The organism is Paucibacter sp. KCTC 42545 (assembly GCF_001477625.1).
Classification (GTDB): Bacteria; Pseudomonadota; Gammaproteobacteria; order Burkholderiales; family Burkholderiaceae_C; genus Paucibacter_A.
The window spans coordinates 4,974,790-5,031,007 of record NZ_CP013692.1 but is presented as its reverse complement, the minus strand read 5'-3'; the positions used below and the strand labels follow the sequence as shown (position 1 = coordinate 5,031,007).

At 65.2% G+C, this 56,218-nt stretch carries 49 protein-coding genes and 1 pseudogene (2 of these 50 running past the window's edge); 22 read left to right on the top strand and 28 right to left on the bottom strand.

All coding sequences use genetic code 11. The features are described from left to right. The 5 genes from AT984_RS21535 to AT984_RS21515 all read left to right on the top strand — a co-directional run. On the top strand, positions 1 to 911 hold the 3' portion of the coding sequence (locus AT984_RS21535; RefSeq protein WP_058721857.1) for a pseudouridine-5'-phosphate glycosidase. 13 nt of this gene lie to the left of the window's left edge; only the last 911 of its 924 coding nucleotides appear in the window; its start codon lies off the left edge, out of view; it ends in the stop codon at positions 909 to 911. Positions 912 to 1,040: 129 nt separating this feature from the next. After that, on the top strand, positions 1,041 to 2,372 hold the full coding sequence (locus tag AT984_RS21530; protein ID WP_058721856.1) for an efflux RND transporter periplasmic adaptor subunit: 1,332 nt from the start codon (positions 1,041 to 1,043) through the stop codon (positions 2,370 to 2,372). Beyond that, positions 2,369 to 5,476, top strand: a complete 3,108-nt coding sequence (locus AT984_RS21525; RefSeq protein ID WP_058721855.1) for an efflux RND transporter permease subunit — start codon at positions 2,369 to 2,371, stop codon at positions 5,474 to 5,476. Before AT984_RS21530 ends, AT984_RS21525 begins: the two co-directional genes overlap by 4 nt. A 43-nt stretch (positions 5,477 to 5,519) precedes the next feature. Beyond that, complete coding sequence (locus AT984_RS21520) at positions 5,520 to 5,942, top strand: VOC family protein (RefSeq protein ID WP_058721854.1); 423 nt, start codon at positions 5,520 to 5,522, stop codon at positions 5,940 to 5,942. Continuing rightward, complete coding sequence (locus AT984_RS21515) at positions 5,939 to 6,517, top strand: TVP38/TMEM64 family protein (RefSeq protein WP_058721853.1); 579 nt, start codon at positions 5,939 to 5,941, stop codon at positions 6,515 to 6,517. Before AT984_RS21520 ends, AT984_RS21515 begins: the two co-directional genes overlap by 4 nt. 6 nt (positions 6,518 to 6,523) lie before the next feature. On the opposite strand, the gene AT984_RS21510 is transcribed toward AT984_RS21515, so the two are convergent. The 5 genes from AT984_RS21510 to AT984_RS21490 form a co-directional block, all read right to left on the bottom strand. Beyond that, positions 6,524 to 7,324: an NRDE family protein gene (locus tag AT984_RS21510; RefSeq protein WP_058721852.1), complete on the bottom strand. Its 801-nt coding sequence runs from the start codon at positions 7,322 to 7,324 to the stop codon at positions 6,524 to 6,526. Next, on the bottom strand, positions 7,315 to 7,830 hold the full coding sequence (locus AT984_RS21505; protein WP_058721851.1) for a low molecular weight protein-tyrosine-phosphatase: 516 nt from the start codon (positions 7,828 to 7,830) through the stop codon (positions 7,315 to 7,317). The genes AT984_RS21510 and AT984_RS21505 overlap by 10 nt, the downstream gene beginning before the upstream one ends. Positions 7,831 to 7,835: 5 nt before the next feature. Further along, on the bottom strand, positions 7,836 to 8,519 hold the full coding sequence (gene rpe / locus AT984_RS21500) for a ribulose-phosphate 3-epimerase (protein WP_058721850.1): 684 nt from the start codon (positions 8,517 to 8,519) through the stop codon (positions 7,836 to 7,838). Positions 8,520 to 8,685: 166 nt separating this feature from the next. Next, positions 8,686 to 10,053 (bottom strand): glycerophosphodiester phosphodiesterase family protein, encoded by a 1,368-nt coding sequence (locus AT984_RS21495; RefSeq protein ID WP_058721849.1) that lies wholly within the window; start codon positions 10,051 to 10,053, stop codon positions 8,686 to 8,688. A gap of 159 nt (positions 10,054 to 10,212) precedes the next feature. Beyond that, entirely contained in the window at positions 10,213 to 10,836 is a 624-nt protein-coding gene (locus AT984_RS21490; protein WP_058721848.1) for a DNA-3-methyladenine glycosylase I, read from the bottom strand. 64 nt (positions 10,837 to 10,900) lie between these two features. Here AT984_RS21490 and apaG point away from each other — a divergent pair, with 64 nt between their 5' ends. From apaG to AT984_RS21470, 4 genes are all read left to right on the top strand, one after another. Further along, positions 10,901 to 11,275 (top strand): Co2+/Mg2+ efflux protein ApaG, encoded by a 375-nt coding sequence (gene apaG, locus AT984_RS21485; protein ID WP_058721847.1) that lies wholly within the window; start codon positions 10,901 to 10,903, stop codon positions 11,273 to 11,275. Further along, entirely contained in the window at positions 11,275 to 13,323 is a 2,049-nt protein-coding gene (locus tag AT984_RS21480; protein ID WP_058721846.1) for a site-specific recombinase, read from the top strand. The genes apaG and AT984_RS21480 overlap by 1 nt, the downstream gene beginning before the upstream one ends. Positions 13,324 to 13,462: 139 nt before the next feature. Next, complete coding sequence (mltA, locus tag AT984_RS21475) at positions 13,463 to 14,653, top strand: murein transglycosylase A (RefSeq protein ID WP_231741486.1); 1,191 nt, start codon at positions 13,463 to 13,465, stop codon at positions 14,651 to 14,653. Positions 14,654 to 14,790: 137 nt separating this feature from the next. After that, entirely contained in the window at positions 14,791 to 14,976 is a 186-nt protein-coding gene (locus AT984_RS21470) for a hypothetical protein (protein ID WP_156422169.1), read from the top strand. 37 nt (positions 14,977 to 15,013) lie between these two features. Here the strand turns inward: AT984_RS21470 and AT984_RS21465 are convergent, their stop codons facing one another. Then, entirely contained in the window at positions 15,014 to 15,292 is a 279-nt protein-coding gene (locus AT984_RS21465; protein WP_058721843.1) for a DUF427 domain-containing protein, read from the bottom strand. A 59-nt stretch (positions 15,293 to 15,351) separates the two neighbouring features. Here AT984_RS21465 and AT984_RS21460 point away from each other — a divergent pair, with 59 nt between their 5' ends. After that, positions 15,352 to 15,612, top strand: coding sequence for a hypothetical protein (locus AT984_RS21460; RefSeq protein ID WP_058721842.1), 261 nt, complete (start codon positions 15,352 to 15,354; stop codon positions 15,610 to 15,612). A gap of 109 nt (positions 15,613 to 15,721) precedes the next feature. After that, entirely contained in the window at positions 15,722 to 17,806 is a 2,085-nt protein-coding gene (locus AT984_RS21455; RefSeq protein ID WP_058721841.1) for a sensor histidine kinase, read from the top strand. A 98-nt stretch (positions 17,807 to 17,904) separates the two neighbouring features. Here the strand turns inward: AT984_RS21455 and AT984_RS21450 are convergent, their stop codons facing one another. The 8 genes and pseudogenes from AT984_RS21450 to AT984_RS21420 all read right to left on the bottom strand — a co-directional run bounded on the left by AT984_RS21450 (position 17,905) and on the right by AT984_RS21420 (position 24,599). Next, on the bottom strand, positions 17,905 to 19,581 hold the full coding sequence (locus tag AT984_RS21450; protein WP_058721840.1) for an NAD(P)/FAD-dependent oxidoreductase: 1,677 nt from the start codon (positions 19,579 to 19,581) through the stop codon (positions 17,905 to 17,907). Between the two features lie 139 nt (positions 19,582 to 19,720). Beyond that, positions 19,721 to 19,888: a hypothetical protein gene (locus AT984_RS23330; protein WP_197418200.1), complete on the bottom strand. Its 168-nt coding sequence runs from the start codon at positions 19,886 to 19,888 to the stop codon at positions 19,721 to 19,723. A gap of 317 nt (positions 19,889 to 20,205) precedes the next feature. Next, positions 20,206 to 20,595, bottom strand: coding sequence for a methylglyoxal synthase (locus AT984_RS21445; protein WP_058721839.1), 390 nt, complete (start codon positions 20,593 to 20,595; stop codon positions 20,206 to 20,208). A 46-nt stretch (positions 20,596 to 20,641) separates the two neighbouring features. Beyond that, a pseudogene (locus AT984_RS21440) lies at positions 20,642 to 22,051 on the bottom strand (ATP-binding protein). After that, a complete protein-coding gene (locus tag AT984_RS21435; protein ID WP_058721838.1) occupies positions 22,051 to 22,719 on the bottom strand; it encodes a winged helix-turn-helix domain-containing protein in 669 nt (222 codons plus the stop codon). Before AT984_RS21435 ends, AT984_RS21440 begins: the two are co-directional and overlap by 1 nt. 255 nt (positions 22,720 to 22,974) lie before the next feature. Further along, positions 22,975 to 23,721 (bottom strand): cytochrome b/b6 domain-containing protein, encoded by a 747-nt coding sequence (locus AT984_RS21430; protein WP_231741485.1) that lies wholly within the window; start codon positions 23,719 to 23,721, stop codon positions 22,975 to 22,977. Further along, the gene (locus AT984_RS21425) at positions 23,693 to 24,187 is read right to left on the bottom strand and encodes a diheme cytochrome c (protein WP_058721837.1); all 495 of its coding nucleotides are present in this window, start codon (positions 24,185 to 24,187) and stop codon (positions 23,693 to 23,695) included. Before AT984_RS21425 ends, AT984_RS21430 begins: the two co-directional genes overlap by 29 nt. Before the next feature lie 13 nt (positions 24,188 to 24,200). Further along, a complete protein-coding gene (locus AT984_RS21420; protein ID WP_058721836.1) occupies positions 24,201 to 24,599 on the bottom strand; it encodes a DUF1924 domain-containing protein in 399 nt (132 codons plus the stop codon). A 175-nt stretch (positions 24,600 to 24,774) separates the two neighbouring features. Between AT984_RS21420 and AT984_RS21415 the strand changes: the two genes are divergently transcribed. Continuing rightward, entirely contained in the window at positions 24,775 to 25,758 is a 984-nt protein-coding gene (locus AT984_RS21415; protein WP_082680252.1) for a cation diffusion facilitator family transporter, read from the top strand. Between the two features lie 26 nt (positions 25,759 to 25,784). On the opposite strand, the gene AT984_RS21410 is transcribed toward AT984_RS21415, so the two are convergent. From AT984_RS21410 to AT984_RS21390, 5 genes are all read right to left on the bottom strand, one after another. Beyond that, the gene (locus tag AT984_RS21410; protein ID WP_058721835.1) at positions 25,785 to 27,023 is read right to left on the bottom strand and encodes a carbohydrate porin; all 1,239 of its coding nucleotides are present in this window, start codon (positions 27,021 to 27,023) and stop codon (positions 25,785 to 25,787) included. 136 nt (positions 27,024 to 27,159) lie between these two features. Further along, a complete protein-coding gene (locus AT984_RS21405) occupies positions 27,160 to 28,452 on the bottom strand; it encodes a glycoside hydrolase family 18 protein (protein ID WP_082680250.1) in 1,293 nt (430 codons plus the stop codon). Positions 28,453 to 28,538: 86 nt separating this feature from the next. Continuing rightward, the gene (locus AT984_RS21400; RefSeq protein WP_156422168.1) at positions 28,539 to 29,282 is read right to left on the bottom strand and encodes a hypothetical protein; all 744 of its coding nucleotides are present in this window, start codon (positions 29,280 to 29,282) and stop codon (positions 28,539 to 28,541) included. Beyond that, positions 29,279 to 30,184, bottom strand: a complete 906-nt coding sequence (locus tag AT984_RS21395; protein WP_197418348.1) for an EamA family transporter — start codon at positions 30,182 to 30,184, stop codon at positions 29,279 to 29,281. The genes AT984_RS21400 and AT984_RS21395 overlap by 4 nt, the downstream gene beginning before the upstream one ends. A 139-nt stretch (positions 30,185 to 30,323) precedes the next feature. Further along, positions 30,324 to 31,268, bottom strand: a complete 945-nt coding sequence (locus AT984_RS21390; RefSeq protein WP_058721831.1) for a Na/Pi cotransporter family protein — start codon at positions 31,266 to 31,268, stop codon at positions 30,324 to 30,326. Between the two features lie 199 nt (positions 31,269 to 31,467). Here AT984_RS21390 and AT984_RS21385 point away from each other — a divergent pair, with 199 nt between their 5' ends. Beyond that, the gene (locus AT984_RS21385; protein ID WP_058721830.1) at positions 31,468 to 32,091 is read left to right on the top strand and encodes a response regulator; all 624 of its coding nucleotides are present in this window, start codon (positions 31,468 to 31,470) and stop codon (positions 32,089 to 32,091) included. 62 nt (positions 32,092 to 32,153) lie between these two features. On the opposite strand, the gene AT984_RS21380 is transcribed toward AT984_RS21385, so the two are convergent. The 3 genes from AT984_RS21380 to AT984_RS21370 form a co-directional block, all read right to left on the bottom strand. Continuing rightward, positions 32,154 to 33,044: a hypothetical protein gene (locus AT984_RS21380; RefSeq protein WP_058721829.1), complete on the bottom strand. Its 891-nt coding sequence runs from the start codon at positions 33,042 to 33,044 to the stop codon at positions 32,154 to 32,156. 134 nt (positions 33,045 to 33,178) lie between these two features. Next, a complete protein-coding gene (locus AT984_RS21375) occupies positions 33,179 to 33,844 on the bottom strand; it encodes a substrate-binding periplasmic protein (protein WP_082680392.1) in 666 nt (221 codons plus the stop codon). 222 nt (positions 33,845 to 34,066) lie between these two features. Continuing rightward, positions 34,067 to 35,182, bottom strand: a complete 1,116-nt coding sequence (locus AT984_RS21370; RefSeq protein ID WP_156422166.1) for a glycosyltransferase family 4 protein — start codon at positions 35,180 to 35,182, stop codon at positions 34,067 to 34,069. 396 nt (positions 35,183 to 35,578) lie between these two features. Here AT984_RS21370 and AT984_RS21365 point away from each other — a divergent pair, with 396 nt between their 5' ends. From AT984_RS21365 to AT984_RS21350, 4 genes are all read left to right on the top strand, one after another. After that, on the top strand, positions 35,579 to 37,159 hold the full coding sequence (locus tag AT984_RS21365; RefSeq protein ID WP_058721826.1) for a phospholipase D-like domain-containing protein: 1,581 nt from the start codon (positions 35,579 to 35,581) through the stop codon (positions 37,157 to 37,159). A gap of 13 nt (positions 37,160 to 37,172) precedes the next feature. Next, positions 37,173 to 39,008, top strand: a complete 1,836-nt coding sequence (locus AT984_RS21360; RefSeq protein WP_058721825.1) for a hypothetical protein — start codon at positions 37,173 to 37,175, stop codon at positions 39,006 to 39,008. A 3-nt stretch (positions 39,009 to 39,011) separates the two neighbouring features. Continuing rightward, positions 39,012 to 40,166: a hypothetical protein gene (locus AT984_RS21355; protein WP_156422165.1), complete on the top strand. Its 1,155-nt coding sequence runs from the start codon at positions 39,012 to 39,014 to the stop codon at positions 40,164 to 40,166. Positions 40,167 to 40,299: 133 nt separating this feature from the next. After that, entirely contained in the window at positions 40,300 to 40,665 is a 366-nt protein-coding gene (locus AT984_RS21350) for a hypothetical protein (protein WP_058721823.1), read from the top strand. A 12-nt stretch (positions 40,666 to 40,677) separates the two neighbouring features. On the opposite strand, the gene AT984_RS21345 is transcribed toward AT984_RS21350, so the two are convergent. Then, positions 40,678 to 41,232 (bottom strand): Lrp/AsnC family transcriptional regulator, encoded by a 555-nt coding sequence (locus AT984_RS21345; RefSeq protein ID WP_058721822.1) that lies wholly within the window; start codon positions 41,230 to 41,232, stop codon positions 40,678 to 40,680. Between the two features lie 209 nt (positions 41,233 to 41,441). On the opposite strand from AT984_RS21345, the gene AT984_RS21340 reads away from it, so the two are divergent. Continuing rightward, positions 41,442 to 44,993, top strand: coding sequence for an indolepyruvate ferredoxin oxidoreductase family protein (locus AT984_RS21340; protein ID WP_058721821.1), 3,552 nt, complete (start codon positions 41,442 to 41,444; stop codon positions 44,991 to 44,993). Here AT984_RS21340 and AT984_RS21335 read toward each other — a convergent pair. Next, on the bottom strand, positions 44,990 to 46,192 hold the full coding sequence (locus tag AT984_RS21335; protein WP_058721820.1) for an MFS transporter: 1,203 nt from the start codon (positions 46,190 to 46,192) through the stop codon (positions 44,990 to 44,992). The genes AT984_RS21340 and AT984_RS21335 overlap by 4 nt on opposite strands. A gap of 59 nt (positions 46,193 to 46,251) precedes the next feature. On the opposite strand from AT984_RS21335, the gene AT984_RS21330 reads away from it, so the two are divergent. Next, a complete protein-coding gene (locus AT984_RS21330; RefSeq protein WP_058721819.1) occupies positions 46,252 to 47,265 on the top strand; it encodes a GlxA family transcriptional regulator in 1,014 nt (337 codons plus the stop codon). Here the strand turns inward: AT984_RS21330 and AT984_RS21325 are convergent. After that, positions 47,262 to 48,140, bottom strand: coding sequence for a VirK/YbjX family protein (locus AT984_RS21325; protein ID WP_058721818.1), 879 nt, complete (start codon positions 48,138 to 48,140; stop codon positions 47,262 to 47,264). The genes AT984_RS21330 and AT984_RS21325 overlap by 4 nt on opposite strands. A gap of 206 nt (positions 48,141 to 48,346) precedes the next feature. On the opposite strand from AT984_RS21325, the gene AT984_RS21320 reads away from it, so the two are divergent. After that, positions 48,347 to 51,109, top strand: coding sequence for a M16 family metallopeptidase (locus AT984_RS21320; protein WP_058721817.1), 2,763 nt, complete (start codon positions 48,347 to 48,349; stop codon positions 51,107 to 51,109). Here AT984_RS21320 and AT984_RS21315 read toward each other — a convergent pair. Beyond that, entirely contained in the window at positions 51,102 to 52,016 is a 915-nt protein-coding gene (locus AT984_RS21315; protein WP_058721816.1) for a LysR family transcriptional regulator, read from the bottom strand. The genes AT984_RS21320 and AT984_RS21315 overlap by 8 nt on opposite strands. Positions 52,017 to 52,183: 167 nt before the next feature. Between AT984_RS21315 and AT984_RS21310 the strand changes: the two genes are divergently transcribed. After that, the gene (locus tag AT984_RS21310) at positions 52,184 to 53,044 is read left to right on the top strand and encodes an MBL fold metallo-hydrolase (RefSeq protein ID WP_197418347.1); all 861 of its coding nucleotides are present in this window, start codon (positions 52,184 to 52,186) and stop codon (positions 53,042 to 53,044) included. Between the two features lies 1 nt (position 53,045). Here the strand turns inward: AT984_RS21310 and AT984_RS21305 are convergent, their stop codons facing one another. After that, entirely contained in the window at positions 53,046 to 54,851 is a 1,806-nt protein-coding gene (locus AT984_RS21305) for a hybrid sensor histidine kinase/response regulator (RefSeq protein WP_058721815.1), read from the bottom strand. A gap of 452 nt (positions 54,852 to 55,303) precedes the next feature. Further along, positions 55,304 to 55,891, bottom strand: a complete 588-nt coding sequence (locus tag AT984_RS21300) for an HD domain-containing protein (RefSeq protein ID WP_058721814.1) — start codon at positions 55,889 to 55,891, stop codon at positions 55,304 to 55,306. Positions 55,892 to 56,076: 185 nt separating this feature from the next. On the opposite strand from AT984_RS21300, the gene AT984_RS21295 reads away from it, so the two are divergent. After that, positions 56,077 to 56,218: the start of a cytochrome b gene (locus tag AT984_RS21295; protein WP_058721813.1), read on the top strand. The gene runs 419 nt beyond the window's last position; 142 of the gene's 561 nt are visible here — the first part of the coding sequence; its start codon is at positions 56,077 to 56,079; its stop codon lies beyond the right edge, outside the window.

The window sequence follows — 56,218 nt, the reverse complement described above, 5'->3', positions numbered from 1 at the left end:
ACGCACAGAATTTCCTCGCCTTCTCGCCCGAAGTGGCCGCGGCTCGCGCCGCCGGCCGGCCCATCGTGGCGCTGGAGTCCACCATCATTTCCCACGGCATGCCCTACCCGCAGAACGTGCAGACGGCCCGTGAGGTGGAGGCCCTGATCCGCGCCGAGGGTTCGGTGCCCGCCACCATCGCCGTGCTGGGCGGCAAGATCCGCATCGGCCTGGCGGACGAGGAACTGGAGCTGCTGGGTCAGTCGCCCGAGGCCATGAAGGTCAGCCGGCGCGACCTGCCTTTTGTCTTGTCCAGCGGCAAGATCGGCGCCACCACAGTGGCGGCCACCATGATCTGCGCCGAGCTGGCAGGCATTCGCGTCTTTGTCACCGGCGGCATCGGCGGCGTGCACCGCGGCGCTGAGACCAGCTTCGACATCTCGGCCGACTTGCAGGAGCTGGCACAAACCTCGGTGGCCGTGGTCTGCGCCGGCGCCAAAAGCATTCTCGACATCGGCCTGACGCTGGAGTATCTGGAAACCCACGGCGTGCCAGTGCTCAGCATCGGCCAGGACAATTTCGCCGCCTTCTACACGCCGGACAGCGGCTTCAAGGCCGACTTCCGCCTGGACAGCGCGACTGAGCAAGCGCGCTTTTTGCAAACCAAATGGGCGCTGGGCCTGCGCGGTGGCGTGGTGATCAGCAACCCGGTGCCGGTCGCGCAAGCCATGCCACGCGCCGAGATCGATGCGATCACGCAGCAGGCGCTGGATGAGGCCGCCGCCCAGGGCATTGGCGGCAAGGCCGTCACGCCCTTCCTGCTGGCGCGCATCAAGGCGCTGACGGCCGGCCGCAGCCTGGCCACCAATATCGCCCTGGTCAAACACAATGCCGTGGCCGGCGCACGGCTCGCACAAGCGCTGCAAAACTGAGCACGCGCGCGGGGCGGTTCACACGGCAGCAATATGCGGGCGGCGCTGAGCGGGTAAGCTCACGGTCTTGCCTTGTATACACGGCGCAGCCTGCGCCGAGGCCAAGCGAATCACCGACCTCGCCCCAGCATGCGCAGCAGAAAAACAATCATCCTGTCCCTGACTCTCATCAGCCTGGCCGCCGCCGGCTGGTGGTGGAAATCCCAAAGCCCGAGTGCCACGACCAGCGGCCCCACCGCCGCCTCCAGCCCGGCGGCCGGCGCCGGCAAGGGCGGCCCGCAAGCGGTCGGTGTGATCGAGGCGCAGCAGCAGGATGTGCCGGTCAATCTGGAAGCCAGCGGCACAGTGGCCTCGCTGGCCAGTGTGGACTTGCGGGCGCAGACCACCAGCACCGTCAAAGAAGTCTTGATCAAGGACGGCGACACGGTGCGCAAGGGTCAGGTCTTGCTGCGCTTCGACGACCGCGCCGACCGCGCCAATCTGGAACGCGCCCGCGCCCAGCTGCTGCGCGACCGCGCCGCCGCCGCCGATGCCGAACGCCAGTTCAAGCGCGCCCAAGAACTCAAGGCCCAGAACTTCATCGCCCAAAGCGCAGTGGACACGGCGCAAGCCAATGCCGAAGCCGCCCGCGCCCTGGTGGCTGCCGACGAAGCGGCCGTGCAGTCTGCCAATGTGGCACTGAGCTATAACGAGCTGCGCGCCCCTATCAGCGGCCGGGCCGGCGCGCTCAGCGTCTTCCCCGGCAGCCTGGTGCAGGCCAGCGCGAGCGCGCTGCCGCTGGTCAATATCGCGCAGATGGATCCCGTTGGCGTCAGCTTCAGCCTGGCCGAATCGAAGTTGCAGCCCTTGCTGGCTGCCACACGCGGCGCGGGCAAAGCGGGCGCTAGCGCCCCTGAAGCCCTGCAGGTACAAATCGCGCCGGCCGGCGGGCGCGGCGCAGCGAAGGGCGCGGAGGCTGAAGCCGGCGCCAAGGGCAAGCTGGTTTTCGTGGACAACCTGGTGGACAGCACGACCGGCACGATCAAGGTGCGGGCCGAGTTTGACAACCGACAGCAGCAGCTCTGGCCGGGCCAGTTTGTGCGGGTGCGCATGACGCTGCGCACGCTCAAGGATGCCATCGTGATTCCGCAAGCCGCCATCATCCAGCGCGGCAGCGAACGCTCGGTCTATATCGTGGATGCCGACAAGAACGCCCAACTCAAAACCGTGCAGCAGCGTTACACCTTTGGTGAGATGGCGGTGGTGGAAGGCATACAGGCCGGCGACAAGGTGGTGGTGGACGGCAAGCAGAATCTGCGCCCCGGCACCGCCGTCAAGGCCCAGCCTGCGGCGCTGAACCCAGCCGCCGCGGCCGCCAGCAAGAAGGCGGCGAGCGAAGCCGGGAATGCTGCATCAGCTGCATCAGCGGCTTCGGCGCCAGCAGCCGCAGCCAGCTCGGCAGCTTCCGGGGCCGGCGCATGAACTTGACGGAGTTGTTCATCCGACGGCCGGTGATGACCGTGCTGCTGAATATCGCGCTGGTCATCGCCGGCTTGGCGGCATGGGGCAAGATTCCGGTGGCGGCGCTGCCGTCCTACAACACGCCGGTCATCAATGTGCAGGCCAGTCTGCCCGGCGCTTCACCGGAGACCATGGCTTCCTCGGTGGCACTGCCATTGGAGAAGCAGTTTTCCACCATCGCCGGCCTGAGCACCATCTCGTCCACCAACACCCTGGGCTCAACCTCGCTGACGCTGGAGTTTGACCCCAGCCGCAATATCGATGCGGCGGCGGTCGATGTGCAAGCGGCGCTGTTCCGCTCGCTGCGGGCCTTGCCGACGGAGATGACTTCGCCGCCGAGCTACCGCAAGGTCAACCCGGCCGATGCCCCGGTGCTGCTGGTGGCGCTGACCTCACCCAGCATCAATCTCTCGGAGTTGAATGACTTTGCAGAGAATCTGATCACCCCCAGCCTGTCCACCATCGACGGCGTGGCCCAGGTCTCCATCTACGGGCAGAAGCGTTTTGCGGTGCGCATCAAGGCGCGCACCGAGCTGCTGCAGCAGCGCAATATCACCCTGGAAGAATTGCAGGCCGCGATCAAGGGCGCCAATGCCAACACGCCGGTGGGTGTGCTGGACGGTAACCGCCAGACCCTGACCATCCAGGCCAATAAGCAGCTGCGCAATGCGCGCGAGTTTGGCGCCATCGTGGTGGCCTCCAAGGGCGGCGCGCCGGTCTTCCTGCGCGATGTGGCCGATGTGCAGGACAGCTTCGAAACCGTCAAGTCCTTCTCCAACTTCAACGGGGAACGCTCCATCGTGCTGGCCGTGCAGCGCCAGCCCGATGCCAACACCGTCAAGGTGGTCGATGCGGTCAAGGCCATGCTGCCACGCTTCGAAGGCCAGCTGCCGGCCTCGGTGCAAATGAGCACGCTGAACGACCGCTCGATCTCGATTCGCGAGTCCCTGCATGACGTTTACTTCACCCTGGCCCTGACCGTGGCCCTGGTGGTGCTGGTGATCTTCCTCTTCCTGCGCCGCGCCGTGGCCACGCTGATCCCGACACTGTCGCTGCCGATCTCGCTGATCGGTGCCCTGACCCTGCTCTATTCCCTGGGTTACAGCCTCGACAATATCTCGCTGCTGGGTATCACCCTGGCGGTGGGCCTGGTGGTGGACGATGCCATCGTGATGCTGGAGAACATCCACCGCCACGTTGAGGATGGCATGGAGCCCTTCGCGGCTGCCGTGCGCGGCGCGCGCGAGATGGCTTTCACCATCGTCTCGATTTCGATTTCGCTGGTGGCGGTGCTGATCCCCATCTTCTTCATGCCCGGCGTGATCGGCCTGCTCTTCCACGAGTTCGCGGTGGTGGTGTCGCTGTCAATTCTGGTCTCCGCCGGCGTCTCGCTGAGCCTGGTGCCCATGCTGTGCAGCCGCTTTCTCAAGCCCCATGCGCATGTGGAAGAAAACGCGCTGGGTCGCGTGTTTGAGCGCGGCTTCAACGCCGTGCTGAACGCCTACACCCGCAGCCTGGACGCAGCCTTGCGGCATCGCGGCTGGGTCTTGGGCGTGGCGCTGGCCAGCTTTGTGGCGAGTGCCTGGCTATACACCAGCATTCCCAAGGGCTTCTTCCCGGAAGAAGACATTGGCCAAATCCAGGCCAGCACCGAGGCCTCCGAAGACATTTCCTTCGCCGCCATGACGGTGTTGCAAGAACGCGTGGCCGCCTTGGTCAAGGATGATCCGGCCGTGGCCAGCGTCTCGGCCGCCGTGGGCGGCGGGGGCGGCGGCGGCAGCGCCGGCAATACCGGGCGCTTGTTCATCAACCTCAAGCCGCGTGGCGAGCGCCCGCCGATGGCGCAAGTGCTCGAAGGCCTGCGCAAAAAACTGCGCAGCGTGCCCGGCATCGCCGTCTATCTGCGCCCGGTGCAAAACCTGCAGCTGGGCGGGCGCCAGAGCAAGAGCCGCTACCAGTACACCTTGCAATCGATCAGCGCCGGCGAGCTCAATGTCTGGGCCAGCAAGCTGCAAGAGAAGCTGCGTGCTGACCCGCTGTTCCGCGACGTCACCAGTGACTCCCAGCTGCGCGGCCTGCAAGCCAATCTGATCATCGACCGCGAGCGTGCCTCGCTGCTCGGCGTGCAGATGCAAGACCTGCGCAGCGCGCTCTACGACGCTTTTGGCGAGCGCCAGGTGTCCAGCATCTACGCCGAAAGCAATACCTACCAGGTCATCATGGAGGCCAGCGACGCCGATCGCCTGACCGAGGACGCTTTCGACAAGATCTATCTGCGCGGCAAAAACGGCGCCCTGGTGCCGCTGACGGCTTTCGCCAGCGTGCAAAGAGCGCTCGGCCCAACGGCAGTCAATCACCAGGGGCAGCTGCAAGCCATCACCCTGAGCTTCAACCTCGCACCCGATGTGCCCTTGGGCGACGCCACCGCCAAGCTAGACGGCTACACCAAAGCGCTGCAACTCCCCAGCAGCATCATCACCAGCTACGGCGGCGATGCGGCGGTGTTCCAGGACTCGCAAGGGGGTCAGGTCTTGCTGATCGGCTTGGCCATCGCGGTGATCTATGTGCTGCTGGGCGTGCTGTATGAAAGCTATATCCACCCGCTGACCATCTTGGCCGGCCTGCCCTCGGCGGCGGTGGGCGCCTTGATCACGCTGCAGCTCTTCCATATGGACCTGACGCTGATCGCCACCATCGGCATCCTGATGCTGATCGGCATCGTCAAGAAGAACGCCATCATGATGATCGACTTCGCGCTGGACGCCCAGCGCAACGGCGGCATGAGCCCGCCTGAAGCGATCCGCGAGGCCTGCATCCTGCGCTTCCGCCCCATCATGATGACCACCCTGGCCGCGCTGATGGGCGCCCTGCCGATTGCCTTGGGCCTGGGCGCCGGGGCCGAACTGCGCCAACCTCTGGGCTTGGCGGTGGTCGGTGGTTTGATCTTGTCCCAGGCGGTGACGCTCTACATCACCCCGGTGATCTACCTGGCCCTGGACCGCTTCAGCGGCAAGGGGCCGGATATGCGTGAGGTGGCGCCGGGCCGGATGACGGCCCATCAGTAACAAGCCACCGAAAAACGCAGCGCTTTCAGGAATTGCCAGCCACATGTTCTCCCACATCTTCCTCGGCGTCAGCGATTTCGAGCGTGCCCTCGCCTTCTACCAACCGGTGTTGGCGAGCCTGGGCCTGACGCAGAGGTTTTGTGAGCGGCAGCGGCCCTGGGCCGGCTGGCAAAGCCCCGGCGTGGCGCGGCCCCTGCTGCTGATCGGCCACCCTTTCGATGGCCAGGCCGCGCAGCCTGGCAATGGGCCGATGACGGCCTTGCTGGCCGACAGCCGCGCGGTGGTGGACCAGGCCTATGCACTGGCTCTGTCCCACGGCGGCCGCTGCGAGGGCGCACCGGGCTTGCGGCCGGACTATCACGCACATTACTACGGCACCTATTTCCGCGACCCGGATGGCAACAAGCTCTGCGTGGTTTGCCACACGCCACCCGACGCGCCGCCTACTGAAGCAGGCCGGGCATGAGCCGCCAGCAGCGCCTGCTGCTGGTGCTGGCCTTGCTGGTCGCCGCCTGGCTAGCACTCAAGCTCAGCGGCCTGTCGACCCAACTCTTCACCCTGGCGGAGTTGCGCGCGCTGTTTGATGGTCACCAAGGCCTGGGCCTGCTGCTGTTCACCTTGCTCTTCATGGCCGGCAATCTGCTGCAGATTCCGGGCTGGATTTTTCTGGCTGCGGCGGTGTTGGCCCTGGGGCCGCTGTGGGGTGGCCTGGGCACTTATCTGGCCGCTTGTTGCGCCTGCCTCAGCAGCTTTGTCTTCATCCGCGGGCTGGGTGGTGACGCCTTGCGCGCCTGGCAAAACAAGGGCCGGCTGAGCCAGCGCCTGTTTGCGCGCTTGGACCATCATCCGCTGCAAAGCGTGACCCTGCTGCGCCTGATGTTCCAAACCGTGCCGGCGCTGAATGTGGCACTGGCGCTGTCTGGCGTGCCATGGCGCAGCTATGCCTTGGGCACTTTGATCGGCCTGCCGCTGCCGATTGCGCTCTACAGCCTGTTCTTCGACCGGCTGGCGCTGTGGCTGCATCTGCCCATGCCGAGCTAAGCCTGGCTAAGCCACCACCCTGAATTCGCGCATGCCGATCACGCCGCTGGCGTCAAAGCTGCGCTCCAGAAAATCAAAGCCACCTTGTTGCCGCAGGCGCAGCAAGGCGCTGGCCCGCGTGCCGTAATTGGGCGTGGCGATAAAGATGGCGGAAAGAGCCCGCTCCCAGTCCAGCGGCACGCCGGTGGCGGGCAGGCTTTCGTCCGGCGCGATGCGCGGGTCACGCAACAAGGCCAGCAAAGCCTCGTCTCCTCCCGGCTCCGCATGGTCCTCGGCCAAGCGCTGAGCCAGCGCGGACTTGAGCGTCAGCAGCTTAGGCCAGGGTGTGTCAAAGCCGGCATTGGACACCGCACCCAAGCCCGGTTCTAGGACGACGCTGCGATGCCCACGGCTGGCGCGGCCCTCGAAACCCAGCAATTGCTGGCCATCAAACAGCAGCAGATTGAAGCCCTGGAACTCGGCCGCGCGCGGCGCCAACTGGGCCAGGTAGTCGGCTGCGCTGAGGGACTCGTCTTGCAAAAATTCGCTGACCAAAGCGCCGCGCGAAGGCGGTTGCGCAGCGCCTGCCGCCGCCGCACTGGGCAGCAGCCCAGGGTCGCGGAAATTGGTCAGTGCCGCCAAACGCCGCCCACCAGCCCCCAGGCCCAGCCAGGTGCCCCCGGCTTGCAAGTCCTGACCCGCCAGCACGCGGCCACCCGGCCACCAGCGCAAGGGCACCGTCGGCCGGGCATAGAACTCATCGCGATTGGCCAGCAGCAGCAAGGGCGTGGCCGTGCCGGGCTGCCAGCGCCAGGCGATCAGGCACATGAGCGGGCCGTGGCCTCAGGCGTCAGTCGCCCCTCTCGCCAGGCTTGACCCAGGCCTTGCACAGCCTGGCTGAGCAAGCCCATCACATGGTCAAAGCCATGGGCCGGGCCGAAATAGGGATCGGGCACTTCCTGGCCATGCAGGCCGGGTGCGAAGTCCAGCAGCAGGTGCAAGCGCGGATGCAAAGCGGCCGGGCACAGCAGTTTCAGCTCGCGCAGGTTCTCGCTGTCCATGGCAAGAATCAGATCGAAGCGCTCAAAGTCCGCGGCCACCACACGGCGCGAACGCCATTTCTTGTTGGGGCTGAGCCCGGCACGCTGCGCGGCGGCTGCGGCGCGGGCGTCGATGGGGCCGGGCCGAGGTGCGGCGCGCACGCCGGCCGACTCGATCACCGAAAAGGCCTGCGCCGCGCCGGGGCCGAAGCTCGGCAGGCGTGTTTTCATCAGCAGCTCGGCCAGCGGCGAGCGACACAGATTGGCCGTGCAGACCAGCAGGACCGCAGGCATCTTGATCAGCGCGCCAGCTCAGCGCGCATGGCGTCGATCACGGCCTTGTAGTCGGGCTTGCCGAAGATGGCGGAGCCGGCCACAAAGGTGTCGGCGCCGGCATCGGCGATTTGACGAATGTTGTCCACCTTGACGCCACCGTCGATTTCCAGGCGGATGTCGCGGCCGCTGGCATCGATGATGCGGCGGGCTTGTTCCAGCTTCTTCAGCGCGCTGGGCAAAAAGCTTTGGCCGCCGAAGCCGGGGTTGACGCTCATGATCAACACCAGGTCCACCTTGTCGATCACCCATTCCAGCACGTCCAGCGGCTCGGCCGGGTTGAACACCAGGCCGGCTTGCTTGCCCTCGGCCTTGATCAGCTGCAGGGTGCGGTCCACATGCTTGGACGCATCGGGGTGGAAGCTCACCAGATCGGCACCCGCCTTGGCAAAAGCCACGGCCAGGGCGTCCACCGGCTCCACCATCAGGTGCACGTCGATCGGGCAAGGCGTGCCATCGGGCTTGACCGAATGCTTGCGCAGGGCTTCGCAGACCATCGGCCCGAAGGTCAGATTGGGCACGTAATGGTTGTCCATCACGTCAAAGTGCACCCAGTCGGCGCCCGCCGCCAGGACGTTGCGCACCTCCTCGCCCAGGCGGGCAAAGTCGGCCGAAAGAATGCTGGGGGCGATGCGGAAGTTGGTGGTCATGGCGGGACGGCTAAAAAGGAGTGAATGGGCACGAAGAACGCAGGCCTGGATTCTATGAGCCCGCCCGCCAGCGCGCTTTTGCCACCCATTTCAGGGCCTGCCGCGTGGCAAGCCCTGGGTGAGTCACTCTCAATCCCAAAGAGGCCTCAAAGAAGCCCCTCGCCGATCAGCGGCCCATTTCCTGCAGATAGCGCTTGCGAGCTTCGAACGCCGTGCCAGCAAAGTCGCTGAACACACCGTCCACGCCGGCACGGAAGTAGGTCAGGTACTCAGCCACTGGGTCGCCGCCGTAGACACCGGCCAGGCGGCCCGCTTCGCTGCGGAAAGTGAACACATGCACGGCCAGGCCGAGCTTGTGCGCATCGGCAATGACGCTATTGGGCACGGCCTTGTTGACCGCCTTGGCGCCGCCCTTGCCATCGGGCGAGGTCAGCAGCATCACTTCTGGCTTCCAGGGGCCGATGGCGTCGGCATAGGTCGCGATCTCGGCCAGGCCGGCGGGCGTGAGCATCACGCCAAAGTAACGCGGGTCGCCGGCCAGGGTCCAGCTATAGGGGCGGCCGGAGACGAAATGATCCGAGTTGGGCTGCTCGTAAATCATGGCGCCGGTTTTGTAGTCGACGTCGTTGCCGTCGATCAGCTGCACGGTTGTGGCCTTCATGCCCTGGGCGCGCAAATACTTCAGCGTGGCGGGGTCAAAGCTCTGCACCAGCAGGGCGGAGCCCTTGCTGTCCAGATTGTTAGCGCGGATTTGCTTGAGGAAGATGTCTTCGAAAGCGTGGTCGCCGCTGCCGCAGCCATTGGCCTTGGCCTGGCCGTTATTCCAGATCGGGTTCTTCAGCTCGGGGTAGACGCTGATGCTGCGGCCCTTGGCCTTGCTCTTGGCCACGGCAATGTCGATCACTTCTTGGAAGGTCAGCACCGGGTATTTGCCGTTCTGAGCCGTGGCCTGAACGCGGTCGGCGGCGTTGTCGTAGCTGGTGCCGCCCAGCCATTGCTTCAGTTCAGCGGCGGTGAAGTCGCTGATCGACCAGTCATTGGTATGGTCTTCGCCATCCACCACCAGCGACTTCAGCACCGACTTCGGGTCGGCCGGGTTGGTCAGGTCGCTCAGATAGCTGGCCGGGCCGCCGAATTTGGCGGCGTCATACTTCACCGGCACCAGCACGCCCGGCACGGTGCGCTTGCGCGCGGCCACCACGGCATTGGTCTTGGCCACTTCGGCGATATTGGTGTTGTCGCTGAGCCAGGGGTTGTGGCGCGCCACCAGCACGCAGTCCTTGGTGAGGTGCAGGTCCAGCTCCAGCGAATCAGCGCCAGCATCGGCTGCGCCTTCGTAGCTGGGGCCGGTTTCTTCCGGGAACAGGCCCGGCAGGCCACGGTGGCCGATCACCAGCGGGTCCAGCCCACCCAGCGTGGGCAGCGGCGTCTGCACATCACCGCCGCCACCGCAAGCGCTGAGGGCCAGGCCCGTCAAGAGCGCGGCAGCCAGGGCGGTTGCACGGGCACCGCCATTGAGATTGTTCTTTTTCATGAGGTCGCCCCAAGTTTGTGAATGCGGGCAGTGTGGCGAGCCTCGATGAAACGGCGATGACAGTGTGTACTTACCTGTGACGAGGCTCAGCGCGGGCGACGGAACGCTCGCCGCGCCACGGCAAGACCTGAGCCCATGCCGGAGCCCACCGCGCCCGACTCAGGGCCGCTTGAATTCGGCCCGCGCCTGATCCACCCGCTCGCGGGTCACACACCCCAGCGCGTGATCGTTGACCAAGCCCATGGACTGGATGAAGGCGTACATGGTGGTGGGGCCGACAAACTTCCAGCCACGCTTTTTCAAGTCTTTGGACAGCGCGCGTGAGGCCTCTGACTCGGTCAGGGCTTGCGGCGTTTCGGGCAAGTCGGCAGGGTGCGGTTCGAAGCGCCAGATATAGCGCGCCAAGGAGCCCTGCTCAGCCACCAGCTCCAGGCAGCGTTGCGCGTTATTGATGACGGCCTCGATCTTGCCTCGGTGGCGCACGATGCCGGCGTCTTGCAGCAGGCGCTCCACATCGTTGGCGCCGAACTGTGCGAGCTGCGCAAAGTCAAAACCCGCAAATGCGGCGCGAAAGGCCTCGCGTTTATTGAGGATGGTGCGCCAGGACAGGCCGGACTGAAAACCTTCCAGGCACAGCTTTTCGAACAGGCGCTGATCCGTGGCCACCGGGAAACCCCATTCGGTGTCGTGATAGCGCAGATAGCCTTCATCGCCGGCGGCGGCCGCGCACCAGCGGCAACGCGGCCAGCCGTCGGGGGGGAGATAGAGAGTTTGCTGAGTCATGGCGCTGCGCTTGCATTGAAGGGGCTTTGGCCCGCAGCATAGCGCCCGCCCTAGAATCAGCGCCATGGCAAACCCCCAATTCAAATGCAGTGCCCAGGTCGAAGTACTGGCCGAGCAGACTCAAGCCGAGCAAGGTGTTTTCGCCTTCAGCTACACGATCACGGTCGAGAACGTGGGCGACATCTCGGCACAGCTGATTGGCCGCCACTGGACCATCATCGACGCACGCGGCCATGAGCAAAAAGTGGATGGCTTGGCCGTCGTCGGCCATCAGCCGCTGCTGGCGCCGGGCCAGAGCTTCAAGTACAGCAGCTGGGCGCAGATCGGCACCAAGCAAGGCAGCATGCGCGGGCGCTTTTTGTGCGTGACCGAAGACGCCGAGGTGTTCTACAGCGAAGTGCCCGAGTTCATGCTGGCCGATAGCGGCGCCCTGCACTGATGGCACTTTTGGGCTTGCGCCGCAGCGTTGCCTGGGATTTGACCGCCCTGCTCAATGCCGCCGATCCACGGGCGGAGATGGCGGCGCGCAATTTGTGGCTGGCGCGTTTGCTGGAGTGGCTGCGCCACCCGGCCGAGCGCGAGGAAGCCGCCGTGCAAACGCCGCTGCCGCTGTTGCGGCTCAAGCACCTGCTCAATGTGCTGGACCGCCACCCCGAACATGCGCTGAAGGTCTCGCGCCTGCTCAATTCGATCTGGCGCGATCTGGACGCGGCCAGCCTTTTTGTGGATGTGGGCTTCGCCCCGCGCGTGGCCTTCTGGCCCGAGTTCTTCCACCGCCTGGGCCAGCATCTGCTGCCCAGCACCGCCGACACCAACGATCTGGCCGAACTGTTCAAGCTGCTCTTCCCCGAAGAGTCCGATGAGCAATGGCTGCTGGGCATCGATGCCAACTCCTTGCTGCGCCTGGAGCGCTTGCTGGAAGTCGGCAAGCCTGAAGCTGGCCCAGCGGACGGCAGCCGTGCGAAGCCCTGGTTGCAACCCATGCTGTTCGGCCTGACCGCCCTGGTCAGCGCGGTGCGCTCCGCCGGCCTCAACGGCACGCTGCGCCGGCGCATGAGCACGGCGCTCTTGACCGCCAAACCCTTCGAGCAACTCGCCAGCGCCTGCGATGCGCTGACCCTGGCCGTGCAGGCCGACGACCGCGCAGCCACGCTGCAAGCCCTGACCTTTTTGCGCGCCCTGCTGGACGCTTGCCGCAAGGCCGCCAATAGCGTGCCCGAGCATCTGGAACAGTTCGGCGTCTCGGTGGACATCATGTTCTCGGTGGAGCAGCTGCTGGCACGCATCCAGCGCATCGAGGCCTTGCTGGACTGCCTGGCCGGCGAGCACCCGCAGCAAGAGTTGGCACGGCTGCTGGCTGCCCTGGTTCGCGTGGGGCATGAGCGGCGCAGCATCCGCACCCTGTTCGCCCGCCATTACTCGCTGCTGGCGCGTAAGGTGGCGGAACGCAGCGCCGAAACCGGCGAGCACTACATCACCCGCGACCGCGCTGACTACCGTGTCATGCTGCGCCACGCCGCTGGCGGCGGCGCCATCATCGCCGGCACCACCTTCGTCAAATTCCTGGTCATGGCCCTGGGCTTGAGCGCGCTGTGGGCGGGCTTTTGGGCCGGCATCAATTACGCGATGAGCTTTCTCATCATCCATTTGCTGCACTGGACCGTGGCCACCAAACAGCCGGCCATGACGGCCCCGGCGATGGCGCAGAAACTGCAGCACATCGAGTCCGAAGGCGGGCTGGAGAGCTTTGTCGACGAGGTGGCCAATCTATTCCGCTCACAGATCGCCGGTATCCTGGGCAATCTGGCAGTGGTGGCGCCGGTGGTGCTGGGCGTGCAACTGCTCTGGCGCGCCCTGTTTGGTGCCCCTCTGGTGGGCCCGGCGCAGGCGGACTATGTCCTGCACGGCCTGACCCTGCTGGGGCCAACCGTTTTGTTCGCCGCCTTCACCGGCGTGCTGCTGTTCGCCAGCAGCTTGGTGGCTGGCTGGGTGGAAAACTGGTTTGTGTTCCACCGCCTGGAAAGCGCCATCGCCTGGAACCCCAGCATCATCAACCGGCTGGGTGCCAACCGCGCGGCCCGCTGGGCACGTTGGTGGCGCGACAACATCAGCGGCGTGGCCGCCAATGTGGCGCTGGGCATGATGCTGGGACTGGTGCCACCGGTGCTGGCCTTCATCGGCCTGCCGCTGGATGTGCGCCACGTCACCTTGTCCACCGGGCAGCTGGCCGCAAGCGTCGGTGCATTGGGCCTGGGCATCTTCCACCTGAGCGCTTTCTGGTGGTGTGTGGCCGGCATTGCGGCCACCGGCTTGCTCAATCTGGGCGTGAGCTTCTACCTGGCATTGAAGGTGGCCCTGCGTTCACGTGGCATCCGGTTGGCTGATCGCTCGCGGGTCACTGCGGCGATCTGGCAGCGCCTGCGGCAGCACCCGCGCAGCTTCTTCTTACCGCCCAAAGCCGAAGCCGCGACACAAGACAAGGCCTAAGGCGGGCAGAGCGGGCTTGGCTTATTCTTGATCCCGATCGCCCCGGCGCTCGCCCCCTTTGCGGCCGGAGAACATGGTCCACCACACGATGAACACCAATAGCGCCAAGGCCAGCAAAGCCTCCAGCAAGATCACAGCCATGTCTTCTCCGTCCCGGGTTGGCCGGCTGCGGGGCAGCCTGGCGGCGCTGGCGATTCTAGGGCTGCTGGTGGCTTGCGCTGCGCCGCCTGCCCCACCGGTCAAGCCAAGCACACCCCCGCCCGCCGCCACGCCGGCGCTGGAAGAACAAGCGCCGCGCCAGCGCCAGGTCTTGCTGCGCGAGCGCTCGCGCTGGGTGGCCGCCGACTGGAGCGAGCTGCCCGGCTGGGGCCAAGATCGCGCTACCGAGCTATGGCCCGCCTTGCTGCAAAGCTGCGCCCGCCCGGCGCCGGGCTGGGCGGCGGTTTGCGCCCGCGCCCGCATGGAGCCGCCCCCCACAGACGACACCAGCGCCAGCCTGTGGCTGATGCAACATCTCCGCCCCTACCGGGTGGAAAGCCTGGAGGGCGAAACCCAAGGCCTGCTGACCGGTTATTTCGAACCGCAGCTGGAAGCCACGCGGCGGCCGCAAGGTGCCTTCAAGGTGCCGGTGCTCGGTGCGCCGGCGGATCTGCAGCAGCGCCGCCCCTATTTCACCCGCCAGCAAATCGAGTCCGAGCCGGCCGTGAAAGCCCGTTTGCGCGAGCGCGAACTGGCTTATCTGGATGACCCGCTGGACCTGCTGGTGCTGCAAATCCAAGGCTCCGGCCGCGTGCGTTTTTCCAGCCTGGACGGCAGCCAGCAATGGGTGCGCCTGGCTTTTGCGGGGCATAACGACCACCCCTACCAATCGATCGGCAAGACCTTAATCGAGCGCGGCGAATTGCGCCCCGGCGAGGCCTCCTGGCCGCAAATCCGCGACTGGCTGCGCCGCAATCCGCAGCGCAGCAACGAGCTGCTGTGGACCAACCCCCGCTACGTCTTCTTCCGCGAAGAAGCCCTGCCCGACCTGAACCTGGGCCCGCGCGGCGCCCAGGGTGTGCCGCTGACACCGGGCCGCTCCATCGCGGTGGACCGCAACAGCGTGCCCTATGGCACGCCCGTATGGCTGGATGCCAGCGAGCCCCTGAGCAGCCAGCCCCTGCGCCGCCTGGCCATGGCGCAGGACACCGGCAGCGCCATCGTCGGCGCGGTGCGGGCCGACTACTTCTGGGGCTGGGGCCGCGAGGCCGAAACCCAGGCCGGGCGCATGAAGCAACCGCTGCGGCTGTGGGCGCTGTGGCCGGACGACGGCACTGGCACCAGCCGCTGAATCGGCACTCGCCAGCACTATGGAGTGCGCGGCAATTGCGGCTGGATAAACCGCGCGCTGCGGCCTAGAGTTGAGCGGTGGGACGCGGGGTTTCGACCCCCAGCAAATCACCGCAAATGACAGGCAAGGAGTTCATCATGTCCAGCGCAAAACTTCATGTGTTTTCTGAAGGCGGCCTGCATATGGCGCTCTTGGTGGCGGTGCTGGCGATCTTTGCCGGTGTCTTGATTCAAGACCTCTTCCTCAGCGCCGAAGGCCAGGGCATCGTGCTGACAACGCTGAGCAGCGCCAGCTCGCAAGGCCAGTCGCCACCGCCGCGCTGAGGCCTAGCCTGCAGCACCTAGCGCCACAGGGCTGCAATCACAGCACCTGCACGCCTTTCCAAAAGGCGTAATGGCCCTTGATTTCCGCCGCCGCCTCGGTGGGCTCCGGGTAGAACCAGACCGCGTCCGGATTCATCTCGCCGTTGACGAACAAGCTCAGGTAATGCGCCTGGCCCTTCCACGCGCAACCGGTGCGGTGGTTGCTGAAGCTGGTGTATTCGCGCTTGAGCGACTCGGGCGGGAAGTAGTGGTTGCCTTCCACCAGCACCGTTTTGTCGCTCTCGGCGATCACCACACCGTTCCAAACTGCTTTCATTTCACGCCCTCTTTGCTGACTGATCGTGGGGGACTATAGCCAGCACCGACAATGGCGAGGTGAAACGCTATTACTCCCACCAAGACAAAGACATTTTCATCACCGCCGGCTCAGCCAAAGAGCTGGCGCCGGGCAGCTTCGGCGTCTGCGCCATAGGCGGCGGCGCGGAGGGCTGGTCGGTGGTGCACATCGGCCCGGAGGGCGATGTGGCGGACCTGGGGCAGGAGTACTACTTCGCCACGCCCGAAGAAGCCCTGGAATTCGTCAAAGAGCTGATCGACATGATGATCGCCGCGGCTGAACCCGGCGAATCGCGCTAACGAAGCTTTCGGGATTTCACCGACGTTTCAACGGTCTGCTCAGCAGCAGACCGGCCGGCTTTGGCGCAGAATGGTGCTATTCACATTTTGCGACTCAACTCGTGCCAGCATGAGCGAGGCCCATTCATCGCAAGCAGTTCAGCCCCAGCCGGCGACTACGGCGGTGGCGGCCCCTGACGACATCGCGTCGCGGCTGGACGCCTGCAAGCAGCTCTGCGACAACCTGGATGGCGACGCCCTGCACGCCGCGCTGCAAGCCCTGTCCAAGGCCGAGCTGAGCCCCGAGCAAACCTTGCTCGCGGAATTGCTGCGCGAATATCCCAGCACCAATCGCTCAGGCAAGAGCTTGAGCCAGCAGTTGCAAGAAGGCTCGGTGCGGCTGGAGCTGGCCAAGGCCATGGGCTCGGTGCTGGCGCAGGCCTGGGCCTGGGAGTCGCTGCAGATCGTGCAGTTCCGCCTGCGTCTGCATCACTCCGCCCTGCACAGCGCCGCCATGGCGATGGACCTGCTGACCCGCGCTGGCCGCGGCCACCAAGCCGCCGCACTGGGCTGTGCCTTGTGCGCGGCCCTGGTGGATGCCGAGCTTTACGCCGAAGTGATCACACGCAGCGCCGCGCTGCTGGCCAGGCGCGACTTGCTGCAACCCAGCGCCATCTGCGCCGTCTTGAACAGCACGGCTTCGGCCCATTTCTTCCTCGCCAGCAATCTGCCTGAATCCGAGGCGGGGCCGCATTGGGCCGCCTGCTTGGACATGCATCAGCAATCCTTGCAAGTTGCCCGCGCGGCCGGCATGACCACGCGCGCCACCATCTCGCATTTGAATCTGGCCGTGGTCAACGCCACTCTGGGCCAGTCAGTAGCGGCCCAGCAACATTTGACGCAGTTCGATTTGGTCTGCGAGGAGACGCTGGCGCCTCTGGGCATCAGCACGGTCTGGCGCGGTTGGCGGCGCCTGTGCGCCGCCATGCTGGCCTGCCAAAGCGAGTCAGCCGACGCAGGATGGGCGGACTTGCTGGATCTGGCCGACTCGCTGCGCGGGCAAGAAGGCGTGCATCAACATATTTGCGAAGCCGCACTGGCCACCATCGTGCGCCTGGGGCGTCAGCAAGGCCGCTTCGAGCAGGCCCTGGCCGCCAGCCAGGAGTTGCTGCATCTGCAGGTGGAGTTGCGGCGCAAGCTGTCCAAGACCCTGGCCGACACGGTGGACGATGTGATGGAGCGGCCCAAGCTGCAGCAACGCAATGCGCAGCTGGCCGAACAAGGCATCTTGCTGGAAGGTTCGCTGGCCCAGCGCAATGCCCAGTTGCAACAGGCCTTGGCGGAACTGCAGGCCGAAGCCCGCACCCGCCGTGCCGCCGAAGCCGAGCTGCAAGCCGCCCACGATGAACTGGAAGACCAGGTGCGCCTGCGCAGCCGCGAGCTGGAAACCGCCATGCAAGCGCTGATGCGCCAGGAACAGCAACTGGCCTTGTCGCGCATGGTGGTGGGCGTGGCCCACGAGATGAACACACCGCTCGGCAATGCCCGCATGGCGGCCAGCACCATGCAAGCCAGCTGCACCCATTTGCTGGCCGACCTGCAGACCAATCAGATGCGCCGCAGTGAATTGCAAAGCAGCCTGGCCACGTTGCAAAGCGGCAGCGCCGTGATCGACCGCGCACTCGAGCGCGCCGCCACCCTGGTGCAGCGCTTCAAGGCCTTGGCCATCAGCCAGCATGACGAAGCTCGCGTGGACTTTGATGTCGTGCAGCTGCTGCGCACTTGCCTGGAAAGCTGGCAGGCGAAGCTGGCCGACAGCGGCGTGCGGATTCAGCTCGAGCCAGCGCCCGCGGCCTGGCGCCTCCAGGGCTACCCGCGCGCATTGGACGAAGCCCTGCAGCAATTATTTGAAAACAGCTTGCTGCACGGCTTCACGCCAGGCCAAACAGGCCTGATTCAAATTGGCTTGGCCCACGCCAAGCCCGCGCATTTGCAACTGAGCTGGCAGGACGACGGCCGCGGCATTGCCGCCGAACACCTGCCCCATGTGCTGGAGCCTTTTTTCACCACCCAGCTGGGGCAGAGCGGCACCGGCCTGGGCCTGAGCTACGTCAACAGCTTGGTTTGCGACCTGATGGGCGGCCAAGTCAAGATCGACAGCGCGCCGGGTCAGGGCTGCAAGATTGTCTTGCTACTGCCCTTGCAGCAAAGCTAGATCCCAGCGATCAAGCCTGCTGGTTGCGATCAGGCAAGAGGGCCGAGAAAGCTGCGGCCACTTGCTGATTGGCGCTTACTTAGGCTGACCAGCGCCGATCAGCCCGCTGCCAGCATCGCGCTGGCCAGAGCCTCGGCCACCTCGATGCCATCGACCCCCGCGGACATGATGCCGCCGGCATAACCCGCACCTTCACCGGCGGGGTACAAGCCCTTGACGTTGAGGCTTTGGTAGTCGCGCCCACGGGTGATGCGCAGCGGTGAGGAGGTGCGTGTTTCCACCCCGGTCAGCACCGCATCGGGCATGGAGAAGCCGCGGATCTGGCGCTCAAACGCGGGCAAGGCCTCGCGGATCGCGTCCAGGCAGTACTCCGGCAAGCTGCCGCGGCCTTTTTGCTGCAAATCGGTCAGCGTGATGCCGGGCTTGTAAGACGGCTCCACATTGCCCAGCACGCGGCTGCGCTGGCGTTTGATGAAGTCGCCCACCAGCGCGCCGGGGGCTTTGTAGCCGCCCTCACCCAGCTCGTAGGCGCGGCTTTCCCAGATGCGCTGGAAGGCCATGCCGTCGAGCGGGCTCACCGGGCCGTCGGTCTTGCCGTCTTGCCGATAGTCTTGCGGGCTGATGCCGACGACGATGCCGGCATTGGCATTGCGCTCATTGCGCGAATACTGGCTCATGCCGTTGGTGACCACACGCTCGGGCTCGGACGTGGCCGCCACCACCGTGCCACCGGGGCACATGCAAAAGCTGTAGACCGAGCGACCGTTTTTGGCGTGGTGCACCAGCTTGTAATCGGCCGCGCCCAAAATCTCGTTGCCGGCATTGGGGCCGAAACGGGCCTTGTCGATCAGGCTTTGCGGATGCTCGATACGGTAGCCGATCGAGAAAGGCTTGGCCTCCATGAACACGCCGCGCTCGTGCAGCATGGTGAAGGTGTCGCGGGCGCTGTGGCCCAGCGCCAGCACGACGTGATCGGTGCGGATCTGCTCGCCGCTGGCCAAGCTCACACCGCGAATATGTTTGCCCTTGGGGCCGTCTTCGATCAAGACGTCGGTGACCTTTTGCTCGAAGCGGATCTCGCCGCCCAGGGCCTCGATGTCGGCGCGCATCTTGATCACCATGGACACCAGGCGGAAGGTGCCGATGTGCGGCTTGCTGACGTACAGAATCTCTTCCGGCGCGCCGGCCTTGACGAATTCGGTCAGCACTTTGCGGGTGAGGTGGCGTGGGTCGGAGATCTGGCTCCACAGCTTGCCGTCCGAGAAGGTGCCCGCGCCCCCTTCGCCGAATTGCACATTCGACTCCGGGTTGAGCTCGCTCTGGCGCCACAGGCCCCAGGTGTCCTTGGTGCGCTCACGCACTTGCTTGCCGCGCTCCAGCACGATGGGGCGCAAGCCCATTTGGGCCAGGATCAAGGCGGCAAAGATGCCGCAGGGGCCAAAGCCGATCACCACCGGGCGCGGCCGGGACTCGGCGGCGTAGAAATCCGCCGGCGCGTGGCCGACAAATTTGTAGCTGGTGTCGGGCGAAGGCTTGATGTGCGGGTTGGCGGCATGACGCGCCAGCACTTCGGACTCAAGCCCGGCGGCCAGCTCACAGTCGACCGTGTAGATCAGCAGAATGGCCGAGCGCTTGCGCGCGTCATAGCTGCGCTTGAAGACGGTGAAGTTCAAGAGCTGCGCATCGCTCGCCAGGCCCAGGGCTTGCACAACAGCGGGGCGCAGCGCGTCCTCGGCATGGTCAAGCGGCAGGCGGAGTTCGGTGATGCGAAGCATGGTGAAGGGTGTTTCAGTGAATCAAAGTTTGACCGGAATCTTCACAGACTCAGGGTCGAAAAAACAAAAGGCCCTGCCAAAAGGAAGGGCCTGATGTTTTCAGCAAATCCAGCAAGTTCGGCCAAATGCCGAGGCTGAATTAACCGCCGTTGCTGCAACGCTTGCCGGGGTTCTTCTTGCTGCGGGTGTGCGAACCACGCTCCAGGCTGCACTTCTGGCCCTTGGGGGCAGTGAAGGTCACGCCCTTAGGAGCGACGGGACGGGGAGTGGCGCGGCTAGCGGCTTCGGTAATGATTTTGTTGCCCATGAATGGCTCCGGTACAAGGGATTGGATGCAAGAAAAGGTATTGCAAAAGATCACCAACCCGCTGCCGCAGCCCCGATTCAGACTCTGCCGCCCGGCTCAATTCGAAAAATGAAGCCAGGGCGTAAAACCCGAAAACAAAGCCAAACCCGGCGCGACTGAGTTGGAATGAACCGCGCATTTTACGGTGTTCTGGGCCCAAGCGCTTTTTCTGACGCTGACGCGGCCCGAAACCCTGCAAATTGAGCCACCGCGCGCCCGATTGTGGGCGCCGCGCCACGGCCACGCCCCCAAGCCCAAATACTGGGGTCAGAGTCGATTTATTGAGCCGGCAAGTTAATCGACTCTGACCCCAGTTTTGAGAGCAAGAGCCGTGCGCCTGCCGGGTTGGTGGCGCAGGGGATGTTGTGCACATCGCAGGCGCGCACCAGGGCGTTGATGTCGGGCTCGTGGGGCTGCGGGGTCATGGGGTCGCGCAGAAAGATCACCACATCCACCTCGCCGGCCGCCAGGCGGGCGCCGATTTGCAGATCGCCACCCAAGGGGCCGCTGAGCAGGCATTCCACCTGCAAGCCGCATTCGCGCTGCAGGCGCCCGCCGGTAGTGCCGGTGGCCAGCAAATGGCAGCTCTGCAAAAAAGTCTTGAATTCGGCCGCCAGGGCGACCATCTGGTTCTTCTTGCCGTCGTGGGCGATCAGGGCGATGTTCATGCCCAAATCCTAGGGCAGCTAGGGCGAGGCGAGTTACAAACCAGCGTCAAGTTGCGGCGGAAGGGGCCGCACTCACGGGCGCTGCAGCGCTAGGCAGTTCCACCCGCACCGCCAGCCCGCCCAGCTCCGCCGAAGCGCCGGCACTGATGCGCCCACCATGTGCCGCCACGATGCGCTGGGCAATCGACCAGCCCAGGCCGCTGCCCGGCTGCTCATGCCCCAGCACGCGGAAGAAACGCTCGCCCAGGCGGGCCGCGTCGGCCGGGCTGAGGCCGGGGCCGCTGTCTTCTACCTGCAGCAAGACGCCTGCCGACCCGTTCGCGCTCAAGCTGAGGCGGATTTGCGCGGCAGTCGGGCTGTAGCGGATGGCGTTGTCCAGCAGATTGCGCAACAGCGCCGCCAACAAGCTCGGGTTGCCCGCCACCCAGACCGCCGGCTCAGCCGCTACTTCCAGCTGCTGGCCTTTTTGCACCGCCTGCACCGCCAATTCGGCCACCTGGCCGCGCAGCACATCGGCCAGATTGAGCGCCTGCATGGCCGGCATCTCGCCAGCCTCCAAGCGCGACAGCGTCAACAACTGATCCACCAAGCGCCCGGCCCGGTCACAGCCCGCCAGCGTGGCATGCAGGGCGTGCTGACGCAGTTGGGCATCAGGCTCCGCCAGGGCCACTTGCGCCTGGGCGCGGATGGCGGCGATGGGGGTGCGCAGCTCATGCGCCGCGTCGGCCGTGAAGCGGCGCTCGGCCTGCATCAGCGCGGCAATGCGGGCGAATAGATCGTTCAGGGCCTGCAGCATGCCCTGGGTCTCGCGCGGCGCGGCGGCCAGATCGAGTGCGCGCAGATCACCGGCGGGCCGGGCAGCCAGATCGGCCTGAATGCGCCGCAGCGGCGCAAAGCCGCGCCACACCCCCCACCACAGGCCGGCAGCCAGCAAAGGCAGGGCCAGCAGCATGGGCCAGAGCGTGCTACGCAGCACCGCCATCAAGATGGCGTCGCGCGAGTCCATGCGCTCACCCACCAGCACCAGCACATCGCGCTCTTGCCCGCGGGCGACGAAGAAGCGCCAGGACTCGCCGTCCCGCTTTACCGTTCTGAAGCCGCCCACGCGCACTTGTTCCAAATCCAGCATGGCTTGCGCTGGCGCATTGGCCGAGCGCAACGCCAGATGCCCTTCGTGAAAGACCTGAAACAAAACCTTGGGGGCTTAGCGGTGCAGGCTGGGCGCGTCCACCTCATGCGCATCCTCAGCGAATTCATGCGCGGCCTGCTGTACCACCAGCAAGGCAGCGGCCTGGGCCAGATGGCCGTCCAGCAGCTCGGTCAGCTCATGCCGGGCATCCCACCAAGTCAGCGCCGCTGTGGCCGCCCACAGCAGGCAGACCAGGCTCAACACAAAGGCGAGCAAACGGCCTTGCAGGGACGGCGCGCGCTTGGTCGGCCGGTGCCTCCTTGTCATCACGGCGCCGCCTTGGCGGTGAGCAAATAGCCCACGCCGCGCACGGTCTGGATCAGGCCGGCACCGAGCTTGCGGCGCAGATGATGCACATGCACCTCGACGGCATTGCTGTCCACCTCGCTGCCCCAGCTGTAGAGCTGTTGCTCCAACTGCTCGCGCGACAGCACCCGGTCGGCATTGAGCATCAGCGCTTGCAACAGATCGAACTCGCGGGTGGACAAAGCCACCTCCACGCCGGCTTGCCGCACGCTGCGCGCGGCAGGGTCCAGCTGCAGGTCTTGCGCCACCAGGCATTCTTGCGCCTGGCCGTGGGCCCGCCGCACCAGGGCACGCAGGCGGGCGGCCAACTCATGCAGATCGACCGGCTTGATGACGTAATCGTCGGCGCCCGCGTCGAGCCCGCGGATGCGCTCGGACAAGGCGTCACGGGCGGTCAGCACCAGCACCGGCAGGGTCAGGCCGGCGCGGCGCCAGGCGGCGAGCACATCCATGCCATCAAGCTTGGGCAGGCCCAGGTCCAGCACCGCTGCGGCATAGCTCTGGGCGCGCGCCTCGCGCTCGGCCGCCAGGCCATCGCGCACCCAATCGACCTGAAAGCCGAGCTGGCGCAGGCCGGCCCGCAAGCCATCGCCCAAGAGCGGGTCGTCTTCTGCAAGCAGTATTCGCATGAGGAATTATTGCCGCTCAACCTAGATTCGGCAGTTGGACGCGCCCGAAAGGATCGCAAGGCGGTGCGAGGACAAGGCGCGCCGACGAAGTGGGCTCTTGCCCACAAGGAGAAGCAACGCCGTCCGCGTGCTGCATTGCGAGCCAGGCGGGCGCGTAGCGCTGTCACTCAATGGCTGAACGCAATCAAGCAGGGCAAAGGTTCTAGGCATAGAGCTTTCCAGGTCAGAACAAGCGGTCAACTGCCGAATCTAGGTTCATTCATCATCGTCATGATGCTGCTGCGCCGTTGCCGCTGACACCACAGGCGCCTGCTGCCACTGCCAAGCCCAGAAGCCCAGCACCGCCACCAAGATCAGGGCCGCCAGCGGCGCCCAGCTGCGGCGAATGCCTTGCTCGGGTCCGGCCAGCTTGCGGCCTGTGATCATGGCGCGCGGCAGGTTCTCGCGGTGCAGCCAGCTCGACACCAGCACGCCCAGCACATGTAGGCCGATGACGGCCAGCAGGCCGTTGGCCAGCAGCTCATGTGTCTCCTCCAGCCATTCGCCGCCCAAGTCGGTGTAAGTGGCATAGCCGCTGGCGGTCAGGCCCAGGGCCAGGCCCAGCATGGCCACAATCGCCAGCGCGCCGGCCGGGTTGTGCCCCGCAAAGTGCTGCGGCCTCCCCTGCAACAGCCCGCGCAGATAGGTCAGCACCGCGGCTGGCCCACGCACGAAGTTGGCAAAACGCGCATGGCGGCTGCCCAGCAGGCCCCACACCAAGCGAAAGATCACCAAGCCGGCCAAGGTATAGCCCAAGCTCACATGCACCAAGCGCCAGCGCTCGGTTTCGGCGGTGAGGTAGGCGCCGGAGAAGCTCAGCACCATCAACCAGTGCACCAAGCGCTGCGGCAGATCCCAGATCAGCTGGCTTGACGCACCAGGGGTGTGGCTGGCAGACGCGTGCGACCCAGCTGCGTCAGCCGAATCAGCCGGCTTAGCGGGGGATGCGGACATCGTGTTCATTGAAATTTCCTTTGGAGTCGGCTTGGGTATGGCAGGCCGCGCAGTTGGCGGCGCTCTTGACGGCGGGCAGCTTCCAGCTGGCGGCCGAGACCTCGTCGTGCTTGCGCACAAACCAGGCGCTGCGGGTGATGCGGTCTTGTGGCGGGTTTTCAGCCGCCCGCTTGCCAGTGCCCGCGTTGGCCGTCAGCCAGGTGGACAAGGCCTTGACCGTCGCCGGATCCAGCGAGGCATCACTGCCGAAATGCTGCGGCAGGCCTTGCATCAAACGCTGCCAGGACGCGGCCTGCAGGAACTGCGGCGGATAAGCCATGTGGCAGGCCGCGCACTCCTGCTTGTACAGCGGCAGCAAGGGCGCGCCGGCAGCGCGTGAGCGATCGCCATCGGCACTCACCGGCCCGACGGCGAGGCCGCCCAGCAAGAGGCCGGCAAGGATGGCGCGGGCTCGGTGGAATTTGTTTGCACTCATGACCAGCTCCTATTCAAGGTTTGAGCGTCAGCAACCAACTCAGCACATCGGCCTTCTCGCCAGGCGTGCAGGCGCGGGCCAGCACGTCTTTGCAGTTGCGGCCAAACCATTTCTCTACCTTGGCGCTATCGCTGAAGCGGGCCGGATTGAAGGCCGGCGCCAGGGGCTGGATCGGCTTCGCCGTGGCCGCATGCTGGCCAACTTGGGTGGGCAGCACACCGTGGCAGGACGCGCATTGCCAGCTCTGCCCATGGTTGCGATTGAAGAATTGCTGCCCACGCTGCGGGCTGGCCGGCACGCCAGCTTGGGCGCTGTAGGCGGCCAACATCTGCTCGGGCGTGTCAGCCTGGGCTGCAGCAGCCAGCAGGGTCAGCATCAAGGTCGCGGAGACTCGTTTCAGAAAGTAGGACATCGCAGGCTCTCTTTCCTTTTCACCAGCTTGTTATCGATGCCTGTCATGCTGCCCGGCTGGGCTTAGGGCTTTCTTAAGAGCCGGCTTGCGGCATGTCAGCGCGGATGCACTCAGAAAGCCTTAAGCTCAGTCGCCGAGAATGTCCGCCTGCCTCGCTCTGCCCTGCTGCCCCACCATGCCCCCTCATTCAGAATTCAAGCCCCACACCAGCGACCACGAAAGCACCGAGTTGGGCGAGGACGGCCTGCCCGCCCTCAGCCCGCAAGAAAAGGTGCGCGCCGCTTCGCGCAGCACCTGGGTCAGCGTGGTGGTGAACGTGGTGCTGACCAGCGTGCAGATCGTGGTGGGCATCATGGCCAAGTCACAGGCCTTGGTGGCGGACGGCATCCATTCGCTGTCGGATCTGGTATCGGACTTTGTGGTGCTGTTCGCCGGCCACCACAGCCGCAAAGATGCCGATGAGGACCACCCCTACGGCCACCACCGTTTCGAGACCGCCGCCTCCTTAGTGCTGGGCTTGATCCTGCTGGCGGTGGGCGTGGGCATGCTGTGGTCGGCGGCGCACAAGCTGCAGGACCCCGACAGCATTCCGGTCGTGCATGGCACGGCTCTTTGGGTGGCGGGCATCGCCCTGGTGGCCAAGGAAAGCTTGTTCCGCTACATGCTGGCGGTAGCCACGCGGGTCAAATCCAGCATGCTGGTGGCCAATGCCTGGCATGCCCGCTCGGACGCCGCTTCATCGCTGGTGGTGGGCGTGGGCATCATCGGCAATCTGGCCGGCTACCCGCTGCTGGACCCGATTGCGGCGCTGATCGTGGGCTTTATGGTCGGCAAGATGGGCTGGAGCTTCGGCTGGGACGCGCTGAACGACTTGATGGACCGCGCCATTGACGAAGAGGAAGTGGCCGCCATCCGCAAAACCCTGGAAGAAACCCCCGGCGTGCATAACGTGCACGATCTACGCACCCGCAAGATGGGCGATTTGATCGTGGTGGACGCGCATTTGGAGGTGGATGCGCTGATCACCGTCGAGGCCGGCCACGATATTGCGGTGCTGGCCCGCCAGCGCGTGCTGCAACGCCACCGCGTGCTCGATTTGATGACCCATCTGGATCCCTGGCGCAAGCCCGATCTGGATCACGGGCCAGGCCGCAGCTAAGGCTGCAAGCCGGCAGCCAAGGCGGCTCAGGGCGCGCCGAAGCTCCACTCCAAACGCGCGCCAATCAAGGTGCTGCTAGCCTCGCGCCGGCCACCCGGATGCCACAGGCGCTGCAGCAAGGGCTGCACCGCCAGCGTCGGCAGGGGCTGCCAGCGAGCACCGATTTCCAGCGCCAGTTCATGGCTGCTGACCGGCGTGCCTGTGGCCAGCTGCGCATCGCGCCAGGCCTTGGCGTAATGGGCATAAGCCAGACCAGCGGTGAAGGCCTGCGGCGCCAGGTTCGCCAGCGCGGGAACAGAGGCCAGCGGGTGCTCGATCAGCAGGCCGGTATCCAGCGCCCAGTCCACCGCATTCACCTTGCTATGCGCCAGGCCGCTGCGCACAAAGCCGATGCTGCGAGTGCTGCCTTGGCCCTGATGCATGAGGCCTTGCGCCAGGGCGTAGATGCCGTGATTGCGCGCCGTGCCATTGTTGCCGGGCGCCCGCGACGGGCTCTGCGCGCTGTACTGCCACGCCCCCACGGCCCAATGGCCGGGGCCGTTGCTGCCGTCTTCACCGCGCTCCTGGTAGCCAAACTCCAGCACGCCCAGGGCGCCATCCTCACGGCTGAGCTTGACCACGGTGCGCCCCGGGTGCGCAGGATCACCCGGCACGCCGTCGATCAGCGCGGCCTGCACATAGTGACTGGCCCCCAGCGCCTGGCGCAGCCTAAGCGCCAGGCCCAGATTCGGAAAAATCGAGGGGCCGTTACGGCCGGTCTGCGAGGCATCAATGCCGATGCCGAAGGAGGGATTGATCAGCAGCGCCGAGGCCTCGGTGGCGTAAAACTCGGAGTTCAGGTCATACAAGCCAAACAAGACCCGCGTGCCTGAATCTGCGAATTCATGCTCAAGCCAGGTGGCGTACAGCCGCGCAGCCCCTTCCGCCACCTCCAGATTGCTCACGCCCTGGGTGCTGGCGATCAGCTGATTGGGCTTGCCGCCGTGGTTGAGCAAGGCTTCGATATGGAAGCTGGTGCCGGCCCAGCCGAAGAGCTGGCCGGCATCGGCATCGGCCCGCAAGTTCAGATTGCCCACCCAGCTATTGAGAGAGCCGGTGTTGGCATGCAAGGCGTCCGCCTTGTAGATGCCCGCCCATTGCCAGGCCTTGGGCGCAGCGGCAGCAGCAGCGGGTTCCGCCTCCAGCTCGTGCGCGGCGGCTTGGACCAGGCCCCATGCGGAGGCCAGCGTCAGCATCAATGCGGTGGAGCGGGGCGCAATAAACATTTTTGAAAAACTCATGCGCGCACTGTAGCTACTTGGAAACCCTCATCCAAGTTATACAAGTTATACAAGTTATCCAAGTTCAGTTCGGCCGCTTTTCTCGGCCAGATCGCTGCATGGGCCGCGCAGGCCCGCCGCCTCAGGGCTGCTTCTGCTGCGGCAAGAGCAAATTGCCCACGCCGAAGTTCATCGCATTCAGCAGGTCGCCATTGTCCTGACTCAGCTCCCAGGCAAACACACCGGCCAGGCCGGCCTTGACGGCGTATTGGCCCTTGGCGATGACGGCGCGCGGGTCGTCATAGCCGATGAAGAGCTTGTGCTTGGGGTGGAACAGGTTCCAAGCCTGGGTGGTGGGGTCAAGCCTTGCCTGCCAGCCGTGCAGGCCCTGGCCCTTGGCATCCAGGTAGCGGCCGGCGATGCTGCGGTAGCCCAGCGAGCCGTCGGCGCCGGGGAAGCCTGCGGCCTTGGCCGCGCCGGTCTGCGGCCCCGCGGCGCCGCTGAAGCCACGGCCATACATGGCCACACCGGCCACCATCTTGGCAGCGGGCAGCCCGGCTTGCGCCAGATTGCGCACGGCGCGCTCCAGGCTATCGTCCGCCTCGGGCGAACTGCTGCGCAGGCTGCTGTGATTGCCAACGCCAGCGGACCAGGCACCGTAATGGTCATAGGTCATCATGAAGACCAGATCCAGCGCGGGGCTGGCACGCTTGAAGTCGATCAGGCTGACGATGGGCTGGGTGGTGTTCAGGGCAATGCTGACCAGATAGGGCCGGCCGGTCTCGGCCGTCAGCGCGTCCACCGCTTGGCGCAACTCCAACAGCAGTTCCGCGTAATGTTTGCCGTCTTGCGGGCTGCCGAGCTGAACGCCGTTGGCGGCACCGTTATTGCCGGGGTGCTCCCAGTCGATGTCCAGGCCGTCAAAGCCAGGGTGATCGCGCAGAAACTGCACGCCCGAGGCAATGAAGACGGCGCGCTTTTGCGCGTCCCCCGCCAGATGAAAAATCGGGCCGGACCCGCCCCAGCCGCCCACCGAGGCCAGCACTTTCACATGCGGGGCGCGCGCTTTGAGGCGGCTGAAGGCGGCGTCAAAGGTTTTTTCCACCGGGCCGGTGGTCAGCTCAAAGTCCCGCTTGCCCGCGCAGCGCGCCGCGTCCTTGGGCAATTGGCCGGGGCCGCAGACGCGCAAAAAGGCGTAGAGCAAGTGAGTGACGCTGTCGCCGTTCAGGCGCTCGACATGGTTCACCGAATCCCACATCGGCGTGTAAACGCCCACCACCTTGGCACTGGTGCGTTCCACGGCCAGGGGCTTGCCGCTGAACAAAGGGTAGGCGGGCGGACTGGCGGCTGGGGCGGCATGACTTGCCGGCATGGCCAACAAGGCAGCGGCGGCAGCAAGGCTCAGGGAAACGAAAAACTGAGGACGGAGCGACATGGCGCGTAAGGGGCAGCTAAGGTTGCCGCTAGCCTAACAGTTTTGCGCTCACGAAGATGCCAATCAGATACCACTTAGCGAACAAGTCAAGGCGCCAGCTCGACCCGGATCTGCAACTCCCGCAGGCTGCGCGTTTCGGCGTCACGGCTGCTGGTCACGCCGCGCTCAGCGCGCTGCAGTTCGGCGCCGCTGCGCGCCACGGTCAGCCATTCGCCCAGCGGCACCATGACCGTGCTTTGAAACTGGGCCTGGCGGCCTTGGCCCGGCACATCGCCCGCTGAGCTCCCGCCCGCGCTGGGGCCGCCCGACAAGGCGGTCAGCGTAACCCGCACCGGCTGCTGCCCGCCGGGCCACTGCGGGTTGACGGTGAAGCCACTGCTGCGCTCAACCCAGCCGGTGCGCGGCAAGGCCAGGACCTTGGCGCCTCCGACCGAACCATTGGGCGCACCATTGCCATCAGGCGCCGGCCGCCCGCCCACCGTCCCTGCCTCCAGCTGCACACCGTAATCCAGCCACTGCACCGGCGTATGTTCGCTCAGCTGCACACTCGCCGTGCCACCGTTGAGCACCAACACGCGCTGAACCTGCTGCGCAGCCTCGTCACGGCGCTGCGTGCTCATCACGATTTGCCCGCGCGGTGACACCGAGCCCGCGGTGCCCACCACCACCGCGCCATCGCGCACGCCGGCCAGGGCGGCGCCACTGACGCTGCTCTCGACCCAGCGCATCTCGACCCACAAATTCTTATTGCGCGGCTCGGCCGCCGTGGCGGCCAGCGCCGTCCAGGCCAGCAGCGCTAGCGATGCCTTTACCAAGACCGACGTTCTCATTTGCTCGCTCCTTCCAGCTGCACCGCCGCACGCCAGGGCCGCAGCGGCCATAACAAGTTCAGCGCCAAGCCGCCCAGCACCAAGCCGGCCGCCAGCAGCTTCCAGCCCGGCAGGCTTTCACCCAGCACCCAGGCCGCCGTGCTCATGCCAAAAATCGGCACCAGCAAGGCCATGGGCACGATGGTGGCCGGGGCGTGCCGCGCCAGCAACCAGCCCCAGACACCGTAGCCGAATAAAGTGTTGCCAACAGCCTGCCACAGCACGGCGGCCCAGGTCAGGGCATCGGCGTGAGCCAAGCCTTGGGCCATCAGCGCCGGGCCTTCAATCATCAACGAAAGTACCAACAAAGGTGGCACGGCGAACACGCTGGTCCAGACCATAAAGGCCAGCATATTCACACGCCCGGCGCGCTTGCCCACCATATTGGCGCAGGCCCAGGAAAAGGCCGCCAACAAGATCATCAGCAGCCCCAGGGGCGTGGCGCTGCCGTCGGTGTGGCTGGCGATCACGCCAATGCCGGCCGCCGCCATCAGCAGTGCCAGCCATTGATAGGGCTTGACCATCTCGCGCGTCACCCGCATCGCCAGCATCAGAGTGAAGAAGACCTGGGTCTGGATCACCAGCGAAGCCAGGCCGGGTGAGATCGCGGCATTCGGGCCGCGCATCGCCAGAAACAGCAAGCCGAACTGACCCACGCCGATCAGCAGGCCATAGCTGGCCAACAAGCGCCAGGGCAGGTCCGGCTTCTTCAAAAAGAATATCGCTGGCAGCACCGCAAAGGCAAAGCGCAGGGTGGCGAACAGCAGCGGCGGCAGGGTGTTGAGCCCCAGGCGAATTACCACGAAGTTGCTACCCCAGATGGCCACCACGGCCAAGGCAAGGAGGAAGTGCTTGAAGGGCAGGCTGGTACTCGGGCTCATGCAGACCATTCTCAGGGCAGAAGCAAGGCGAGCCGAAAGTTTGCGGGGCTCAGCGGGTCAAGGCCAGAGCGGAGCACGCGCCGGGCTGCTGCCTGGCGCCAAACCCAAGGCATGCATGGGTTCAGACGGCGTGACCTGCAGATCCTTTGAACAAGAGGCGCCGCAACTGCGGCTCGACCCAGTCCAGCGACAGCAAAAAAGCCAGGCTGACCGTCAAATTGAAGACCAGATGCGCCAAAGCGACGACCAAACCCGGGTCCCCAGCCAGCGTGACCATGAGCTGAGAAAAGGGCGTCAGAAAAGGGAAAAAAGCCAGCGCCCCGACGGCATTGAATAAGCCATTCGCGATGGCTGTGGCGCGCGCCGTCGCGCTCATGCCCACGCTGGCCAACAAGGCCGTTGAGGTCGAGCCCACATTGGCTCCCACCACGATAGGGATGGCCGCTTCCGCAGGCAACACGCCTTGCTGCGCCAACAAAATCGCCACGCCGCTGGTCACGCTGCTTGACTGCACCAAGGCGGTGAAAACCACGCCCGTCACCAGCCCCAACCACGGCGTTTGCGCCAGCGCCAGCCACTCAATGAACAGCGGCTCTTGCTGCAGCGGCTTCAACTCCGAGGAGATGAGATCCAGCGCAAAGAAGATCAGGCCGAAATAGAACACCGACTTGCCCGCCATGCTGAAGCGCTTGGGCAGGGCCGTAAAGAGCGCGCCCAGGACAATAAATGCCGGGCCTATGCCGGTGAGCTTGAGCGAGACCAGCCAAGCCGTTGCCGTAGTGCCGACATTCGAGCCCAGCAAGACACCCAGGCTGGCCCGGAAGGAGAGTGCGGAGGCATCCACCAAGGCCGCGGTCAAGGCCGTGATGGCACTGCTGGACTGCACCGCCGCTGTGGCCAGCGCGCCGACGGCAAAGCCTTTCCACCGGCTTTGGGTAATTCGCGCCAGCCAGACCCGCAAGGACTTCCCTCCCACGAGTTGCAACTCGCTGCTGAAGCCCTGCAGGCCGTAGATGAACAAGACGATGGCGGCAACAAGTGCGACGAGTGAGTGAAAGCTGCTCATGCGCAAAGTCTAAAGGGCGGGGGCTTGCGCGTACCGCTGCGTCAGTTCAGCTGCCCCAAGGCTGACAGAACCTCAGCTTTGCGCAAACCAATCACGCTAGGGCCAGCTTTGCGGCGCAGCTGGCGGCAAGCCGCGTGGCAAACCGCTACCATGCAGCCTCCGCTTTTGCTGCGTCCCCTCTCTGGCCCCCCGCCCATCCATGAGTGCCGATCTTCGTTTCCTTGTTGTCGATGGTTTGACCGGCGTGCAAACCTTCGCCCGCCAATTGCTCGAAGGCTTTGGCATGGCGCCGGACAGCATTCGCTGCGCCAGTGAACCCGAAGCCGCGCTGGCACTGGGGCTGACATTCAGGCCCGACTTTTTGATCACCGACTGGTTCCCGAAAAGCGACATGACCGGCATCGGTCTGCATCAACGCCTCAAGCTCGAAAACCCCGGCTGCCGCTTAGCACTCTTGAGCTTCGAAGTCGGGCCCGAACAAGAGCAGCAGGCGCACGCCGCGGGTTCACGCTTTTTGTTGCGCAAGCCCTTCACCGCCGCCGAACTCAAGGCCACCATGACCCAAGCCCTGGCGGCCTTGGCCAAAGAGCGGCCAGAGCTGCATCAGCGCCTGAGCAGCGTCATGCGCGCCACCAACCCGAGCGCGCCGCTGCGCTTGCCCATTGCCATGCCCGTCATCCCCAGCCTGAAAGCCGGCGACAAGGTCAAACATGGCAGCATGACCGATACGGTGAGCTGCGTGGTGGTCAGCCAGGGTGAGTTATTGGTGCAACTCAAGGGTAGCCCGGCCTTGATCCCGGCCACCAAGCTCCAGCGCCTGTAAGCGGGTCAGCGCTCAAGCGCTGTTTCAAACGGCCAAGGTCTGACCCAGGACGCCTGAGACCCTCAGTGCTCGCCCACTGCGCGCAAGAGGCGGCTTCGCACCAAGGGGTGCCAGAGCCGGCTGTCCTGCACCGGGGTTTCGGCCGGCAGTTCAGGGTTGCGCAGCACCAGCCAGCGCCGCTCGGCCAGTTTGGCGCGCGCCAGTTGCGGGCCGACCCATTGCTCAAACAAGGCGGCAAAGCTGCCGTCGGCCAAGACCAAATCCCAACCCTGACGCAGGCGCTGCGCCAGTTCCGGCTTTTTCGAATTGACGAAGAAGTAATAGGCCGAGGGGTAGGCGATCAGCCAATGCTCCAGCACGATCAACTCCGGCAAGGCATCGACGATGGGGAAGACTTCAATGGCGCCCAAGGCGAACAGGTCGATGCGTTCCCGCTTGAGCATCTCCGGAAAAGTGCTCAGCCGAGGGATGCGTTCGACATGCCAGCCATTGGCATGGAGGATTTGGGTGTCGGGCCAATCGGCCACTTGGGCGAGCTTGAAGGCCTGCGCCTGCGCCAGGCTGCTGACACTTTCAAAGCGCTCACTGCGGCTGCTCAGGCTGATGGGCAGGCGCACGCCCAAAAGCCCGCGATACAGGCAGACACGAATCGGAATGCCTTGGCTTTCGCGGCTGCTCGTGCTCATCGAGCTCACGACATCTAGCTCCCCACTGGCCAGTTGCAAGAAGGCTCGGCTTTGTGACACCACCGCGCTGGGCTGAAGTTGGTAAGGGCCGTGGCTGGGAATAGTTTTGTCCAGCAGCAAACGCAGCACCGCTTGTTCGTAGGTGAGGACCTTGGCTTGCTGCTCTTGGCCCAGGGCATGGCGGATCAGCAAGGGCGCTGTTTCGGCCCGGGCCACCCAGGCGCCAGCCAGCAGCTGCAGGAAAAAAATCAGCAGCGTCAGCAGCACCGAAAGGAGCCGCCTAGGTACCATGACCGCGCAAACGGCTGACTTGAACATACGCAGAGTTTGCCTCAACTTGGCGCTACGCGGCGCCTCACGCTGGATTGGCGTGGTGCCAGCCGCAAGCAAGACCGGCCGCCCTATTCCTTCAGGTATTTGTCGTAGATGGCCTGCAAGCGCCCCGACTCCTTGAGCTGCTTCAAGCCCTGGTTGAAATCGTCACGCACTTGGGCGTCGCGAAAGAGCGGGCGGTAGTCCTGCGGATTGAGCTTGACGAAAGAAGTTTCATCGACGGGCTGAAGCGCGACGCCCTCTCGCTTGAGCTGCAGGGCGAAGTATTTGAAGATATTGCGGTCGCTGAGCACCACGTCGTAGCGGCCCAGCATCAAGGTCTTGACCTGGGCCGACTGGTCATTGATCTCCACATAACGCCCGGCGCGGCGCACCGGCTCCAGCCACTCGGGGTAGCGCTTGATGGCGCCGACGAAAGAGACCACGCTCAAACCATTCAGATCGGCCGGCTTGAGGATCTTGAGCTGGCGCCGGCTCAGGCTGATGAGGACGTTGTCGTAGGTGACGGCCGGGGCGCCGTAATGGGCACCGGCGGCGCTCAGGTCCTGGCCCAAGTCCGTCATGGCCGCATCCACCGTGCCGTCCCGAAAGGCTACCGGAATCCGCGCAAATGGAAAGTAACGGGGCTTGAGCTGGTGCCCCTTAAAGGCCAGCGCCTCACGCATCACTTCAAGCTCGATGCCGGTGTCGCTCGTGGGAAAGCAGAAGGGCGGAATCTTCTCGCCGAAGGCCATGCTGACTTCGGCGGCCCGCAGCGGCAGCGCAAAAAGCAGGCAATTTGCAAGCAGCGCGGCGAACGCCACCCATGCCGCAGGCAGCGCGCGAAAAGATCTGCACCCACTTCCCATGGCCGGTCCCTTCCCGCCCATGACGGGCAGCTAAGGAAAAGGCTATCACAGCTGATCGGCCGGTGGCACAGACCTTCTTCAGCGCACTTTCCCCCGCGCTTGTCCAAACTACTTCAAAAGACTCTGGTACAGCATGTCATACCGCTGCAGGAAGAAGCTGTTGTCATACTCAGCATGGACGCGGCGCAGATTTTCTGCGCCCATGCGCTGAGCCAGCCCAGGCTCGGTTGCGAATCGCTGTAAATGCGCCGCCAAAGCCGCGTCGTCGTCAGACGGGAAGAACAGCGCGTTGGCGCCATCGTGCAGCCAGCAGAGGTTGCCGGCAATCGCGGAGGCCACAATCGGCACGCCGCAGGCCATGGCCTCCAGCACCGAATTGCTCATGCCTTCCGAATGCGAGGTGTTGGCGAACAGATCGAACCTGGGATACCACTGCTCCGGCGTTGCGGTCTCCCCCACGAAATCGATCTTGCTGGCCGCAGCACCCTGGCGGGCCAGTTGCGAGAGCGCCTCTTGTTCCGGCCCGGCGCCGACCAGAACCAATCGCAACTTGAGTTGTGGCTGAGCCTGCACCAGGCGCTCAAAAGCACGAATCAAGCAAGGCAGATTCTTGATGGCATCAAAACGAGCAATCGTGCCGATGACGAATTCGTCAGCATCGCGACCGGTGTCGGGGCCGCGCTCGCTGCGCGGCTTGAAGCGGCCGAGATCCACGCCATTGGGCACGCAGACGATGCGACTAGAAGGCAGTTTCCAGCGCCCCTGCACGTCCGCCGCAATCGACTCATTGACCGCCACCACACGGGTCGCCAAGCGCGCCAGCGTGGCCGCCGCGATCTCACGCCGCAGCGGGAAACCGGCGCGATCCCGTTCATTACGGCCATGCTCACCGTGCAGCACCACCGGCACCCGCGCCAGCTTGGCCGCCAGCACGCCGTAAAACATGGTGGCCCAGTTGTGGGTGTGCACCACATCGAATTGCCCCTCGCGCATGAAGCGCGCCAAGCCCAGCAGACGGTCACGATGAAGGCCGGAGGGAATGGGGAAATAGGTATGGCGCTCGGGCGGCCAAGGCAAGGTGGCCCCCTCCACAGGTCGCAAGCTCAGGGCATGGATGTCATACCGGTCGGCATCAAGCCCAAGGCCCAGCCGCAGCACCCGGCGCTCGGCACCGCCCACTCCCAAGGCATACAGCAGGTGCAGCACGCGTACTTTTTTTTGCATTGTGTTGGGCCAGCTTTTCTTTTGCAGCGAGGTGTACTTCAGCGAGTTTTGTTCAATCACAGGTCAGACCCCTCGCAAGCTGCGAGCCGCCACAAAGCATAGGGGCGGAAAAATTTGGGTCAGCGCCGATTTATTCTGCCTGAAGCCCGAGTCATTCCGCGCGCCCGCGGCAAGCATCGCTGCGTCGATTTGACGCGCCAGCCTTGCCGCCACGCCGACATCAACACGCAACAATGGCCCGTTAGCTTCCCCGCGCCGGCGCCACTTGCAGCAGCAGCGCTGCCCATCAGCGTAAGCCCCTATTTTTGAGGGCAGCCCCGGGCTTGTTTCTGCTGTCAAATGCCCAGTCAAAGCCAGCAGCCACCCCTTCATTCAGCTATTCATGAGCCAGCCTGCATGAGCGCCATGTCGACCAAGCCGCGATGGCGCAGCCTTGGCTTGCGGCTTTCTGTCGTCCTGCTCACCCTGTTCTTGGCGGCCTGCGCCGGGACGGCACCACCGCCCCCCAAGCTGCCGCCCGCCTACGCGATGGCGCCGCAGGACTCCGGCGTTTGGGCGCAAACCGAAAGCCAAGTGGCCGCGCAGCACGGCAGCGACGCCTCCGGATTCCGCTTGCTGGAGAAGAACTCGGAAGGCCTGAAGTGGCGCCTGGCCCTGATCGACCAGGCCAAGCACAGCCTGGACCTGCAGTACTACGTCTGGTTTGGCGACGCCAGCGGTCAGTTGCTGATGGCGCGGGTGATCGCCGCGGCCGAGCGGGGCGTGAAGGTACGCCTGCTCTTCGATGACCTGAGCACCATGCTGCGCCATATGACGGCGCCGGAGTTGCGCGACGAGATGCTGGCCTATATTGACTCGCACCCAAATATTCAAGTCCGTACCTTCAACGCCTGGCAGAACCGCGACTGGATCGGCCGGATTGCCGAAGGCACGCGCGATTTCAGCCGCATCAACCGCCGCATGCACAACAAGCAGATGGTGGTGGACAACCGCGTGGCCATCATCGGCGGGCGCAATATCGGTGATGAGTATTTCGGCCTGAACAGCGAATTCAACTTCCATGATCTGGATGTGATGGGCGTCGGCCCGGTCGCTCGCCAGGCCAGCGCCGTCTTCGATCGCTACTGGAACAGCGACTGGGTGCGGCCGATTCCAAGCAGCAGCGCCGCGCGCAGCCAAGGCCGCATCACCGCCGCCGCCATTGAGTTGCCCGAGGCCGCTGCCGCACACCCCGCCATGCAGGACTTGCTGGCCGGGCGCCACAGCTGGACGGCTGAGCAGCAGCAACTAAGCGCGTCCCTGGCGCCGGGGCGCAGCGTGGTGCACACCGACTCGCCCTCGCGGGCCGAAGGCGTTCGCAACCATACGCCCGAGGCCTTCCGGGCCTTGATGCGCTCGGCGCAGAAGGAAGTGCTGATCACCAATGCCTACATCATCCCGGATGCCAACTTCATGCAAGACCTGGCGGACTTGGCTGCGCGCGGCGTGCGCGTGCGCATCCTGACCAATTCGCTGGCCTCGCATGATGTGCCGGCCGTCAACGCACACTACGAAGACTGGCGCGCACCGATTCTGAAGACCGGTGCCGAGCTGCACGAGTTAAGACCTGACCCCACGATCAAAACCGACTGGGTCGATACCGCGCCGGTGCGCTCGGGCTTTGCCGGGCTGCACACCAAGGCCATGGTGATCGACCGCGCGCGCAGCTTCATCGGCTCGATGAATCTGGACCCGCGCTCCGAGGTCATCAACTCCGAGATGGGCGTGATCATCGACAGCCCCGCCCTGGCCGCCACCCTGGCGCAGCGCATGGAGCGCGATATGAGCAGCGCCAACAGCTGGCGGCTGGCTTTCAATGCCGCGCAAGCCGTCGTCTGGCATGGCGAGCAGCAGGTACTGGAACAAGCCCCCGCACGCAGCCACTGGCAGCGCCTGCAGAGCTGGTTCTTCAAGCTGATGCCGTCCAGCTATTACTGAAGGCGCCGCTGACATGTGCCACACGATCTTGCGCCGTTGCTCCTTTGCTCTTGCTAGCCTCGCGGCCGCAGCGCTGAGTGCTTGCGTCAGCTTTTCACCCCAGCCCGGCCCTGACGCCCAAGTGCCCGGCAGCGGCAATTACCAAGTGCTCACCACGCCCATCGTGGCCCTGGGTGACACGCAGGAGCATGAGCCCACGGGCTGGCCGCTCTACGACAACGACAGCGCGGTGGACGCCTATGTGGAAGTGGCCCAGCGCCCGCCCGAACAGCCGCTGTTTGGGCGCCGCATCATGGAGTGGGCGCTACAGGCCCACCCCAACGAGAACTTTCTACATCTGGGCGATGTGCTCGATCTGTCCTGCCGCTCCGAAGCGCAGCGCATGAGCCGGGTCTTCAACGCGGCGGGCCGGGCCGGCGCCATCCTGCCCGGCAATCACGATGGGCTGATGTTTGGCATCTACGGCTACAGCATCATGGACGACATCCTCAACCGCGATGCGCAGAAGTGGAACCAGGCCTGCCGGCGCGGCGCAAGCTTGGAAGAGAAGGCCAACAAGGGCCAAAACGAGGCCTTCAGCAAACGCGACTTCATTCAGATGTATCTGGAGGGCCAGGCGGCCGTGCCCTCGCAGCCCGGCATCCAACTCCCCCCGGCCCGAGGCTCGCACCGCGTCAGCTGGCGCAACCCCAATGCCGAAGCCTTCCTCAGCGGCATTGAGGCCCATGTGCTGGACGGCTATGCCTATGCCGATTCCTTCCTGGCCCAGCGCATTCAGCTGCCACGGGCCCCTGGCGCCACACGCAACGTGATCGTCATTGGGCTGGACACCAACCAAGCCGGTCCCCTGGTCAGCAGCTGGGACACCTTGATGGGCCGCAGCCCCGGTAGCATCGGCCACGTCAATCTGGACCAAGTGCGCGCCCTGACGCACTGGGTCACCGAGGCCAAGCAAAAAGGGGACTTGGTGGTCTTTGCTGGCCACCACAACTGGCGCGCGCTCGGCCTGCCTTCGCGCTTGCTGCTGCGCAGCCTGATGTCACGAGTCGACCACCCCTTGGTCTACTTGTCGGCCCACACCCACCGCGGCTTCTGGGCCGCCCACCGGGAGCTCGACATCCGCCCGGTGCTGGAGCTCAACGTCAGCTCGCTGTCCGATTGGCCGGTGGCCTACCGCCGCGTCAGCTTCGCCTACGACGAGGCGGCCAAGCGCATCCTGGTGCGCGGCGAGCTGATGCCACATGGCGAAGACCCGGTGGAAAGCGATGACGAGCTGATGGCCGCCTGGGAAGGCCAAACCTGCGGCTCGCTGAATGTGCCGGTGGACGCGATCCGCGCGGTGGACGGCGAATTGGTGCGCAAGCAGCGGGAGTCGCGCGGCAGTCTGGTGGGCTGGCTGCTCAAACGCTTCGGCCCGGACTGTGAGGGCTGTGACGCCACGCTCTACGAACACGCCCACGCCTACCAAGACGCGATGCTGGACGCCATCATGCAGGTCAAACAGTTTGTCGATGCCGACACCCGCACTTTGATACGCGCCGAGTTCCCCAGCTGGTGCAAGGGCGCCAGCTTTGATGAATGCGTGGCGAACCTGCGGGCCGAGCAGCCCAAGGACTATGCCGAGCAAGTCGATTTATTCAGGCGCAAGGCCAAGCTGGTGGATTTGTTGGGCGGCCATCTGGACGACTTGACCGAGCCGCGCGCCAGGGCCTATATGACCTGCCGCGCCGTGCAAGCCGCCAAGCTCGACTTTGATGCCACCGAAGAAACGCGCAATGAAAATCGCAGTGAAGCCAAGCGCCGCGCCGAGCGCTTTTTTCTGACCGAAGCCAGTGTGGGCATGGACTGAATCGTGAGAACACCCCTGCTGCTGCTGACGCGAATTTGCCCGCCAACACTTGCCCTGCTGCTCAGCGCCTGCGCCAGCTGGGTCGCCCCACCGGCGATGATGAGTCCCTGGCCCATCGTCAACCTGCCGCGGGCCGCCGCCGGCATCCAAGACGAGCGGCAAGATTTTGGCGCCCTGTTTGCGCAAGAGCTGCTGGCCCACCCCGGCACCAAACCGCAGCCGATTCAGGCTTGGTTGTATGGGCTTGAGGCCACCCCGCCTCCTGCCAACCTCGCGGCCTCCAAGCCAAGACTGGCCGCGCTGGAGCAGCGCTTTCAGGCTCAAGCGCCCGGCAGCTCGGTCTTGCTGGTGCCCGGCTTGTTCTCCGACTGTTTTGAGGAACAGTCCGTGCCATTTGGTGACGGCGTTTTGCGCGAACGCGCGCTCAGCCGCAGCGAGGCTTATCGCCAATATGCCGATCTGGGCCTGGCCCAAGTTCAAGCGCTGAGCCTGCCCGGGCGCGAGTCCAGCGCCGCCAATGCCAAGCGCGTGGCGGCGGCCATTCGCCAAGAAGCCGCGCGCCCCGGCGTACAACGCATTGTGCTGATCGCCTATTCCAAAGGCGTGCCCGACACCTTGCGCGCACTGGCGCTGCTGCAGGCAGAAGCTGAGGGCTTGCCAGCGGCCGTGATTGATCTGGTTGCGGTGGCCGGCGTGGTCATGGGCACCCGTTTGGCCGACCACTTTGAAGACCTGTTTGAAGGCCTGTCCACCCGCATCAATGCTTTTGGCTGCACGGCATCAGATGGCCAGGAGGTCAGCAGCGTGACGCAGCGCGAGAGCGTGGCCTGGCTGGCCGCACACCCGCCACCCCGCAGCCTGCGCTACCACTCGGTGCTGGGCTTTGTGCCGCCGCATGAAGTAGGCATTTCGCTGCGCCCCTTCAATAGCGCGCTCAGCAATATCGACCCGCGCAATGATGGGCAGCTGCTCAGCCGGGACGCCATCCTGCCCGGCAGCAGCCTGCTGGCCGAAGCCCGCGCTGACCACTGGGACATTGCCCTGCCGCGCGAACGCCACCCCAACGCCTGGGTGCGCGCCAGCACCAGCGAGCGCGGCTATCCGCGCGAAGCCCTGTTCCGCGCCTTGGTCAAATGGACCTTGGGCAGCGGCCCCTGAGGCTGCGCTGCTGCGCACTCCTGCACGCCCACCACTCACTCTATCTACCCATTCAAGGTGACTGACCATGAAGATGCGTATTTGTCTTTCTGCCCTCCTCGCTGCGGCCGTTGGAGTTGCACCGCCAATCGCTTTGGCCGCCGAACCCGGCATTCAGGTCAAGCAGGTTCAGTTCAAGAAAGGCAGCTCCGGCAGCACCATCAAGGCCAGCATCAAGGGTGAGCAAACTATTGACTACAAGCTGCGCACGGGTGCGGGGCAGGTCTTGACCGTCAACTTCAAGCCCAGCAATCCCTCGACTTACTTCAATGTCTTGCCACCCGGCTCACAGGGCGAGGCCATTCACATTGGCTCGAGCGCCGGCAATGAGTTCAAGCTGGACAGCACCGAGGCGGGCGAATACAGCGTGCGGGTCTATCTGATGCGCAATGCCGCGCGGCGCAATGAGCACAGCAACTACCAGCTCAAGATCGACGTGACCGGCAGCCCCAGCAAGTGAGCTGCAGCTGCGCTAGGCCGCGCCCAAATGCCCCAGCGGCGTCACCCCGGCCGCCTTCACCTCGCCCAGAGAAAAGCGGGTGTGCACGTCCTTCACATTGGGCAGGTGCAGCAAGGTGTCGATGGTGAAGCGGGAAAACGCGTCCAGGTCGGTGGCCATCACCTGCAGCTCGAAGGTGCCAGTGCCTGAGATGTAGTGGCAGCTGATCACCTCGGGCAGCTGGCGCAGCGCCTCTTCCAGCACCTTGGTGGAGGCGCCGTTATTGCGGTCGGCATCCACCCGCACAAAGGCCAGCACGCCTAGACCTACCTTGCGACGGTCGATCTCCGCCCGGTAGCCGGTGATGAAGCCCTGCTCCTCCAGCCATTTGACGCGCCGCCAGGTCGGCGCCGCTGACAGGCCGATGCGGGTGGCCAGCTCGGCATTCGACAAACGCGCGTCGCGCTGCAGGGCTTGCAGGATGGCGATGTCGTAGCGATCCAGGCCCGTGGCTGCGCCGGGCGCACCAGCCGGCGCCCCTTCCTGCGACTCAAGGGTTTTTACTGAAGTTTGATTTTTCGAAATCATTCGCAAGACCTTCCGCAGTTCTCAGCATGATTATTGCGCGAACTGCGAATCTGGAGCGCCAAAAAGCAAGCACAGCAGGCCGGGCTTTTCATACACTCCCGTACCCGGTAAAAAGCCGAGAACCGCGCCAGCCACGGTGCGCCGCCACAAGCGGTCAGCGCCCTCGAAGCTGCGCCAGCCACACCACCCCTGGAGCCCAAAGCCACATCATGAATGCACCCCTGCCCGACCATATCTTGCGTGCGCTAGAGACCGTCACGCTGGACGATAAATACGCGCTGGACAGCGGCCGAGCCTTCATGAGCGGGGTGCAAGCCCTGGTGCGCCTGCCGATGTTGCAACGCACTCGCGACGCGATGGTGGGCCTGAACACTGGCGGTTTCATCAGCGGCTACCGCGGCTCGCCGCTGGGCACTTATGACCAAGCGCTGCAGGCTGCGAAGAAGCATCTGGCCAAGCAGAACATCGTGTTCCAGCCCGGCGTCAATGAAGAACTGGGGGCCACCGCGGTGTGGGGCACCCAGCAGCTCGACCTCTTCCCCGAGAAGAACAAATTCGACGGTGTGTTCGGCATCTGGTACGGCAAGGGCCCGGGTGTGGACCGCTGCATCGACGTGTTCAAGCACGCCAATATGGCCGGCACCGCCAAGCATGGCGGCGTGATCGCGGTGGCGGGTGATGACCACATCGCCAAGAGCTCCACCGCCGCGCACCAGAGCGACCACGTGTTCAAGGCCGTGGGCTTCCCGGTGTTCTTCCCGACCAGCGTGCAAGACATTCTGGACATGGGCTTGCACGCGTTTGCGATGAGCCGCTTCTCGGGCCTGTGGTCGGGCTTGAAGACGATTCAGGAAATCGTCGAAAGCTCTTCGTCCATCAGCGTCGATCCGGACCGCGTCAAGATCATCATGCCGGAGGACTTCCAGATGCCCGAGGGCGGCCTGCACATCCGCTGGCCCGACGCGCCGCTGGAGCAGGAAAAGCGCTTGATGGATTACAAGTGGTATGCCGCCCTGGCCTATATCCGCGCCAACAAGCTGAACTACAACGTCATCGAAACCAAGCAAGACCGCTTTGGCCTGATCGCCAGCGGCAAGGCCTATAACGACACCCGCCAGGCCCTGCATGACCTGGGCCTGGATGACGACACCTGCCGCCGCCTGGGCATCCGCCTGCACAAGGTCAATGTGGTGTGGCCGCTGGAAGCCACCATCACACGCGACTTCGCCGAAGGCCTGCAAGAAATTCTGGTGATCGAAGAGAAGCGCCAGATGATCGAATACCAGCTCAAGGAAGAGCTGTACAACTGGCGCAGCGATGTGCGCCCGCATGTGCTCGGCAAGTTCGACGACCATGAAGGCGAAGGCGGCGAGTGGAGCCTGCCCAACCCGAGCAGCAACTGGCTGCTGCGCCCGCAAGCCGACCTGACGCCGGCCATCATCGCCCGCGCCATTGCCAAGCGCCTGAAGAAGCTGGGCGTGGATGCCGATGTGATGGCGCGACTGGATGCCCGCGTGGCCATCATCGACGCCAAGGAAAACGCCCTCAAGGCCGAGGAAAAGACCGCCGGCGGCGCCGACCGCACGCCCTGGTTCTGCAGCGGCTGCCCGCACAACACCTCCACCCGCGTGCCCGAGGGCTCGCGCGCCGTGGCCGGCATCGGCTGCCACTACATGGTCAGCTGGATGCCCGGCCGCAACACCGCCACCTTCACGCAAATGGGTGGTGAGGGCGTGCCATGGGTGGGCCAGTCGGCCTTCACGAACGAGAAGCACATCTTCGCCAATCTGGGCGACGGCACCTACTTCCACAGCGGCTTGCTGGCGATCCGCCAGAGCATCGCCGCCGGCGTCAACATCACCTACAAGATTCTCTACAACGACGCCGTTGCCATGACGGGCGGCCAGCAAGTCGGTGAGCGCGCCGAAGGCCACACCGTGCTGCAAATCATGCAAAGCGTGACGGCCGAAGGTGTGAGCAAGCTTTGCATCGTGACGGACGAACCGCAGAAATACCAAGGCGTGTCCCTGCTGGCCGGCGTGAGCGTGCATCACCGCGATGAGCTTGACGCCGTGCAGCGCCAGTTCCGCGAGATCCCCGGCACCAGCGTCATCATTTACGACCAGGTCTGCGCCACCGAAAAGCGCCGCCGCCGCAAGCGGGGCAAGCTGGTGGACCCGGTCAAGCGCGTGCTCATCAACGAGCTGGTGTGCGAGGGCTGCGGCGACTGCTCGGTGCAATCGAACTGCCTGTCGATCGAGCCGGTCGACACCGAATTCGGCCGCAAGCGTCAGATCAACCAGAACAGCTGCAACAAGGACTACAGCTGCGTCAAAGGCTTCTGCCCCAGCTTCGTCACCGTGGAAGGTGGCGAGCTCAAGAAGCCCAAGAAGGACAAGAAACTCAGCCCCTTCGACAGCGCCAAGCTCGGCGCCATTCCTCAACCCGTTGTGCCAAATGCCGAGAAGGCCTGGGGCATTGTGGTGGGCGGCGTGGGCGGCACCGGCGTCATCACCATCGGCCAATTGCTGGGCATGGCTGCGCACCTCGAAGGCAAGGGCGTGATCACGCAGGACGCGGCCGGTCTGGCGCAAAAGGGTGGCAGCACCTGGAGCCATATCCAAATCGCCAACAAGGCCGAAGACCTGCACTGCACCAAGGTCGGCACGGCCGAGGCCAAGCTGGTGATCGCCTGCGACTCCATCGTTGCCGCCAACAAGGCCACCCTGGCCGTGATGCGCGAGGGGCACACCTATGTGGCGCTGAACACCCACGGCTCACCCACGGCCAATTTGGTCAATGACGCCAACTGGTCATTCCCCGGCGCCGCTTGCGAAAGCGCCGTGCTGGCCGCCGTGGGCCAAAGCCATCTGGGCATGTTTGATGCTGAGGAAGTGGCCGTCAAGCTGGTGGGCGATTCGCTCTACACCAACCCGCTGATGCTGGGCTATGCCTGGCAGCAGGGCCGCATTCCGCTGAGCTATGCCGCACTGATGCGCGCCATCGAGCTCAACAATGTGCAGATCGACAACAACAAGATCGCCTTTGAATGGGGCCGCCGCTGCGCCCATGATCTGGCCGCCGTGCAGGCCTTGTTTGTGGCCACGCAGGTCATCAACATCGTCAAGCGCCCGGGCGTGGAAGAGCTGGTGAGCAAGCGCGTCGCCTTCCTGACCGACTACCAGAACGCCGCCTACGCCGCCGCCTACAAGGCCCTGGTCGACAAGGTGCAAGCCGCCGAGAAGCCGCTGGGCGGCAGCCAGCTGAGCGAGGCCGTGGCGCGCTATCTGTTCAAGCTGATGGCCTACAAGGACGAGTACGAAGTGGCCCGCTTGCACACCGACAAGCGCTTCACCGACAAGGTGGCCGCGCAGTTCGAGGGTGACTACAAAATCATCCACCACCTCGCGCCACCGCTGCTGGCCAAGAAGAACGAAAAGGGCGAGCTGGTCAAACAGCAGATGGGCGCCTGGATCCGCCCGGCCTTTGGCCTGCTGGCCAAGCTCAAGGGCTTGCGCGGCACGGCTTTCGACATCTTCGGCCACACCGAAGAGCGCAAGACCGAGCGCGCGCTGATTGCCGAGTACCGCGCCAGCATCGAAGCCATCCTTGCCAAGGGCCTGACGGCAGAGCGCCTCAAGCTGGCCGTGGACATCGCCCGCATCCCCGAGGAAATTCGCGGTTATGGGCATGTGAAGGAGCGCCACCTCAAGGCGGCTCGCGCCAAGTGGGCGAGCTTGATGGGGCAGTGGCAGGCTTAAGCGCTCGCCGCCAGCCGGCCGGCGCGCTGCTGCACCTGCCGCTGCCACAGGGTGGCGCCCACAGCCAAGGCCAGCAGCGGCAGCACCAGCAGATTGACTGCTGCCCAGCCCTGGCTGGCGTAGAGCGCGCCGGCAGCCAGTGACGCGCCCGCCACGGCCGCGAAGGTGATGAACTCACCCGCGGCCTGGGCGCGGGCCCGGTCCACGGCGGAGTCGGCCGCGAAGCCCTGGGCCAGCAAGCTGGTGCCGCCCACAAACATCAGGTTCCAAGCCAGGCCATTGAGCGCCAGCGCCATGCCGAAATGAAGCTGCGTCAGCCCCAGCAAGGCAGGCAAGGCAGCCAGGCCGAATAGCGCGGTGCCCAGCAGCAGCACTCGCCGCACACCCCAGCGCGCCACCAGCTTGCCGCTGAAGAAGCCCGGCGCAAACATGGCAAACAAATGCCACTGGATCACCGTGGCCGCTGCACCCACGCTCAGGCCGCAACCCAGCACAGCCAAGGGCGTGGCCGTCATCACAAACATCATCACGGCATAGGCCACCGCGCTATTGGCCACCGCCACGACGAAAGCCGGGCGGCTGACGATGCGCCGCCAGGGCGTGGCGGCCTGGCCGGCCGGCAAAGCGGGGGGCGCGGCCATTTGCAGCCTGACCAGCACCAGGCTAGAAACCAGCGCCAAACCCAGCACCGCCAGGTAGGAGCCGGCAAAGGTGTGCGGCCCCAGCGCGTCGCGCGCCCAGGCGGCCAGTGTGGGCCCCAGCACGGCCGCCAGCACGCCGCCGCCGATCACCAGGCCAATGGCCCTGGCCTTGAAGTCGGCCGCAGCTGCCTCGGTGGCCGCAAAGCGGTAGTACTGGGCGCTGGCCTGAAACAAGCCCTGGAACAGCATGGCCAAGCAAAACAGCGTGAAGCTGCCCCGCACGATGGCCCAGGCCGCCAGACCTCCGCCCACGCCGCCGGCCAAGGCGCCCAGCAGGAATAAGGGCTTGCGCCCCCAGCGCGCCATCGCCAGCGACACCGGGATGGTGCTGCAGGCCGTGGCTACCGTGACCAGGGCGAAAGGCAAGGTGGCCAGTGCCTGCGAGGGCGCCAGATTCAGGCCCACCAGGCCGGTCAGCGTCAGGCCGATGGCCGAGGCGCACACATAAAGGGCTTGGCACAAGACCAACAGCCAGACTTGCAGTTTGGATTCATTCATGCGCCCAGTCTAGGCAGGCGTAGCATGTCTGTTCTGACAACATCACCGCAAATTCAGCCATGCCCGAAACTCAAGCCAACACGGCCGCTCGGCGCAGCCGCGTCATCGTGCTGCTGGCCTACGAGGGCTGCCAGTCGCTCGACGTGACGGGCCCCTGGGAGGTCTTCACCAAGGCCGCGCAGTTCAGCGCCCGCGAGGGCCAAGCACCGGCTTACCGGCTGATCTTGGCCTCGCCCAAGGGCGGCACGGTGCGCTGCAACTCGGGGCTGAGCTGGGCCGACTCCGTCCCCATTGCCGAGCTGCGCGGCAGCATCGACACCTTGCTGGTGGCAGGCGGCGACGAGCAGGCCTTCGATACCGGCGGCACGGCCCATGCCCTGCTGCCCTGGCTGCGCCGCAAGGCCCGGGTGGTGCGGCGCGTCGGCAGCGTGTGCACGGGTGCATTTGCTTTGGCGGGCGCGGGTTTGTTGGAGGGCCGGCGCGCCACCACGCATTGGCGCTCCTGCGCGGCCTTGGCGCGGCAATACCCTGGCATTGCGTTGGAGCCCGACGCCATCTTTGTGGCCGACCCGCCGTTCTACAGCTCGGCCGGCATCTCGGCCGCGATTGATCTGGCCCTGGCCTTGGTGGAGGCCGATCTGGGTCAGGCGGTGGCACTCGCGGTGGCGCGTGACCTGGTGCTGTACTTGCGCCGGCCGGGCGGGCAATCGCAGTTTTCAGCCGGCCTGCAGGCGCAGACGCGGGCCAGCCATCGCTTCCGGGATCTGCTGAGCTGGATGCATGAACATCCGCAAGCTGACTTGGGCGTGGCGGAATTGGCCCAGCGCGTGGCCATGAGCGAGCGCCACTTTGCGCGCCAGTTCCGGCAGGAAACCGGGCAGACCCCGGCGCGCTTTGTGGAGGCGATGCGGCTGGACTGCGCCAAAAGCCATCTGGAACAAACGCCCTGGCCGCTGGCCCGGGTGGCGCACAAGGCCGGCTTCGGTTCGGTGGACAGCTTGCAGCGCAGCCTCAAGCGCCATGCCGGCATCACGCCGGAGCAATACCGGCAGCGCTTTTCCAGGCAGGCCTAGGCTTTTGCGTTGCTGCTGCGCGCCGTGTTCAGGCTGAGCGCCAGGCCTTCGAACATCGCTTCCAGCAGGGCCAGCTTCTTACGCGCTTCCGAGCGCTTTTTGGAGGCGATGGCCTCAATGTCGATGAAGGGCTTGTCCAGCGCGCTCAGCTCGTAATTGCCGTCAGCACGCTGCACCGCCTCCATCTCCGTCCACATCTGGTCGTAATTGGAGGTGATGTGCCAGCGCCGCCACAGATTGATGCTGATGCGGTTGTGGTTGCTGACCAGCAGCACTTTTGAGCAGCCCAGCAAATGGGCGAAATGCCTGGCCGCCAGCACCAGCAAGCCGGCCGGGCGGGTGCTGTAGAGATCTTTGGTGGCTTCGCGCACCAACTCGCGGGCCTGATCGGTGGCCTTGCCTTGCAGGCGACCCAGCATCAGGCAGGGCTGCCCGTCTTCTTCGAACACCACCAGGGAAGCGGCAAAAATGTACTCACCCTTGTAGACCAAGCGCAGGCACAACTCGCCTTCACGGTGACCTTCGTGAATGGCGCTCAGCTCCAGCGCCATGCTGGCGCCGGACTTGCACTCCAGCTGCACCAAGGGCTGCGGCTGCTGCGAGGCGTCACGCACCCAGTCGCTCAGACCGAAGTCGCTCAGGAAGCGGTAATGCGCAATCAAGACATCAACCCGCTTGGCGCAGCTCAGGCGGTTCGACAAATAGGGGCGGTAGATCTTGCTGTGCGCGAAGGGGAACTGCGCCAGCTTGTCTTGCAGGATCTCGTTCTGGCCGACGAACTGCAGCCAGCGCCGCGTTTGCCGCGGGTGCAAAAGGCTGCCGATGAGAATCTTGGCGCGATCCTTGGGCTTGAGGGCAACCGGTTTTGAGTTCATGCAGGCGCTGACGGGGGCTGAGGCAAATAGGCGCTGGGCGGATGCCTCGCGCGGTGTTGAATTGTCCCTGACTTTGCCGGCGCTGCGGGTGGGCCGCCGGTTTGATTTCGCCGGGCCCTGATCGCCATCGCCGATGGCTGTGCCGCAAGGCAGCCAAGCTCGCCTGCTACGCTTGCCGCCTCCGCCATCTTTTCGCTCATCACTGCATGCCCGGGCCCTCCTCCAACCTCTCCGTCACCAAGCCGCTGCGGCTGCTGTTCTTGAGCCTGAGCTTGCTGCAGCCTGCAGCGTCGGCCTGGGCCGCGCCGCAATTGCAGGCCAGCGCCGAAGGCATCAGCGAATACCGCCTGGCCAACGGCCTACAAGTGCTGCTGGCGCCCGACAACTCCAAGCTCAGCACCCACGTCAATATGACCTACCGGGTCGGCGCCAAGCATGAGAACTACGGCGAAGCCGGCCTGGCGCATTTGCTGGAGCACATGATCTTCAAAGGCACGCCGCGCCACCCCAACCCCTGGGCGGATTTCGGCCGCCTGGGCATCAATGCCAATGCCAGCACCGGGCACGACCGCAGCAATTACTTCGCCAGCTTCGCCGTCGATGAGGCCAAGCTGCGCTGGCTGCTGGCCTGGCAGGCCGATGCCATGCACAACAGCCTGATCCGCCAGTCTGACCTGGATGCCGAGATGAGCGTGGTGCGCAGCGAGATGGACATCAGCGACGGTGATCTCGACTTCAACCTGGAATCGCACGCCTTGGCCGCCATGTACCAGTGGCACAGCTATAAGCGCCCGGTGATCGGCACGCGCAGCGATGTAGAACACATCAAGGCCAGCCAGCTGCGCCAGTTCTATCACCGCTACTACCAGCCCAGCAATGCCACGCTGATCATCAGCGGCAGCTTCGAGCCCGCCAAAGCGCTGGCCTGGGTGCAGCAAAGCTTTGGCGCCCTGCCGGCGGGGCCCGGCGCCCCGGCACCGCGCCACACCCTGGAAGCCGCGCAGGACGGCGAACGCAGCGTGGTGATCCGCCGCAGCGGCGGCGTGGCTGCGCTACGAGCGGCCTATCACGCCACGGCCGCCGCGCACCCGGACTATGCAGCCATCGAGCTGCTGCAAACCATCCTCAGTGCCGCCCCCGGCGGGCGGCTGGCCCAACGCCTGGTGAGCGAGCGCAAGCTAGCAAGCCGCATCAGCGCCAGCAATGAGCTGCGCGCCGAGCCCGGCGTGATGATGCTCACCGCAGAGCTGGCCGCAGGCGCCGAGCCTGCCGAGTTGCAGCGCGAGATGCTGCAGGTGCTGGAACAAGAACTGAGCACCAGCCCCGTCACCGCGACAGAGTTGCAGCGCGCCAAGACCCGCTGGCTCAACCAGTGGGAGCAGCAGTTCGCCGATGCCGAGAGCCTGAGCCTGGCCTTGTCCAACGCCGTGGGCCAGGGCGACTGGCGGCTCTACTTTCTGCTGCGCGACCGCGTCAAGGCGCTGAGCCTGGCCGAGCTGCAACGCGTGGCCCGCGAGCGCCTGCTGCCCGCCAATCGGACCCTGGTGCTTTACCTGCCGACCGAGCAGCCCCAGCGCGCGCCCAAGCCCAGCTTCGTCGATGCGCGCCAGGCCCTGCGCGACTTCACCCCCGGCCCGGCACCCGCCGCCATGCCCGCCTTTGACAGCCGACCTGCCGAGATGGAGCGCCTGACCCAGCGCAGCCAGCTGCCCGGCGGCATGCGCCTGGCCCTGCTGCCCAAGCCCACACGCGGCGGCATGCTGGAGTCAACGCTTGTGCTGCGCATGGGTGATGCCAACAATCTGCGCGGCCAGGCGGCGGTGGCGGAACTGCTGGCCGGCCTGCTGGGCAAGGGCACGCAAAGCCTGGACACCCAAGCCCTCAGCGACCGCATGGACGCCTTGAAGATGAGCTTGCAGATCAGCGCCGAGGCCGATCGCCTGACGCTGAATTGGCGCAGCCAGCGCCAGCATGCCGCTGCCGCCGTGCTGTTGGTGGCCGAGGTCTTGCGTCGGCCCTTGTGGCAGCAGACGCTGCTCGATGAGGTGCGCGCGCAGCTGCTGGGCAATCTGCAGGCGCAGCGCAATGACCCGGAGCTATTGGCCGCGAATGCGCTGGCTCAGTCGCTGAGCCCTTGGCCACGCGGCGATGTGCGCCATGCCCGCAGCTTTGACGAGATGGCGGCCGATCTGCAGGCCGTCAGCCTGGATCAGCTGCGCGGCTTTCACCAGCGCTTTTACGGCAGCACGCATGCGCAGTTCGCCGCCGTGGGCGACTTTGATCCCGCCGAGCTGAGCGCGGCCCTGCAACAAGCGCTGGGCGACTGGCAGGCGCCCGCCGCCTACGCCGCCCTGCCGCGCCCGCTGGCCGATGCCGCAGCAAGTGCCGAGGCCGGTGCGCCGCAAGCGCCTCAACAGCTGCAGCTCGCCGACAAGCGCAATGCCGCCCTGCTGGCGCGCCTGGACCTGGCGGTCAACGATGAGCACGCCGATCACGCGGCCTTATTGGTGGCAAACCTGATCCTCGGCGGCAGCAGCGATTCACGCCTGTGGAAACGCATCCGCGAGCGCGAAGGCCTGTCCTACAACGTCTGGTCTTACTGGCGCTGGGGTGGGCCGGACCTCAATAGCGTCTGGCATCTGGGCGCCTTGTTCGCCCCGCAGCAGCGCGTGCAGCTGGAGCTAGCCCTGCGGGAAGAGGTTCGCCAACTCAGCCAACAAGGCGCCAGCGCGGCCGAGTTGCGCAGCGCCCAGCAAGCCCTGCTGGGTGAGCGGCGCCTGGCCCGCATGCAAGACGCCCACCTGGCCGCCAGCCTGGCCAGCGGCCTGTATCGCGGCCACAGCCTGCTGCGCGCCCAAGCGCTGGACGAAGCCATCCAAGCACTCACGTTGGCGCAGCTCAACACCGCCTTGCAACGGCATTTGCGCGTCGATGCCCTGCGCCTGGCCTACGCGGGCGAGATCAATTAGCGCCGACATCCCAGAACGGCAACTCCGCATCGAAGCGCTGCGCCAGGAAGTCGATAAAGCTGCGCAGCAGCGCCGGCTGGTAGCGCCGGCTGGTGTAGACCGCATGCAGGCCCAGGCATTCGGGCTCATGCTCGGGCAGCACGCGCTGCAACTCGCCGCTGGCCAGAAAAGGCCCGGCCAGATAAGTCGGCAACAAAGCGATGCCGCCCCCGGCCAGCGCGGCACGCAGCAGCGTCACGCTGTCATTCGCGCTCAGGCGGATCTGCGGCAGGCTGGCCACCACGCGCTCGCCGCCGCGCTGCAAGCGCCAGGCATCGGGGCTGTAAAGCTGGTGCGCCATGCAAGCGTGATCCATCAAATCGGCCGGTGATTGCGGCTGGCCCTGCGCGGCCAGATAGGCCGGTGCCGCGCAAATCGCGGAGCGGCACCAGGTCAAGCGCCGGGCAATCAGCTGCGGGTCGAGTTGATTGCTGATGCGCAGGGCCAGATCGATGCGGTCTTCCACCAGATTAACCGCGCGCTCCTGCACCAGCACCTCGATGCGGGTTTGCGGGTGCTGGCGCAGAAAGTCCACCACCGCCGGCGCCAGCGGACCTTGGGCAAACGAGGCACTGGCGCTGACGCGCAACTGCCCCTGCACCGTCTGCTGGTGATTGCCGGCCGCCAGCAGGGTTTCGTCGGCCAAGGCCACCATCTGCCGGCAGGACGACAAGGCTTGCGTGCCGGCCTCCGTGAGGCTGAGGCGCCGGGTGCTGCGCTGCAAGAGCCGGGCGCCCAACCACTGCTCCAGCGCCTCCAAGTGGCGCGAGGCCATGGCGCGCGACATCTGCAAATGCTCGGCCGCCGCGGTCAGGCTGCCGCGCTCCACCACCTCAACAAACAACTGCATGGCCCGCAATCTGTCCATGGTCACCGCCTTGATTTGCTCGATTTATGAAACAAACAGTCTATCCAATCGCTGTTTATCTTGAGATTCAGAGCAAATAAAGTTCATCCATCGCAACACAACTGATTGGACAGACCATGTTTTCGACCCAAAACCCAAGCCTGCGCCGCCTGCTGAAGTCCTTCGGCATGGGCGCCCTGTTCGCCGCCACCTTGAGCGCCGTGCAGCCCGCCGCCGCCGCTGAGCCCGCAGCGCTGACGCTGACCGTGATCAACCACGGCCCGGCCAGCTTCCATGTCAACTCGGTGCTGGTCAGCGGGGCCAAGGAAGCCGTGCTGCTGGACACCGGCTTCACCCGTGCCGACGCCCTGCGCGTGGCCGCCGCCGTGCTGGACAGCGGCAAGAAGCTCAGCACCATCTACATCTCGGCTGCCGACCCGGACTACTACTTCGGCCTGGAAGTGCTGCACGCCGAATTCCCTGACGCCAAGATCGTGGCCAGTGCCGCGACGCTGAAAAAGATTGAAGCCTCGGTGAAGGGCAAAGTGCAGTTCTGGGGCCCCAAGCTGGGTGGCAACGCGCCGCGCCAACCGGTGCTGCCCGAGGCCATGACGGGTGAGACCCTGACGCTGGAAGGCCAGAGCCTGGAAGTGCGCGGCCTGCACGACAGCCTGGCGCATCGCAGCTATGTGTGGATCCCGTCCATCCAGGCCGTGGTGGGCGGCGTCAACATCTTCGGCGGCCTGCACGCCTGGACCGCCGACACCCAGACCAGCGCCTCCCGCGCCGACTGGGTGGCCAAGATCGACGCCATCAGCGCGCTCAAGCCCGTCACCGTGGTACCCGGCCATATGCTGCCCGGCACCGCCCAAGACGCCTCCTCGCTGCGCTACACCCGCGACTATCTGGTCCGCTTCGAATCCGAGTTGCCCAAGGCCAAGGACGCCGCCAGCTTGATCGAAACCATGAAGACCGCCTATCCGCAAGCCGGGCTGGGCATCGCCCTGGACATCGGCGCCAAGGTCAACAAGGGTGAGATGAAGTGGTAAGTTAGGCGCTTACGGCTGCTGGTGCAGCCTCAACAGGCATGGCCAGCGCGGACTTGATCGCGCTCAGCAGCTGCGCCTCCAGCACCGGCTTGTGCAGCACCAGCAAGCCGGCGTCATGCGCCTCGCGCAAACGCTCGGGGCAGGTGTCGCCGGTGATCAGGATGGCAGGCAGCTGCGGCAAGGCGCTGCGCAAGGAACGCAGTGCCTGCAGCCCTTCCTCGCCGCCCTGCAGGCGCAGATCGGTCAGCACGATGTCGGGCCGGCGCTGCAGGCTAGTCAATACCGCCTCGCGGGCGGTGCTGGCCAGGCTGACTTCGGCACCATGGCTGTTCAGCAAAGCCTGCATGGCCTGGCGCACCGGCGCTTCGGCCTCCAGCACCAGCACATGCACATGGGGCAGTTGCGCCAATGCGGAGGCCGCACCGGCCTCGCCGCCTAGCGCGGCGGAGGGCAAGGCGGAACTGGCCACCGCCACGCTGAGGCTGAAGCAACTGCCCTCACCGGGTTGCGAGCTCAAGTCGAGGTGCAAGTCCAGCAAATCGACCAAACGGCTGACGATGGACAAGCCCAGGCCCAGACCCTTGGCGCGATCACGCTCCGGGTTGCCGACCTGATAGAACTCTTCGAAGACCTGACTCTGTTCGGGCAAGGCAATGCCCACACCGGTGTCGCAGACATCAATGCGCCACAAGCCCGATTCGCCACTGCCCGCTTGCACCACGTTCACATCGACATGGCCCTGCTCGGTGTACTTGATGGCGTTGTCGATCAGATTGCGCAGCACCCGCTCCAGCAAGACCGGATCGGTGTCCACATACGCATCCGGCGGGCAATTCAGGCCAAGGGCCAAACCCTTGGCCGCCGCGGCGGTGCGCATTTCCTGGCACAGGCGCTGCAAGGTCTGGGCGAGTGAAACGCATTGGCTATTGACAGGCACCACTTGCGCATCGAGCTTGGAAATGTCCAGCAAGGCGTCCATCTGCGCGGTCAGCGATTGCACGGCCTGATTCATCTGGCTGGCAATCGACGAAGTGGCCGCATCCAGGGGCCGCCGAACCAGGGCCGAACCGAACAGCGACAAGGTGTGCATGGGCTGGCGCAAGTCGTGGCTGGCCGAGGCCAGAAAGCGGGTGCGTGATTGCATCGCCGCCTGCGCCTGCTGCAGTGCCAAGCTGAGCTGCTGATTGCTCTTGGCCTGGGCCAGACGGATCATCACCGAATCCACGAACACCCGGTGGCCATCGCGCGCCATCACGGCCAAGACGCCCGCAAAGCCAAGGATCAGCACACCCAAGGCCCAGTCCATCCACCACAGCTGATGCGAGGCCGAATGGAAAAACCAGGCCAGGCTGTTGAGCAAGGACAGCGGCAGCATGAACACCAGCAAGACCGGCCAGTAGCCGGCCGTGGACGCCACCGCACCCGCGCACAAGCCCAGCAAGAGGATGGTTTGCACCATGCGCTCGTAGTCACTCATCCAGGGCGTGAACAGCAGGGTGAGGCAGAACAGCAGGCCGCACAAACCGCTCAGGCCGGTCACCCAGCTCAGGCGCTTGCGCACGCTCAGCTGATGCAGATCGGGCAGCAGGCCCAGCACATACCAACGCAGTGCCAGCACCGCCAACACCGCCAGCACCCAGGCCGCGCTCAGCGCTTGCGTGACCGAAGAATTGCCGTAGGCCGCAATCGCGCCGAGCAGCACGGCGCTGAGCCCCACCGGCACGGGCATGCGTCGGCCCTGGCGTGCCAGGAAACGGAGCAATTCCTCATCGACCGCTAGTTGCTCTTGCGAGCGATTCGAATTCATGACAGGTCCCAAACAAGCGCTCTCGGCGCCTCGCGCGCGCGGCTGAGCGCCGCACTTTGCAAAGCCACCGAGCATACTGCCCAGGTCAGCCCGCAGGACTTGGGCAGACACCCTAGTTTGGGTGGCCAAACGCGCCCATCGAAGGTGAATACTAACGATCCAAGTCGGCGCAGCGAAAACTGGGCCCCAGCACTGCGTTTCACTCGCTCGCGGGGCGCATTGCGCACGCAAAACCAAGGCCTGCCGCACGAACGGTCGGCACAAAAAACTAAGCCGACAATCGCCACCCTTGCGGGCTTTGATTGTCGGCATAGCACTCCTCCCCTCGATCAACACGCCGAGGTCCAGGCGGCGTGTCAATCTGGTGCCCAGTATTCCCGGCGCTTGGCGCCACCGCTATCCCTCTCAAGAGGGATGCCGAAAGACATGGGTCTGCGCAAACGGGGCTCGCCTCAGGCAACAGCCACGCGTTTGACTTGTTGGCTGTCCCTTAAAACTGCGTCAAGCAGGTCCAGGTAATAGGCCAGCGGCGGCGTGCGCTTGCCGGGGTGTTTGGCCAGATCGTCCCAGCGGCGCAGCTGCAAGGCCCGGCTGGCATGCGGCTGGGCCAGGAAGAGCAGGCGCTCTTCGGCATTCATCGGCCCGCCCTGCAAAGCCAGTGAATGGCGCGAGGCCAGCGACAAGCTCTCGCCATAGCTTTCATCCGTGGCCACCAGATAGCGCTTGGCCTGCACATGCAGGCTGATCGGCTCCAGCACAGCGGGGCCAAAGCCTCCACCTGAAAGAAAAGTTAGTGCCCGTAGCTCATGGTGATCATTGCGTAAGGCGTCCTCGGCCGCGCCATCCAGCAGCTGGCCCAAGTCATGCAACAGCGCTGCGGCCACCAGGGTGTTGTCGGCGTGTGCCCATTCGGCCAGTTGTGCGCACTGCAGTGCGTGGGCCAGCGCAGTCACCGCCTCCCGGCGGGCCAGATGTTCGCCGCTGTAAAGCGTGGCACCTCGGCGCTCGAACAAGGCCTCGATCTTGCAAACAATATCCATCACTCAACCCCTTAACTGCAGCCGCTATCTTGTGCTGCCGCCTGTGACCAGGGCATGACATGCCCGCAGCTGGCTCAGGGGTGTTCAAATTCACTGAACCTTGGCGTCAAGCGGGGTGAATCCGCGCTCAGGCGTCAGGGCTCACACTAGCGTCAAGTCAACACCGCTCAGACAGGATCTTCGCCATGCGTCATCAGATCGCCACGTCCTCAGCCGCCACCCGCTACAGCGCCCCCGCGATTGCCCTGCACTGGCTGCTGGCGGTGGCGATTGTGGGCGCCTTCGGCATGGGCTTGTACATGGCGGATCTGCCCTTCTCCCCCAATC

What these genes read in the sequence shown, in the direction of transcription:
- AT984_RS21315 (WP_058721816.1), bottom strand. Translation starts at nt 52,016, where the DNA reads ATGGACAGATTGCGGGCCATGCAGTTGTTTGTTGAGGTGGTGGAGCGC.
- AT984_RS21455 (WP_058721841.1), top strand. Translation starts at nt 15,722, where the DNA reads ATGAGCGAGGCCCATTCATCGCAAGCAGTTCAGCCCCAGCCGGCGACT.
- AT984_RS21405 (WP_082680250.1), bottom strand. Translation starts at nt 28,452, where the DNA reads ATGTCGCTCCGTCCTCAGTTTTTCGTTTCCCTGAGCCTTGCTGCCGCC.
- AT984_RS21415 (WP_082680252.1), top strand. Translation starts at nt 24,775, where the DNA reads ATGCCCCCTCATTCAGAATTCAAGCCCCACACCAGCGACCACGAAAGC.
- AT984_RS21375 (WP_082680392.1), bottom strand. Translation starts at nt 33,844, where the DNA reads ATGGCCTTCGGCGAGAAGATTCCGCCCTTCTGCTTTCCCACGAGCGAC.
- AT984_RS21430 (WP_231741485.1), bottom strand. Translation starts at nt 23,721, where the DNA reads ATGAACACGATGTCCGCATCCCCCGCTAAGCCGGCTGATTCGGCTGAC.
- AT984_RS21320 (WP_058721817.1), top strand. Translation starts at nt 48,347, where the DNA reads ATGCCCGGGCCCTCCTCCAACCTCTCCGTCACCAAGCCGCTGCGGCTG.
- AT984_RS21385 (WP_058721830.1), top strand. Translation starts at nt 31,468, where the DNA reads ATGAGTGCCGATCTTCGTTTCCTTGTTGTCGATGGTTTGACCGGCGTG.
- AT984_RS21420 (WP_058721836.1), bottom strand. Translation starts at nt 24,599, where the DNA reads ATGTCCTACTTTCTGAAACGAGTCTCCGCGACCTTGATGCTGACCCTG.
- AT984_RS21425 (WP_058721837.1), bottom strand. Translation starts at nt 24,187, where the DNA reads ATGAGTGCAAACAAATTCCACCGAGCCCGCGCCATCCTTGCCGGCCTC.
- AT984_RS21445 (WP_058721839.1), bottom strand. Translation starts at nt 20,595, where the DNA reads ATGAACATCGCCCTGATCGCCCACGACGGCAAGAAGAACCAGATGGTC.
- AT984_RS21505 (WP_058721851.1), bottom strand. Translation starts at nt 7,830, where the DNA reads ATGCCTGCGGTCCTGCTGGTCTGCACGGCCAATCTGTGTCGCTCGCCG.
- AT984_RS21435 (WP_058721838.1), bottom strand. Translation starts at nt 22,719, where the DNA reads ATGCGAATACTGCTTGCAGAAGACGACCCGCTCTTGGGCGATGGCTTG.
- AT984_RS21510 (WP_058721852.1), bottom strand. Translation starts at nt 7,324, where the DNA reads ATGTGCCTGATCGCCTGGCGCTGGCAGCCCGGCACGGCCACGCCCTTG.
- AT984_RS21490 (WP_058721848.1), bottom strand. Translation starts at nt 10,836, where the DNA reads ATGACTCAGCAAACTCTCTATCTCCCCCCCGACGGCTGGCCGCGTTGC.
- AT984_RS21530 (WP_058721856.1), top strand. Translation starts at nt 1,041, where the DNA reads ATGCGCAGCAGAAAAACAATCATCCTGTCCCTGACTCTCATCAGCCTG.
- AT984_RS21365 (WP_058721826.1), top strand. Translation starts at nt 35,579, where the DNA reads ATGAGCGCCATGTCGACCAAGCCGCGATGGCGCAGCCTTGGCTTGCGG.
- AT984_RS21360 (WP_058721825.1), top strand. Translation starts at nt 37,173, where the DNA reads ATGTGCCACACGATCTTGCGCCGTTGCTCCTTTGCTCTTGCTAGCCTC.
- AT984_RS21515 (WP_058721853.1), top strand. Translation starts at nt 5,939, where the DNA reads ATGAGCCGCCAGCAGCGCCTGCTGCTGGTGCTGGCCTTGCTGGTCGCC.
- AT984_RS21310 (WP_197418347.1), top strand. Translation starts at nt 52,184, where the DNA reads ATGGGCGCCCTGTTCGCCGCCACCTTGAGCGCCGTGCAGCCCGCCGCC.
- AT984_RS21400 (WP_156422168.1), bottom strand. Translation starts at nt 29,282, where the DNA reads ATGAGAACGTCGGTCTTGGTAAAGGCATCGCTAGCGCTGCTGGCCTGG.
- AT984_RS21325 (WP_058721818.1), bottom strand. Translation starts at nt 48,140, where the DNA reads ATGAACTCAAAACCGGTTGCCCTCAAGCCCAAGGATCGCGCCAAGATT.
- AT984_RS21410 (WP_058721835.1), bottom strand. Translation starts at nt 27,023, where the DNA reads ATGTTTATTGCGCCCCGCTCCACCGCATTGATGCTGACGCTGGCCTCC.
- AT984_RS21340 (WP_058721821.1), top strand. Translation starts at nt 41,442, where the DNA reads ATGAATGCACCCCTGCCCGACCATATCTTGCGTGCGCTAGAGACCGTC.
- AT984_RS21300 (WP_058721814.1), bottom strand. Translation starts at nt 55,891, where the DNA reads ATGGATATTGTTTGCAAGATCGAGGCCTTGTTCGAGCGCCGAGGTGCC.
- AT984_RS21305 (WP_058721815.1), bottom strand. Translation starts at nt 54,851, where the DNA reads ATGAATTCGAATCGCTCGCAAGAGCAACTAGCGGTCGATGAGGAATTG.
- AT984_RS21480 (WP_058721846.1), top strand. Translation starts at nt 11,275, where the DNA reads ATGGCACTTTTGGGCTTGCGCCGCAGCGTTGCCTGGGATTTGACCGCC.
- AT984_RS21450 (WP_058721840.1), bottom strand. Translation starts at nt 19,581, where the DNA reads ATGCTTCGCATCACCGAACTCCGCCTGCCGCTTGACCATGCCGAGGAC.
- AT984_RS21335 (WP_058721820.1), bottom strand. Translation starts at nt 46,192, where the DNA reads ATGAATGAATCCAAACTGCAAGTCTGGCTGTTGGTCTTGTGCCAAGCC.
- mltA (WP_231741486.1), top strand. Translation starts at nt 13,463, where the DNA reads ATGTCTTCTCCGTCCCGGGTTGGCCGGCTGCGGGGCAGCCTGGCGGCG.
- AT984_RS21470 (WP_156422169.1), top strand. Translation starts at nt 14,791, where the DNA reads ATGTCCAGCGCAAAACTTCATGTGTTTTCTGAAGGCGGCCTGCATATG.
- AT984_RS21465 (WP_058721843.1), bottom strand. Translation starts at nt 15,292, where the DNA reads ATGAAAGCAGTTTGGAACGGTGTGGTGATCGCCGAGAGCGACAAAACG.
- AT984_RS21520 (WP_058721854.1), top strand. Translation starts at nt 5,520, where the DNA reads ATGTTCTCCCACATCTTCCTCGGCGTCAGCGATTTCGAGCGTGCCCTC.
- AT984_RS21370 (WP_156422166.1), bottom strand. Translation starts at nt 35,182, where the DNA reads ATGCAAAAAAAAGTACGCGTGCTGCACCTGCTGTATGCCTTGGGAGTG.
- AT984_RS21495 (WP_058721849.1), bottom strand. Translation starts at nt 10,053, where the DNA reads ATGAAAAAGAACAATCTCAATGGCGGTGCCCGTGCAACCGCCCTGGCT.
- AT984_RS21330 (WP_058721819.1), top strand. Translation starts at nt 46,252, where the DNA reads ATGCCCGAAACTCAAGCCAACACGGCCGCTCGGCGCAGCCGCGTCATC.
- AT984_RS21345 (WP_058721822.1), bottom strand. Translation starts at nt 41,232, where the DNA reads ATGATTTCGAAAAATCAAACTTCAGTAAAAACCCTTGAGTCGCAGGAA.
- apaG (WP_058721847.1), top strand. Translation starts at nt 10,901, where the DNA reads ATGGCAAACCCCCAATTCAAATGCAGTGCCCAGGTCGAAGTACTGGCC.
- AT984_RS23330 (WP_197418200.1), bottom strand. Translation starts at nt 19,888, where the DNA reads ATGGGCAACAAAATCATTACCGAAGCCGCTAGCCGCGCCACTCCCCGT.
- rpe (WP_058721850.1), bottom strand. Translation starts at nt 8,519, where the DNA reads ATGACCACCAACTTCCGCATCGCCCCCAGCATTCTTTCGGCCGACTTT.
- AT984_RS21390 (WP_058721831.1), bottom strand. Translation starts at nt 31,268, where the DNA reads ATGAGCAGCTTTCACTCACTCGTCGCACTTGTTGCCGCCATCGTCTTG.
- AT984_RS21525 (WP_058721855.1), top strand. Translation starts at nt 2,369, where the DNA reads ATGAACTTGACGGAGTTGTTCATCCGACGGCCGGTGATGACCGTGCTG.